The 56,099-nt window shown below is 60.2% G+C and carries 57 protein-coding genes (1 of these 57 running past the window's edge); 30 read left to right on the forward strand and 27 right to left on the reverse strand.

Annotated elements, in window-relative coordinates:
• Positions 1–337: 337 nt before the first annotated feature.
• The 12 genes from ACR0KJ_RS16140 to ACR0KJ_RS16195 all read right to left on the reverse strand — a co-directional run bounded on the left by ACR0KJ_RS16140 (position 338) and on the right by ACR0KJ_RS16195 (position 13,632).
• Positions 338–1,828, reverse strand: a complete 1,491-nt coding sequence (locus tag ACR0KJ_RS16140) for a mannitol dehydrogenase family protein (protein ID WP_480627146.1) — start codon at positions 1,826–1,828, stop codon at positions 338–340.
• On the reverse strand, positions 1,828–2,601 hold the full coding sequence (locus tag ACR0KJ_RS16145) for an L-iditol 2-dehydrogenase (protein ID WP_480627147.1): 774 nt from the start codon (positions 2,599–2,601) through the stop codon (positions 1,828–1,830). Before ACR0KJ_RS16145 ends, ACR0KJ_RS16140 begins: the two co-directional genes overlap by 1 nt.
• Entirely contained in the window at positions 2,598–3,602 is a 1,005-nt protein-coding gene (locus tag ACR0KJ_RS16150; RefSeq protein WP_170455971.1) for an ABC transporter ATP-binding protein, read from the reverse strand. The genes ACR0KJ_RS16145 and ACR0KJ_RS16150 overlap by 4 nt, the downstream gene beginning before the upstream one ends.
• Before the next feature lie 12 nt (positions 3,603–3,614).
• Entirely contained in the window at positions 3,615–4,445 is an 831-nt protein-coding gene (locus tag ACR0KJ_RS16155) for a carbohydrate ABC transporter permease (RefSeq protein ID WP_170455969.1), read from the reverse strand.
• A gap of 12 nt (positions 4,446–4,457) precedes the next feature.
• Positions 4,458–5,324, reverse strand: coding sequence for a carbohydrate ABC transporter permease (locus ACR0KJ_RS16160; protein WP_170455967.1), 867 nt, complete (start codon positions 5,322–5,324; stop codon positions 4,458–4,460).
• Between the two features lie 107 nt (positions 5,325–5,431).
• Positions 5,432–6,736 (reverse strand): ABC transporter substrate-binding protein, encoded by a 1,305-nt coding sequence (locus ACR0KJ_RS16165; protein ID WP_170455965.1) that lies wholly within the window; start codon positions 6,734–6,736, stop codon positions 5,432–5,434.
• A gap of 95 nt (positions 6,737–6,831) precedes the next feature.
• A complete protein-coding gene (locus ACR0KJ_RS16170) occupies positions 6,832–7,857 on the reverse strand; it encodes a LacI family DNA-binding transcriptional regulator (protein WP_170455962.1) in 1,026 nt (341 codons plus the stop codon).
• 97 nt (positions 7,858–7,954) lie between these two features.
• Complete coding sequence (locus tag ACR0KJ_RS16175; RefSeq protein ID WP_480627148.1) at positions 7,955–8,965, reverse strand: Ldh family oxidoreductase; 1,011 nt, start codon at positions 8,963–8,965, stop codon at positions 7,955–7,957.
• A 12-nt stretch (positions 8,966–8,977) separates the two neighbouring features.
• A complete protein-coding gene (locus tag ACR0KJ_RS16180; protein ID WP_480627149.1) occupies positions 8,978–9,541 on the reverse strand; it encodes a DUF3726 domain-containing protein in 564 nt (187 codons plus the stop codon).
• Positions 9,538–11,199: a hypothetical protein gene (locus ACR0KJ_RS16185; RefSeq protein ID WP_480627150.1), complete on the reverse strand. Its 1,662-nt coding sequence runs from the start codon at positions 11,197–11,199 to the stop codon at positions 9,538–9,540. Before ACR0KJ_RS16185 ends, ACR0KJ_RS16180 begins: the two co-directional genes overlap by 4 nt.
• Positions 11,192–12,190 (reverse strand): membrane dipeptidase, encoded by a 999-nt coding sequence (locus ACR0KJ_RS16190; RefSeq protein WP_170624797.1) that lies wholly within the window; start codon positions 12,188–12,190, stop codon positions 11,192–11,194. The genes ACR0KJ_RS16185 and ACR0KJ_RS16190 overlap by 8 nt, the downstream gene beginning before the upstream one ends.
• A complete protein-coding gene (locus tag ACR0KJ_RS16195) occupies positions 12,190–13,632 on the reverse strand; it encodes an aldehyde dehydrogenase family protein (protein WP_480627151.1) in 1,443 nt (480 codons plus the stop codon). The genes ACR0KJ_RS16190 and ACR0KJ_RS16195 overlap by 1 nt, the downstream gene beginning before the upstream one ends.
• Before the next feature lie 104 nt (positions 13,633–13,736).
• On the opposite strand from ACR0KJ_RS16195, the gene ACR0KJ_RS16200 reads away from it, so the two are divergent.
• The 11 genes from ACR0KJ_RS16200 to amaB all read left to right on the forward strand — a co-directional run bounded on the left by ACR0KJ_RS16200 (position 13,737) and on the right by amaB (position 24,068).
• Positions 13,737–14,612 (forward strand): LysR family transcriptional regulator, encoded by an 876-nt coding sequence (locus ACR0KJ_RS16200; protein ID WP_480627152.1) that lies wholly within the window; start codon positions 13,737–13,739, stop codon positions 14,610–14,612.
• 119 nt (positions 14,613–14,731) lie between these two features.
• Positions 14,732–15,247, forward strand: a complete 516-nt coding sequence (gene napF, locus ACR0KJ_RS16205; protein WP_480627153.1) for a ferredoxin-type protein NapF — start codon at positions 14,732–14,734, stop codon at positions 15,245–15,247.
• Positions 15,244–15,537 (forward strand): chaperone NapD, encoded by a 294-nt coding sequence (locus ACR0KJ_RS16210; RefSeq protein ID WP_170455944.1) that lies wholly within the window; start codon positions 15,244–15,246, stop codon positions 15,535–15,537. The genes napF and ACR0KJ_RS16210 overlap by 4 nt, the downstream gene beginning before the upstream one ends.
• Positions 15,534–18,026 carry a nitrate reductase catalytic subunit NapA gene (gene napA / locus ACR0KJ_RS16215; RefSeq protein ID WP_480627154.1) on the forward strand — a complete coding sequence of 831 codons (2,493 nt, stop codon included), beginning with the start codon at positions 15,534–15,536 and terminating at the stop codon, positions 18,024–18,026. Before ACR0KJ_RS16210 ends, napA begins: the two co-directional genes overlap by 4 nt.
• A 27-nt stretch (positions 18,027–18,053) precedes the next feature.
• Positions 18,054–18,875, forward strand: coding sequence for a ferredoxin-type protein NapG (gene napG / locus ACR0KJ_RS16220; protein ID WP_480627155.1), 822 nt, complete (start codon positions 18,054–18,056; stop codon positions 18,873–18,875).
• Positions 18,872–19,789 carry a quinol dehydrogenase ferredoxin subunit NapH gene (gene napH, locus ACR0KJ_RS16225; RefSeq protein WP_480627156.1) on the forward strand — a complete coding sequence of 306 codons (918 nt, stop codon included), beginning with the start codon at positions 18,872–18,874 and terminating at the stop codon, positions 19,787–19,789. The genes napG and napH overlap by 4 nt, the downstream gene beginning before the upstream one ends.
• A 12-nt stretch (positions 19,790–19,801) precedes the next feature.
• Complete coding sequence (locus ACR0KJ_RS16230; protein ID WP_170455936.1) at positions 19,802–20,239, forward strand: nitrate reductase cytochrome c-type subunit; 438 nt, start codon at positions 19,802–19,804, stop codon at positions 20,237–20,239.
• Positions 20,240–20,271: 32 nt separating this feature from the next.
• Complete coding sequence (locus tag ACR0KJ_RS16235; protein WP_170455934.1) at positions 20,272–20,967, forward strand: NapC/NirT family cytochrome c; 696 nt, start codon at positions 20,272–20,274, stop codon at positions 20,965–20,967.
• Between the two features lie 13 nt (positions 20,968–20,980).
• A complete protein-coding gene (locus ACR0KJ_RS16240) occupies positions 20,981–21,238 on the forward strand; it encodes a hypothetical protein (protein ID WP_170455933.1) in 258 nt (85 codons plus the stop codon).
• Positions 21,239–21,446: 208 nt separating this feature from the next.
• Positions 21,447–22,553: a saccharopine dehydrogenase NADP-binding domain-containing protein gene (locus tag ACR0KJ_RS16245; RefSeq protein ID WP_170624794.1), complete on the forward strand. Its 1,107-nt coding sequence runs from the start codon at positions 21,447–21,449 to the stop codon at positions 22,551–22,553.
• A gap of 18 nt (positions 22,554–22,571) precedes the next feature.
• Entirely contained in the window at positions 22,572–24,068 is a 1,497-nt protein-coding gene (gene amaB / locus ACR0KJ_RS16250; protein WP_480627157.1) for an L-piperidine-6-carboxylate dehydrogenase, read from the forward strand.
• 36 nt (positions 24,069–24,104) lie between these two features.
• Here amaB and ACR0KJ_RS16255 read toward each other — a convergent pair whose 3' ends face one another.
• Positions 24,105–25,682 (reverse strand): DUF5928 domain-containing protein, encoded by a 1,578-nt coding sequence (locus tag ACR0KJ_RS16255; RefSeq protein WP_480627158.1) that lies wholly within the window; start codon positions 25,680–25,682, stop codon positions 24,105–24,107.
• Between the two features lie 141 nt (positions 25,683–25,823).
• On the opposite strand from ACR0KJ_RS16255, the gene ACR0KJ_RS16260 reads away from it, so the two are divergent.
• Complete coding sequence (locus tag ACR0KJ_RS16260) at positions 25,824–26,642, forward strand: sulfotransferase family protein (protein WP_480627159.1); 819 nt, start codon at positions 25,824–25,826, stop codon at positions 26,640–26,642.
• 249 nt (positions 26,643–26,891) lie between these two features.
• Positions 26,892–27,110 (forward strand): hypothetical protein, encoded by a 219-nt coding sequence (locus tag ACR0KJ_RS16265; RefSeq protein ID WP_480627160.1) that lies wholly within the window; start codon positions 26,892–26,894, stop codon positions 27,108–27,110.
• A 95-nt stretch (positions 27,111–27,205) separates the two neighbouring features.
• On the opposite strand, the gene ilvD is transcribed toward ACR0KJ_RS16265, so the two are convergent.
• Positions 27,206–29,038: a dihydroxy-acid dehydratase gene (gene ilvD / locus ACR0KJ_RS16270; RefSeq protein ID WP_480627161.1), complete on the reverse strand. Its 1,833-nt coding sequence runs from the start codon at positions 29,036–29,038 to the stop codon at positions 27,206–27,208.
• 107 nt (positions 29,039–29,145) lie between these two features.
• Here ilvD and ACR0KJ_RS16275 point away from each other — a divergent pair, with 107 nt between their 5' ends.
• The 4 genes from ACR0KJ_RS16275 (at position 29,146) to ACR0KJ_RS16290 (ending at position 32,095) form a co-directional block, all read left to right on the forward strand.
• Entirely contained in the window at positions 29,146–29,709 is a 564-nt protein-coding gene (locus ACR0KJ_RS16275; protein WP_480627162.1) for a helix-turn-helix domain-containing protein, read from the forward strand.
• A 4-nt stretch (positions 29,710–29,713) separates the two neighbouring features.
• Complete coding sequence (locus ACR0KJ_RS16280; RefSeq protein ID WP_480627163.1) at positions 29,714–29,986, forward strand: CBU_0592 family membrane protein; 273 nt, start codon at positions 29,714–29,716, stop codon at positions 29,984–29,986.
• Positions 29,987–30,056: 70 nt separating this feature from the next.
• Positions 30,057–30,911 (forward strand): 3-mercaptopyruvate sulfurtransferase, encoded by an 855-nt coding sequence (gene sseA, locus ACR0KJ_RS16285; RefSeq protein WP_170455914.1) that lies wholly within the window; start codon positions 30,057–30,059, stop codon positions 30,909–30,911.
• Positions 30,911–32,095, forward strand: coding sequence for an amino acid aminotransferase (locus ACR0KJ_RS16290; protein WP_480627164.1), 1,185 nt, complete (start codon positions 30,911–30,913; stop codon positions 32,093–32,095). Before sseA ends, ACR0KJ_RS16290 begins: the two co-directional genes overlap by 1 nt.
• Positions 32,096–32,163: 68 nt before the next feature.
• Here the strand turns inward: ACR0KJ_RS16290 and ACR0KJ_RS16295 are convergent, their stop codons facing one another.
• Positions 32,164–33,474: an ammonium transporter gene (locus ACR0KJ_RS16295; protein ID WP_170524184.1), complete on the reverse strand. Its 1,311-nt coding sequence runs from the start codon at positions 33,472–33,474 to the stop codon at positions 32,164–32,166.
• 34 nt (positions 33,475–33,508) lie between these two features.
• Positions 33,509–33,847, reverse strand: coding sequence for a P-II family nitrogen regulator (locus tag ACR0KJ_RS16300; RefSeq protein WP_170434072.1), 339 nt, complete (start codon positions 33,845–33,847; stop codon positions 33,509–33,511).
• Positions 33,848–34,106: 259 nt separating this feature from the next.
• Here ACR0KJ_RS16300 and ACR0KJ_RS16305 point away from each other — a divergent pair, with 259 nt between their 5' ends.
• A complete protein-coding gene (locus ACR0KJ_RS16305) occupies positions 34,107–36,293 on the forward strand; it encodes a transglycosylase domain-containing protein (RefSeq protein ID WP_480627165.1) in 2,187 nt (728 codons plus the stop codon).
• A gap of 55 nt (positions 36,294–36,348) precedes the next feature.
• Here the strand turns inward: ACR0KJ_RS16305 and leuB are convergent, their stop codons facing one another.
• The gene (gene leuB / locus ACR0KJ_RS16310; RefSeq protein ID WP_170455906.1) at positions 36,349–37,452 is read right to left on the reverse strand and encodes a 3-isopropylmalate dehydrogenase; all 1,104 of its coding nucleotides are present in this window, start codon (positions 37,450–37,452) and stop codon (positions 36,349–36,351) included.
• A 91-nt stretch (positions 37,453–37,543) separates the two neighbouring features.
• On the opposite strand from leuB, the gene ACR0KJ_RS16315 reads away from it, so the two are divergent.
• Positions 37,544–38,071 carry a redoxin domain-containing protein gene (locus ACR0KJ_RS16315; RefSeq protein WP_170455904.1) on the forward strand — a complete coding sequence of 176 codons (528 nt, stop codon included), beginning with the start codon at positions 37,544–37,546 and terminating at the stop codon, positions 38,069–38,071.
• Here ACR0KJ_RS16315 and ACR0KJ_RS16320 read toward each other — a convergent pair.
• The gene (locus tag ACR0KJ_RS16320; protein WP_170455902.1) at positions 38,068–38,961 is read right to left on the reverse strand and encodes a LysR family transcriptional regulator; all 894 of its coding nucleotides are present in this window, start codon (positions 38,959–38,961) and stop codon (positions 38,068–38,070) included. The two genes, ACR0KJ_RS16315 and ACR0KJ_RS16320, sit on opposite strands and share 4 nt — an antisense overlap.
• Before the next feature lie 83 nt (positions 38,962–39,044).
• Between ACR0KJ_RS16320 and ACR0KJ_RS16325 the strand changes: the two genes are divergently transcribed.
• Positions 39,045–39,959, forward strand: a complete 915-nt coding sequence (locus tag ACR0KJ_RS16325; RefSeq protein ID WP_480627166.1) for a Rossmann-fold NAD(P)-binding domain-containing protein — start codon at positions 39,045–39,047, stop codon at positions 39,957–39,959.
• On the opposite strand, the gene ACR0KJ_RS16330 is transcribed toward ACR0KJ_RS16325, so the two are convergent.
• From ACR0KJ_RS16330 to ACR0KJ_RS16355, 6 genes are all read right to left on the reverse strand, one after another.
• Positions 39,923–40,951: an endonuclease/exonuclease/phosphatase family protein gene (locus ACR0KJ_RS16330; RefSeq protein ID WP_480627167.1), complete on the reverse strand. Its 1,029-nt coding sequence runs from the start codon at positions 40,949–40,951 to the stop codon at positions 39,923–39,925. The genes ACR0KJ_RS16325 and ACR0KJ_RS16330 overlap by 37 nt on opposite strands.
• Positions 40,948–41,778: a hypothetical protein gene (locus tag ACR0KJ_RS16335; RefSeq protein ID WP_170455896.1), complete on the reverse strand. Its 831-nt coding sequence runs from the start codon at positions 41,776–41,778 to the stop codon at positions 40,948–40,950. The genes ACR0KJ_RS16330 and ACR0KJ_RS16335 overlap by 4 nt, the downstream gene beginning before the upstream one ends.
• A gap of 332 nt (positions 41,779–42,110) precedes the next feature.
• Positions 42,111–42,716 carry a 3-isopropylmalate dehydratase small subunit gene (leuD, locus tag ACR0KJ_RS16340; RefSeq protein WP_170455894.1) on the reverse strand — a complete coding sequence of 202 codons (606 nt, stop codon included), beginning with the start codon at positions 42,714–42,716 and terminating at the stop codon, positions 42,111–42,113.
• Between the two features lie 43 nt (positions 42,717–42,759).
• Positions 42,760–43,302, reverse strand: a complete 543-nt coding sequence (locus ACR0KJ_RS16345; protein ID WP_170455892.1) for a DUF308 domain-containing protein — start codon at positions 43,300–43,302, stop codon at positions 42,760–42,762.
• 37 nt (positions 43,303–43,339) lie between these two features.
• The gene (gene leuC / locus ACR0KJ_RS16350) at positions 43,340–44,743 is read right to left on the reverse strand and encodes a 3-isopropylmalate dehydratase large subunit (protein ID WP_170455890.1); all 1,404 of its coding nucleotides are present in this window, start codon (positions 44,741–44,743) and stop codon (positions 43,340–43,342) included.
• 52 nt (positions 44,744–44,795) lie between these two features.
• Entirely contained in the window at positions 44,796–44,894 is a 99-nt protein-coding gene (locus tag ACR0KJ_RS16355; protein WP_170455888.1) for an isopropylmalate isomerase, read from the reverse strand.
• 232 nt (positions 44,895–45,126) lie between these two features.
• On the opposite strand from ACR0KJ_RS16355, the gene rsfS reads away from it, so the two are divergent.
• The 3 genes from rsfS to ACR0KJ_RS16370 are packed head-to-tail and all read left to right on the forward strand — an operon-like array spanning position 45,127 to position 46,488.
• Positions 45,127–45,486, forward strand: coding sequence for a ribosome silencing factor (gene rsfS, locus ACR0KJ_RS16360; protein ID WP_058276550.1), 360 nt, complete (start codon positions 45,127–45,129; stop codon positions 45,484–45,486).
• A 44-nt stretch (positions 45,487–45,530) separates the two neighbouring features.
• Positions 45,531–46,001 (forward strand): 23S rRNA (pseudouridine(1915)-N(3))-methyltransferase RlmH, encoded by a 471-nt coding sequence (gene rlmH, locus ACR0KJ_RS16365; RefSeq protein ID WP_480627168.1) that lies wholly within the window; start codon positions 45,531–45,533, stop codon positions 45,999–46,001.
• A 1-nt stretch (position 46,002) separates the two neighbouring features.
• Entirely contained in the window at positions 46,003–46,488 is a 486-nt protein-coding gene (locus tag ACR0KJ_RS16370) for a flavodoxin family protein (RefSeq protein WP_480627169.1), read from the forward strand.
• A gap of 3 nt (positions 46,489–46,491) precedes the next feature.
• On the opposite strand, the gene ACR0KJ_RS16375 is transcribed toward ACR0KJ_RS16370, so the two are convergent.
• Together ACR0KJ_RS16375 and ACR0KJ_RS16380 are read right to left on the reverse strand one after the other, a co-directional pair.
• On the reverse strand, positions 46,492–46,839 hold the full coding sequence (locus ACR0KJ_RS16375; RefSeq protein WP_170455882.1) for a hypothetical protein: 348 nt from the start codon (positions 46,837–46,839) through the stop codon (positions 46,492–46,494).
• Positions 46,840–46,874: 35 nt separating this feature from the next.
• Positions 46,875–47,585 carry a DUF599 domain-containing protein gene (locus ACR0KJ_RS16380; RefSeq protein ID WP_480585886.1) on the reverse strand — a complete coding sequence of 237 codons (711 nt, stop codon included), beginning with the start codon at positions 47,583–47,585 and terminating at the stop codon, positions 46,875–46,877.
• Between the two features lie 82 nt (positions 47,586–47,667).
• Between ACR0KJ_RS16380 and ACR0KJ_RS16385 the strand changes: the two genes are divergently transcribed.
• The 7 genes from ACR0KJ_RS16385 to ACR0KJ_RS16415 all read left to right on the forward strand — a co-directional run bounded on the left by ACR0KJ_RS16385 (position 47,668) and on the right by ACR0KJ_RS16415 (position 54,539).
• Positions 47,668–49,107 (forward strand): FAD-linked oxidase C-terminal domain-containing protein, encoded by a 1,440-nt coding sequence (locus ACR0KJ_RS16385; protein ID WP_480627170.1) that lies wholly within the window; start codon positions 47,668–47,670, stop codon positions 49,105–49,107.
• A 67-nt stretch (positions 49,108–49,174) separates the two neighbouring features.
• Complete coding sequence (gene glcE / locus ACR0KJ_RS16390; RefSeq protein WP_480627171.1) at positions 49,175–50,275, forward strand: glycolate oxidase subunit GlcE; 1,101 nt, start codon at positions 49,175–49,177, stop codon at positions 50,273–50,275.
• A 4-nt stretch (positions 50,276–50,279) separates the two neighbouring features.
• Positions 50,280–51,599, forward strand: a complete 1,320-nt coding sequence (gene glcF, locus ACR0KJ_RS16395) for a glycolate oxidase subunit GlcF (RefSeq protein WP_480627172.1) — start codon at positions 50,280–50,282, stop codon at positions 51,597–51,599.
• 110 nt (positions 51,600–51,709) lie between these two features.
• Positions 51,710–52,501 carry a trypsin-like serine peptidase gene (locus tag ACR0KJ_RS16400; RefSeq protein ID WP_480585895.1) on the forward strand — a complete coding sequence of 264 codons (792 nt, stop codon included), beginning with the start codon at positions 51,710–51,712 and terminating at the stop codon, positions 52,499–52,501.
• Entirely contained in the window at positions 52,498–53,313 is an 816-nt protein-coding gene (locus ACR0KJ_RS16405; protein WP_170455872.1) for a trypsin-like serine protease, read from the forward strand. Before ACR0KJ_RS16400 ends, ACR0KJ_RS16405 begins: the two co-directional genes overlap by 4 nt.
• Before the next feature lie 124 nt (positions 53,314–53,437).
• On the forward strand, positions 53,438–53,905 hold the full coding sequence (locus ACR0KJ_RS16410; RefSeq protein ID WP_170455870.1) for an Hsp20 family protein: 468 nt from the start codon (positions 53,438–53,440) through the stop codon (positions 53,903–53,905).
• A gap of 220 nt (positions 53,906–54,125) precedes the next feature.
• Complete coding sequence (locus ACR0KJ_RS16415; protein WP_170455868.1) at positions 54,126–54,539, forward strand: DUF7684 family protein; 414 nt, start codon at positions 54,126–54,128, stop codon at positions 54,537–54,539.
• A 116-nt stretch (positions 54,540–54,655) separates the two neighbouring features.
• Here ACR0KJ_RS16415 and ACR0KJ_RS16420 read toward each other — a convergent pair whose 3' ends face one another.
• Positions 54,656–56,099 carry the 3' portion of an esterase-like activity of phytase family protein gene (locus ACR0KJ_RS16420; RefSeq protein WP_480627173.1) on the reverse strand. It continues 740 nt past the right edge of the window, so 1,444 of the gene's 2,184 nt are visible here — the last part of the coding sequence; the start codon falls outside the window, past its right edge; its stop codon occupies positions 54,656–54,658.

Raw genomic sequence — 56,099 nt, forward strand, 5'->3', positions numbered from 1 at the left:
AACCCAGCCCGTTCAGACTACAATTGATCCACTGGATCAATTGCTTAACGTCTTCACCTCGTCGTTATCAGGGCTTTCGCGGCCCCACTGCGGCCACTGTCCCTTCAAACCATAACCTGAAGGCCAAAGGTGCAAATCATACGCCCGAAACCAACTTAAATGACCCAAGCGATCCAAAAAGATAGCCCGTAGACCTGTTTAACCAAAGGTTCACAGTGTCAAACCTTTAGCGGCAGCCCCAGATGGTAATTGGGTTCTCAACGCATTTGAACAAAAGGCAAAACCTAAAAGAGTTACAGCATTTGGCCTTGAGTTTTTTGGGGGCTTCCAGGCTTTCTCAAAGGTACCTTTTTAGTACATCCCGGGCTCCGTTCTGCCAAATCTCGGAAAGCCAACCTGAAAATTCCTGAGCGAAACGTTCGTTCAAGCCGACCTGACCGTACAAACCGGTTTTAACAATCCACGCCTTTGGGTCGTCTTTGGCGGCAATTGCCGCCCGTTGCAATTCGTCCCACAGGGGGTCGTTGGCTTGAATTTGGGTTCCGTTTTCCCGAGTGCCCGCGCACATTCGGCACCAGAATGCTTCGGCAAGGGCCAAACCCGAAATTGACGCACCTTCCCCAAGCGCGTCCAGAAGGGACGGCAACAGGAACTCGGGGTGGCGAGAGGATCCGTCAAAGGCAACGCGGCGCGTTGTGTCCTGGATGGTTGGGTTTGCAAAGCGGCGCCCGATCAGAGTCAGGTATTCAGTGGGGGTGAGGCCGGGGACCGGTTTGACATGGGGCACAATGCACTCTGACTGGACTTTCCGGAAAAAACCGGCAAGATCAGGATCTTTCATGCAATCTGCAATTGTCGGAACGCTTAATATCTCTCCGACATTGGCAAGCAATTGGTGGCCACCATTCAGGATTCTGAGCTTCATGGCCTCATAGGTATGAACGTCGTTTGTTATGGTAACACCGACCTCTTCCAATGGTGGTCGGCCTGCACAAAACGCGTCCTCAATGACCCATTGGCGAAACCGTTCGTGGGTGACCGGGGCTTTGTCATCGACCCCCAGATCGTGACACATTGAAATGACCTGATCCCGGGTGACCGGGACGATGCAATCCACCATCGAATCCGGAAAAGCGCCCTGTTGGTCGATCCAATCGGCAAGATCCGGGTCCGACAATTGGGCCAGCCCAATGACGCAGGACCTGAGTATTGCGCCATTGCCCTTGAGGTTGTCGCAACTCAGCGCGGTGAACGGGCGCGTCCCGGCGTCCCGGCGGTGTTTCAGGGCCGCGACGAGCGCTCCGAACACCGTCCGGGGTTGGTTTGGGTTCTGCGCGTCATGTTGGATATCGTCATGTATTGTGTCGAAATCGCCTGTATTAGGGTCTTGATAGTAACCGCCTTCCGTCACCGTCAGCGACACGATGCGGATCGCCGGATCCGACATCCGTCGGATCAGAGCACTGTTCCCCTCTTCAATTGGCACATAGTCGATCATCGGGGCGATGACCTCGGCCGAGATTCCCGAAGGGTCGAGCTCGATCAGGGTTGTCAGGCAATCCTGGGCCATCAGCTTTTCACGCATCTCGGCGTCATAGGGTCTTACGCCCGCGCCGATGATCGCCCAGTCATTCGCCCGGCCCATTTGCATCAGTTGATGGATGTACCAGGCCTGATGGGCCCGGTGGAAATTGCCCAAACCGATATGCACAATGCCCGGTGTTAGGTCTTCGGGCCTGTACCGAGGGGTTTTGACCTCGACCGGCAGATCTGCCAAGGCAGATCGGCGCAGTTTGATCGGCATATGTGTTTCCGAGCGCGGGTCCATCAGCTCATCCAGTTTCCGCCATCGACGTTATAGGTTTGGGCCACGATGTACTCGGCCTCGTCCGAGGCCAGAAAGACGGCCATGCCGGTCAGATCCCCGGCGTGGCCCATGCGACCATAGGGGACCGCCGCCGCAACCTCGCGCTTTTTCTGGCCGGGCGCTTTGCCTTCGTATCTGGCGAAGAAGGCATCGACACCGTCCCAATGTTCACCGTCCACAACCCCGGGGGCGATGGCGTTTACGTTGATCCCGTGTTGGATCAGGTTCAGCCCTGCGGATTGAGTCAGCGAGATCACCGCAGCCTTGCTGGCGCAATAGACGGCGACCAGGGATTCCCCGCGCCGTCCGGCTTGTGAGGCCATATTGATGATCCGGCCTTTGACGTTGTTTTTGATCATGTGCCTCGCCACCGCCTGCAGCGTGAACAGCGTGCCCGCCACGTTGATGTCAAAGACGCGCTGGTAGTCGGCGCGATCAATCTCGGTGACTGGGGCGGCGGTAAAGATGGCTGCGTTGTTGATCAGAATGTCGATAGGACCGAACCGGTCGGCGGTTTGGTCAATTGCGGTCTCAATACTGGCCTGATCGGTGACATCCATTTCCACCGCCATGGCCGCTGATCCAATCTGTACGGCCGCATCGTTGGCGCGGGCAATGTCGATATCGGCAATGGCCACCTGAGCGCCCTCGGCCACATAGGCTTGGGCAAAAGCCAGCCCGATCCCGCGGGCGGCCCCCGTAATCAGCGCGGTTTTGCCCTTCAGGCGCGTCATTCGATCCGCAGCCCCTGTTGATCAAACCGGTGAATGACGTCGGCGCGTGGGGTCAGGTGGATGCGATCCCCGTGGCGGAACCCGACCTCGCCATCCGCGCGGACGGTGATGGTTTCGGCCAGACCGGTTTCGTGGATGTGGAAGAACGTGTCGGACCCAAGATGTTCCGACACGCCGACAACGCCGGACCATGTGCCTTCGGTATCGGACACTGCGATGTGTTCCGGACGAATGCCGATGGTCTGCGCGCCGTGTTTTGCGGCCTCGTCCCCTTCGATGAAGTTCATCTTGGGTGAGCCGATGAAGCCCGCGACGAACAGGTTGCGCGGGGTTCGATAGAGTTCCAGTGGAGAGCCGACCTGCTCGATAACGCCTGCTTGCAGCACGACGATCTTGTCCGCCATGGTCATCGCTTCGACCTGATCATGGGTTACGTAGATCATCGTGGTCGCAAGGCGCTCGTGCAATTCGCTAATCTCAAGCCGCATTCCCACACGCAACGCTGCGTCGAGGTTCGACAGCGGTTCATCGAATAGGAACGCCGCCGGTTCCCGCACAATCGCTCGACCGATCGCGACCCGCTGGCGCTGACCGCCGGACAACTGCCCGGGGCGGCGGTCCAGATAGTCGGTCAGGTTCAGAACGCCCGCCGCGCCTTCGACGCGCTTGTCGATCTCGGCCTGATCCAGCTTGGCCATGCGCAACGGGAACGCGATGTTCTTGCGCACGGTCATATGCGGGTAGAGCGCATAGGACTGGAACACCATCGCCAAGCCGCGCTTGGCTGGCGGTACATCGGTGGCGTCAGATCCGTCGATGTCGATGGAACCGCTGGTGATATCCTCCAGCCCCGCAATCAGGCGCAACAGAGTGGATTTACCGCACCCCGACGGGCCGACGAAGACGGTGAACTCGCCATCCTCGATGGTCAGGTCCAGCGGGGGAATGACCTGAACGTCGCCGAAGCTTTTGGTCACTGACTTGAGTTGGATACGTCCCATACGTCGTCTTCCTTATTTCACAGCGCCGAAAGTCAGGCCGCGGACAAGTTGTTTCTGGCTGAACCAGCCAAGGATCAGGATTGGTGCAATCGCCATGGTCGAGGCTGCGCTTAGCTTGGCAAAGAACAGACCCTCGGGGCTGGAATAGCTGGCGATGAAGGCGGTCAGAGGCGCGGCATCGACGGCGGTCAGGTTGAGGGTCCAGAATGCCTCGTTCCACGCCAGGATGAAGTTCAGCAACACGGTCGAGGCGATGCCGGGAATGGCCATGGGAGTCAGGACATAGAGGATTTCCTCTTTCAACGTTGCCCCGTCCATCCGCGCAGCTTCCAGAATCTCACCCGGAATTTCGCGGAAATAGGTATACAGCATCCAGACGATGATCGGCAGGTTGATCAACATCAGAACAACGACCAGCCCCCCGCGAGTATCCAGAAGACCCAGCCGGATGAACAGCAGGTAGATCGGATACAGAACGCCGACCGCAGGCAGCATCTTGGTGGACAGCATCCACAGCAGGATGTCCTTCGTGCGCTTGGACGGAACAAAGGCCATCGCCCACGCGGCGGGCACCGCAATGATCACGCCCAGAATGGTTGAACCCCCCGCGATGATGACCGAGTTCCACAGGAACCGCATGTAATCCGAGCGTTCCTGCACGATGGCATAGTTCTCCAGCGTCCAGTTGAAGTTCAGAAACAGGGGCGGGCTGGCAATTGCCTGCGCCTCGGTCTTGAAACTGGTCAGGATGGTCCACAGGATCGGGAAGAAGATCAGCAACCCAACAGCCCAGGCAAGGGCGGTGTTCAGTGTTTTACGGCGGGGTGTGACGGCGCGGGCCATGGTCTTACCTCCTCACGCGTCCAGGTTTTTGCCGACGATACGCATCAGGAAGATGGCAACGATATTGGCAAGGATGATGGCGTAGACACCTCCGGCTGATCCGAGGCCAACGTTCTGGCTTTCCAGCACGCGCTGGAAAATCAGGTAGGTGAGTGTGCGGGTGCCGAACGCGCCGCCGGTGGTCACGAAAATCTCGGCGAAGATCGACAGCAGAAAGATCGTCTGGATCAGGATCACGATGGTGATCGCGCGGCTGAGATGCGGCAGGACGATGTGGTAAAAGCGTTTCAGCACCGGCGCACCGTCCATTTCAGCCGCTTCCAGCTGCTCACTGTCCAGCGACTGGATCGCGGTCAGCAGGATCAGCGTTGCAAAGGGCAGCCATTGCCATGAGACGATCATGATGATCGAGGTCATCGAAGCCTCGGACAGCCATGAAATCGGCTCGGCCCCGAAAAAGCGCCACAGATGCGCCAACAGGCCGTTCACCGGATCCATGAACATGTTCTTCCAGACCAAAGCGGAGACGGTGGGCATCACAAAGAAGGGCGCGATCACCAGAATACGGACAACGCCTTGCCCCCACATCGGCTGGTCCAACAGCATCGCCAGCAGAACTCCCAGAATGACCGTGATCACCAACACGCCGCCGACAATCAAAAGCGTCGCCTGAACCGCAGGCCAGAAAGAACTGGAGGAAACGAACCGGATGTAGTTGTCGAACCCGACCCAACCCAGATCACCACCGCGCAGGGGCAGGTATTTCTTGAAGGAGAAATACAGGGTCATCGTCAGAGGCACGAGCATCCAGCCAAGCAGCAGGACCACTGCGGGTGCCATCATCAGGCGGGCAACGGATCGGGAATGTTGGGTTGCCATGGCGCAAGACCTCTCTGTTCAGGCATAGGGCTAGCCTGCGAGAAAAACACGAGTTGTGAAAGTGGGGAGCGGGGGACAGGCACCTGTCCCCCACTGGGAGGGAGGCCTCAGTACCCTGCGGCTTCCATCTCTTCGGTGGTAAAGGCCTGCGCTTTGGCAAGGGCTTCGTCCACGGTTTGCTGACCGGCATAAACGGCCGAGAATTCCTGGCTGACTTGTGTGGCGATGCCTGCAAACTCAGGAATGGCGACAAACTGGATGCCGGTATAGGGCGTCGGCTGGGCACAGCAGTTCTGCGGATCCGCCGCAAGGATCGACTTCAGCGTCATCTGCGCGAAAGGGATGTCCTTGTAGTTGTCGTTTTCATAAAGCGAGGTCCGCGCACCCGGAGGCACATTGGCCCAGCCTTCGTTCTCGGCCACCAGCTCGATATAGTCTTTCGAGGTCGCCCATTCGATAAATTGCTTCGCGGCGTCTTCCTGCTGCGTGCCAGCCGGAATGGCCAGTGCCCAGGCCCAGAGCCAGTTGGCGCGTTTGTCGACGCCTTCTGAATTTGGTGCCAGCGCAAAGCCGACCTTGTCCGCCACGGTTGAATCGTCGGGGTTGGTCACGAATGATGCGGCAACGGTCGCGTCGATCCACATCCCGCACTTGCCCTGCTGGAACAGTGACAGGTTTTCGTTGAATCCGTTGGTGGCATAACCCGCAGGACCGGATTCATTCATCATATCGACAAAGAATGTCAGTGCTTCTTTCCACTCGGGCTGATCGAACTGGGGCTTCCAGTTTTCATCGAACCAGCGCGCACCGAATGAGTTCCCGGTTACGGTGATAAAGGCACCGCCTTCACCCCAGCCCGCCTTACCGCGCAGGCAGATGCCGTTGATGTCATTGTCCCGGTCCGTCATCGCCGCCGCAGCTTCGCGGATGAATTGCCAGGTGGGCGCTTCGGGCATTTCCAGACCGGCAGCCTCCATCAGGTCGGTGCGATACATGATCATCGAGCTTTCGCCATAAAACGGCGCGGCATAAAGCGTGCCGTCATTGCTCAGCCCGCCTGCCATGGCGGGCAGCAGGTCGCCCACATCGTAGTCATCGGACATGCCATCCAGCGGCACCAGCCAGCCATTTGCGCCCCAGATGGGCGTTTCGTACATGCCGATTGTCATGATGTCGAACTGGCCACCCTTGGTGGTGATGTCCGTGGTTACGCGCTGACGCAGCACGTTTTCTTCCAGCGTCACCCATTCCACATCAATGCCGGTCGCTTCGGTGAAATTGTCGGTGTAGCCCTGCATCCGGATCATGTCGCCATTGTTGACGGTGGCGATCGTTATGGTTTGCGCATGGGCCGCGGCCGTGGCGACGAAAGTCAGTGCAGTCGCCGCACGAAGTGCGTTCTTAAAATACATCCCTGTCCTCCCTGAGCTTGGATGTCATGCAGGAAGGGTAGTCTGTAAATTATCGCGGCGTCAATAAAAACTTTACGCGCGTTAAAGTTTGGCGATCACGCGGACTCCCGCAATACAAGCCGGGCCGGGAACAGGGTTTCCCTTCGGCTGTCAAATTTCCCCCCACTTTCAATGAGTTCGAACAGTGTTTCGACACTGCGTCCCGCGACATTGTCATAGTCATGCGCCGCCGTGGTCAAAGACGGGCAGGTGAATTTTGCAAAGGGATGATCGTCGTTCGAGGCGACTCTCAAGCTGCAATCGTCTTTGCGACCAACCCGAATCCCCTGTTCGTAACAGGCGGCAAGAAACCCGATTGCCAGGCGGTCATTGCTGCACAGAACCGAGTTTGTTTTCAGCGCGCCGTCCTCCAGAACTTTCAAAGCGCCCCGATGCCCGATCTCTTCAAATGCCCAGCCTTCGCCGTCGATCCTGATCACATGGGGGTCGAACCCCAGACGCTCCATCACCTCGACATAGGCCTTGCGCCGCTTGTTGGCGTTGGGGTTTGCGGGTGTCCGCATCTCGAAGAACGAAGGCGGCTCACCTGTGCGGGTCATGTATTCCACGGTCTGCGAGACAAAGCTGAAATTGTCTGATCCGATAAAGGCCGCACCCAGCCCCTCGATATTGCTGTCGAACAGGACCGTCGGCACGTTCTTGCAGAACTTTTCAATCGCCGACCGGTCCGAGTCGCGCCCCAAGGGCGCAAGCAACACGCCCGCCGGTTTCAGCGAGCGCAGGCTGTCCAGAATCTCGACCTCAAGTTTCTGTTCGCCATGCGAGCTGAACAGCGAAGGCCGATAGCCTGCGGCGATGCAGCTTTGTTCCAGATAGCGTGCGATCTCGGCAAAGAACGGGTCGGCAAGGTAGGGGACGACGATGCCGATATTCTTGGTCAGTTTCCGGTTCTGATTGATCGCGAAGATATTGGGGCGGTAGTCGAACCTCTCTAATGCTTCCTCGATGCGGGCGCGGGTGGTTGGGCGGACGCTGTCAGGATCATGGAAGTATTTGGAAACGGTCGGCCGGGATATTCCGCTGAGGGCCGCGAATTCTTCCATATTCCTGATTTTGGTCATTCTACCCTGCCTGCACCCGGAGAGCTGTCTTGATTTGCGCTATCTTTACATAATCTTTGCGCGCGATAACAATCAAGGGTCAGGCATCCGCGTTTGTTCACGCAAGAATGGCTTCGATCCGATCCAATGTCGCCTGATTCACCGCGACGCCCTGCTCGGCAGCGTTGCGGCGTTTCGCATGACGGCCATCGCCGGGCAGATGCGCGCCATCCTGCGCGCGGATGGCGTGGACCAGCGCTTCAATCCGGTTGGCAAACGCCCCACCGGAAGTCGCACCCGGATCAATGGCAAGGAACATCTGGCCGGTGCGCGGCGGACCGCCTGCGGTGCCCGAGAAAGGCGACGCGTCGATCCCCAGGGTCGCGCCGGTCATTGCGGCAGCCAGCACTTCGGTCAGCAGCGAAACTCCGACGCCTTTATACCCGCCTGACGGGGCCATCGAGCCTTTGAGCCCCACATTAGGGTCTGTTGTCGGATTTCCCTCGCTGTCCAGCGCCCAACCTACGGGGATTGGTTTGCCTTCGCGCGCGTGCTTCATCACCTCGGATTTGGCGATTGTGCTGGCGGATTGGTCGATCAGCAAAGCGGGCTGGCCGTCCGGGCCGGGTGCAGCGACAGAGAACGGATTGGTCCCGACTACTGGCTTCGCTCCACCCGACGGCGCAATTGACGCGGGCGCGTTGGTAAAGCCCAGCCCCAGCATCCCGGCCTGTGCCAGCCGGTAGGTGTGATAGCCCAGAACCCCGCAATTATAGCTGTTCTTGATGGCAAGCGCGGCAATCCCGTGTTCCTTGGCCAAAGGGATCAGTTTTTCGAACCCTGCATCGATGGCCGAATGGGCAAAGCCGGTGGCGGCGTCAACTGCGATCACGCCCGGACGTGGCTGGTCCACAACCGGTGTGGCCTGCCCATCCACCTTGCCGCATTGCACATGCTCGCAATAGATCGGGATATAGGCCAGCCCGTGGCTGGCAACGCCATCGGCTTCGGTTGCGGCGGTGGCAACAGCCAGGGGTCGGGCGTTGGCCTCGGACGTGCCAGCGGCCACCAATGCGCGCAGGGCCAGATCTTCGATTTCAGCCAGTGTCAGGGTCTTGGTTTGCATCATCAACTCACTCGGTCAGTCATTGTCAGTTGTCCCGGCACCTGCGCCGCGCGCTCGGCTTTCCTCGGTCGCCGGGGCATAGGTTCGATGGGCCAGCGCGTTCAGTGCCTGCCAATCGCGCGGCAGTGGCGCGGCGCGGGTTGCATGGGTGCGGGCTGTGGTCAAAACGCCGCCGCTTGCGATGGTTACGGTCTCGGACCGGTCTGGAAATCCCTGCGCCAACTCCAGTGACCTGCCATCTGTCACCGCCACCACGCCGCCGCATTTCACAGTGACACACGCTTTGATCAGGCGGGCGGCGTTGGCTGCAAACGGCAGGATCATAAGCGGAGTTCTGACACCCGGTAGGGTAACCGCTTCGGTGGACAGAACGCGCGCTCGATCCGACAGGGACACGCCCTTGATCAGTGTTTGCGCACCGGTCTCCAGATCAGTGGTCAGGGCACCGACCCCGTCCAGACCCTGAGCGCACAACCAGCGGCAGGCCTTTGCCGCCTCGTCCGCCAGCCCCCAGGGTTGGCCCGCCCCACGGGTCGCCCGCTTGGCGATGGTTTCCACCTCATTCAACGACAGGGTCATGCGGACGGCTCGGGATAGACCCACAGGTCGGCATTGTCCGGCGTCAGATCGGGCGGATAAGGGGCCCCGGCATACATGACCACGCGCACCCACCGGTCCGAGCGGGGATCAAACCGGGTTACGCCAAAAAAGGACAGTTTGGCGCGCAGCATGTCAATCGGCACCACGTCGGCCCCGATCGTGTTCGAGCGGATCTCGCCATAGGGCGCTGAGCGTGTGATCTGGGCGCGCCGGACGCTTTGGCGATGTTCGGGGTGGTGGGCGAGGGTGTCTGCCACCGGGCTGTGCGGGTCCGCTGTTACAAGCACGGCCAACGCTGCCGTGGCATCACGGGCCGGGGCCAGCGGTTGTTCGTAGGCTTCTATCGGTTCCTCGAACCGTTCGCCTAACCTTGGTTCCAGCTTCTCTTCCGAGATATACCACGCCCTTGCGCAGTTCTCGGGCGCGGTCCAGTCCCGATCCAGCAAGGGGCCGAAATTCCGACGCAACAGGTTGGACACCTCAGCCACAGGCATGGACCCATCCAGCACAAAGGGCCCGCTGTGATCGGACATTGTGGTCGCCAGATCATCGACCAGATCGCCATGCGGCTCCAGAATCAAGGAGGCGACAAGCTCTTGCCCTTCAGCGCTGAGCGTTTGGTCCGTCCAAATCATGAGATTATTCCAAGGCGTCGCGCCCGACAGCCCTGTATCTTCCAAATAAGACCCAAGCGCGGCCAGATCGTCCGTCAGGTGCTGAAGCTTGACGATCTGGATTGGGTGTTCAGATCGCCATGTCGCCACAAGCTGTTCGCACCTGTTGACCAGATCGCGAAACAGGTCGATCTGTTCAGGCGAGGCGGGCAGGTCGCGCACCCGCGCAATGGCGGTTTCGCGGGCCACAATCCAATTGTTCAGCAAAACCGGATGGTTGACCAGATAGGGGGCCATGCCCAGCCCGGTCGAATTGCCGATGCCGATCTGCCGCGCAAGACCTTCGTCCAAACGCGCGGCCCTGTCGCCGCCGCGCACCTGTGCCATATGCTCGACCAGATCGCGTACGAACCAGCGGGTCAGGTAGACCGACAGCATCTCGGCCTGAAACGGCGACTGCATCTCGGGTCGGTTGGCAATCACCTCGCGGTCGGCGGCCCCCAGCTTGCCCGAGCCGTAAACAGCGGTAGTGCGCATCAGATACCCGACCGCCTCAAGCTGGTTCGCATCCGGCTGGCGGCCATTGGACAGGCAGTCCACCACATGTTCCCACAACCGGACCGAGCGGTTGGCGCGGCTGACCGAAATCTCACGTTCAGTGACCCGGCCCGCTTCTTGCAGGGGCACGTTTTGCGACAGGCGCTCGATGTCATGGGGCTCGGGCACGCCGTCAAACAGGGTGAATGTCGTGTCCCATGCGGTCGCAATCACCCGGTCCGAGCGCATGTGGTCCGGCAGATCATGGGCGAATGCCACCAGCGAATAGGCGCATTCCGGCCCTTGCGCGGTATAGACTGCGTGGCCGACGCCCTGTGCGTCGATGTCAAAAACCGGGCGCGAGAATTCCCAGCTTTCCCGAGCCATCCGGCGCGTCAGTTGCCGCATGAAGCTGAGCCGGCATTGATGCAGCGACCCCAGCCGTTCCAGAGTCATGATCTTCTCGGGTGGGCGCAGCTCAGCCATCTGGTTGCACCTGCGACGTGAAATTTTCAGCGAAGAAGCGATACCAGTTGCCGCCCATCACGGCGGCGACATCCGAGTCATCCATGCCGGTTGCGCGCAGGCCGGATTCGATGTTGCCAAAGTCGCGATTGTCCCGGAACCAGTCTGGCATGGGCGGAAACCCCGGCGCAGCGGCCGAGCCTTCGCCATAGTCGATCTCTTTGCTCCACCGTCCCACGCGCATCCATTCCACAATGCTGTCGGGCTGATCCTGACACAGATCCGTGCCGATCCCCAAATGCTCGATGCCAAACCTGTCCGCCGTGCGCGCGATCATCTCGCAGAACTCCTGCAGCGAGCAGCCCGAGCCGCCCTTCAGGTGATGAGGGTAGATCGAAAAGCCGAACATGCCGCCATTTTCTGTCACTGCACGGATGACATCGTCGCGCTTGTTGCGCAAAGCAGGATGCCAGTCGTGGGGGTTGGCGTGGGTGATGGCGATGGGGCGGGTGGAATGATCGGCGGCTTCGATGGTCGAGCGATCCCCGGAATGGCTCATGTCGATCACCAGCCCCACGCGGTTCATTTCGCGCACGACCTGCTTGCCCATTCGGGTAAGGCCGGTGTCTTCGGCCTCATAACAGCCGGTCGCCAGAAGGGACTGGTTGTTATAGGTCAGCTGCATGAACCGCGCGCCCAAGGTGTGCACGATTTCCACCAGGCCAATATCGTCTTCGATGGGTGAGGGGTTCTGGAAGCCGAAGAACACCGCCGTGCGCCCGGTTGCACGGGCGCGGTCGATATCTGCGGCGGTCAGCCCCTTCATGATCAGATCCGGATACTGCTCGAACCAGCGGTTCCAGCGTTCGAAGTTCAGGACGGTTTCGCGAAAGCTCTCATGGTAGGCGATGGTGACGTGGATCGCATCGACCCCGCCTTCGCGAAGCTGCCGGAAAATCTTTTCCGACCAGTTGGCATATTGCAGCCCGTCTATTCTGAGGGTGGGCCGCATCAGACGGGGCCTGCGCTTAAGTAGGCGGTTTTGACCGTGGTGTAGAACTCGGCCGCGGCCTTGCCTTGTTCGCGCGGTCCGTAGGAACTGTCGCCGCGCCCGCCAAACGGCACGTGATAGTCGGTGCCCGCTGTCGGCAGGTTCACCGTGACCACACCGGTGCGCGCATTGCGGCGGAAATGCGTGGCCCGCGCCAGCGAGCGGGTCACGATGCCCGAGGTCAGGCCGAAATTGGTGTCGTTGACCACGCTCAGCGCCTCGTCATAGCTGCCGACCTTGATGACGCTGGTCAGGGGGGCGAACATCTCTTCACGGTTTATCGCCATGTCATTGGTGGTGTTCAGGAACACGCCGGGGCTCATGTAGAACCCGTCATGCGGCATATCCAGACCTGCGCCGCCACAGGCCAGCTCGGCCCCTTCGGATTTGCCCAGATCGACATAGGCCAGATTTTCGTTCAACTGCTGCTGGCTGACGACGGGCCCCATCTGTACGCCCTCTTCCAGCGCGTGGCCAACCTTCATCGCCTGCGCACCGGCGACCAGTTTCTCGACAAATGCATCATGGATGTTGGCGTGGACCACCAGCCGGGATGAGGCAGTGCATTTCTGTCCTGTGCCACCAAAGGCCCCGCCCAGTGCCAGCGTGACGGCCAGATCCAGATCGGCATCGTCCATAACCGCCAGCGCGTTCTTGGACCCCATCTCCATCTGCACTTTGGTCAGGTTCTGGATTGCAGCGGCGGCGATCCCCTTGCCCACGGGAACCGAGCCGGTGAAGGAAATCGCGTCGATCAGCGGGCTTTCCACCAGACGCTGACCAATCGTGCCGCCCGAACCCATGATCAGGCTGAACAGACCTTTGGGGATATCCTGCCGCGCGATGATCTCGGTCAGCGCGACCGCCGATGCCGGGGTCACATTCGCCGGTTTCCATACGACCGCGTTGCCATAGCACAGCGCAGGCGCGATCTTCCACGAGGCGGTCGCGGTCGGGAAGTTCCAGGGGCTTATGATCGCAACGGTGCCTACGGGCTCGCGGCGCACGTCAATCTCAATATCTGGGCGCACGGAATCGGCGTTTTCCCCGATCTGGCGCAGGCATTCGGCGGCGTAGTAGGTGAAGAACTGACCGGCGCGATAGACTTCGCCCTTGCCCTCGGCCAGCGGTTTGCCTTCTTCACGGCTCAGCAATGTGCCCAGCTCTTCTGCGCGGGACATCATTTCGGTGCCGATGGCGTTCAGCACGGCCTGTTTCCGCTCCAGCCCATAAGCCGCCCATTCGGCCTGAGCCGCGCGGGCGCGGGTCAGGGTGGCGTCCAGCTGATCCGATGTCGCCTGAGCGTACAGGCCGATCAGGTCGGTTACATCCGACGGGTTGCGGTTTTCAATCTCGGTATCACCCGCCAGCCATTCGCCAGCGATAAGGTTCTTGTGGGTCACGGAAAGCCTCGGGAAGGGTTTGAGCAAGGTTGCGGGATGATGGACATGGGGCAAAACATCAGTCAAACTCAAATTTCTTGAGAAAACTTCAGGAAAATTGAAATATGGCGATCAAGATCGAGATGTTGCGATGCTTCTGCACGGTGGCGGAAACGGGCAATCTGGCGGATGCGGCAGACCGGCTGGGCCGTACGCAATCTGCGGTTTCCATGACGCTGAAACAGCTTGAGGCGCATCTGGGCCGCCCCTTGTTTGTCGGAGAGCGCAAAAACCGCCTGACGGATTTGGGTGCCCATGTGCTTCAACTGGGCCAAAGCCAGTTGCGGCAGTTCGATTCGACGCTGGAAACCATCGACATGCTGACCCGCGCGCCGCAAGGCCTGCTGCGGATTGCGGCAGTACCGTCAATGGCGGCATTGGTCTTTCCGCCCCTTGTGCGCCATTTCACCGACCACCATCCGGGGGTGAAGATCGAGTTGCGGGACACCGATACCGAGCAGGTTCTGGATGCCATCGGGCAGGGCTGGGCGGATATCGGGATCGCCTCGTCCAAAAGGCCGGTGAAAGGCACCAAAGTTGCGCCGCTGTTTCAGGACCCGTTCGGGTTGGTGATGTCGGATCATCACCCGCTGGCCTCGGTCTCTGGACCGATCACCATCGGTGACGTGTTTCGCAGCCCGTTTCTGCGCAATGCGCTCTGCGATCAGATACAGTCGCGGCGCATTCAGGACCATCTGGCCAGGATCGATGTCACCGTTCACAACACCCATTCCCTGTTGGCCATGGTCAGCACCGGCAGCTGGGGCACGCTATTGCCTCAGGCCGCGACTCGGCTTGTCTCATCCGATCTCAAGTTCCGAAAAATCGTTGATCTGCCGGAAACGCGCGAGGTCTTTTTGTACCAGTCCGAAACCACCGCCTGGCCGATGCTGGCGGACGAGGCCGCCGGGGTAATCCGGTCGTCCAGCGCCAAAACATGATTCTTAATGAGATTATTTGTTTTGCCGCGTGAAAATTGACCTGTGTCAAATTCGGTAAGTTTGAAAACTGTTAGCACGGCTGATACGTTTGACATTGTCCAGGACACGGTCGCCAGCCCATGAGCCAGATGACCACAAGACGCGCGTTTCTCAGCGCACGCGCACTTCGCGAGGATAAGGACGCGATTCGTCCTCCGGGTGCGGTGGAATCTGGCTTTGTGGATGCCTGTTCCGCGTGCGGGGATTGCATAACCGCTTGCCCCGAAGGGATTTTGTCCAAAGGCGCCGACGGATACCCGATCCTTGAACTGAATGCCGGTGCCTGCACCTTTTGTGCAGGCTGCGCCGAGGTCTGCGAAACCGACGCGCTGCAGGTTGATCGCGTGCCTGACTGGCCATGGCGCGCCGCTGTACAGGCGACCACGTGCCTGTCAATGAAGGGCATCAGTTGCCGTGTGTGTCAGGACAGTTGCGATGCGCGCGCGATCCGTTTCCAGTTGCAACTGGGCGGGCGTGCGGAACCCGTACTGGATCAGGACAGTTGCATCGGCTGCGCCGCCTGCGCCTCGGCCTGCCCGGTCGGCGCGGTCGCGCTTGAACGCCCTCAAACACCCAAACCAGAGGTCATCCAATGAACATTTGCGGTTGCCTTGTTCACGTGGCTGCGGATCGAACCGCATCAGCCCGTGCAACCATGACCGAAACCGATGGCGTCGAGGTTCATGCCGAAGCCGAAGATGGCCGTTTCGTTGTTGTCGTCGAAGATACGTCCGACCGATTGGCATCCGAGACGATCATGGATCTGCATCAGATCCCCGGCGTGATTTCACTGACGCTGACCTATCACCATTTCGAAGATCTGGCGGAATCCCCGCCCCAACCCAATGCCCCAAGCCAACCGACCAGCAGGAGGCTCGTCCAATGACTGTTTCTGAATCCCGTCGTACATTCCTGAAGGCATCCGCCGCTGCCGCCACCGCTTCGGCCGCCGGTATCCCGATGGCTGCCGGTCAGGCCAATGCACAGGCCGTTGCGCCCGATATCCGCTGGGACAAGGCCGCCTGCCGGTTCTGCGGCACCGGCTGCTCGGTTCTGGTGGGCACCAAGGATGGCCGCGTGGTTGCCACGCAGGGCGACCCGGACGCGCCGGTCAACCGGGGCCTGAACTGCATCAAGGGCTATTTCCTGTCCAAGATCATGTACGGTCAGGACCGCCTGACCACGCCGCTGCTGCGCAAGACCAATGGCGAATACGACAAGAATGGCGAGTTCGAGCCGGTCAGCTGGGACGAAGCCTTTGACGTGATGGCCGCCAAATGGAAAGAGGCCCTGGCCAAGAAAGGCCCGACCAGCGTGGGCATGTTCGGCTCGGGTCAGTGGACGGTTTGGGAAGGCTATGCCGCTTCGAAACTGATGAAAGCTGGCTTCCGGTCGAACAATATCGACCCCAATGCGCGGCACTGTATGGCCTCGGCCGTGGTGGGTTTCATACGCACCTTCGGAATTGACGAGCCGATGGGCTGCTATGACGACCTCGAACACGCGGATACGTTTGTTCTGTGGGGCTCGAACATGGCGGAAATGCACCCGATCCTGTGGTCGCGCCTGACCGACACGCGCCTGACCAAGCCGGGCTGCGAAGTGCATGTGCTGTCGACCTTCGAGCATCGCTCGTTCGAACTGGCCGACAATGGCATCGTGTTCGAACCGCAGACCGATCTGGCGATCCTGAACTATATCGCCAACTACATCATCCAGACCGGCGCGGTGAACGAAGAGTTCGTCAAGAACCACGTCAACATCACCAAGACCGCGACCGATATCGGTTACGGCCTGCGCGACAACAACCCGCTACAGCAAGAGGCTGAAAACCCGAACTCGGGCAAGCTCGAGCCGATCAGCTTTGAGGAATATGCCAAGGCGGTCGAGCCCTATACGCTGGAATACACCGCCGAACTGTCCGGCGTTCCGGCCGACAAGCTGGAGAAGCTGGCCAAGCAATATGCCGACCCGAACCGAAAGGTCATGAGCCTGTGGACCATGGGCTTTAACCAGCATACCCGCGGGTCCTGGGTGAACTCGCTGATGTATAACGTCCACTTGCTGGTGGGCAAGATTTCCGAACCCGGCAACTCGCCCTTCTCGCTGACAGGTCAGCCCTCGGCATGCGGGACAGCGCGCGAGGTTGGTACCTTTGCCCACCGTCTGCCCGCCGACATGGTGGTGGCCAATGACGAGCACCGGAAAATCTGTGAAACCGCGTGGAATATCCCTGAAGGGACCATTCCGCCCAAGCCCGGCTTCCACGCCGTTCTGCAGCACCGCAAACTCAAGGACGGCGACCTGAACGCCTATTGGGTGCAGTGCAACAACAACATGCAGGCCGCGCCGAATATCAACGAGGAAGGTTATCCAGGCTATCGCAACCCGGAAAACTTCATCACCGTGTCCGATCCCTATCCGACGGTCACTGCCGTATCCGCCGACCTGATCCTGCCCACCGCCATGTGGGTGGAAAAGGAAGGTGCCTATGGCAACGCCGAACGCCGCACCCAGTTCTGGCGGCAGCAGGTGAAAGCGCCGGGTGAGGCGAAATCGGACCTGTGGCAGTTGATGGAATTCTCCAAACGCTTCACCGTCGAAGAGGTCTGGGGCGAGGAACTGCTGGCCAAAATGCCCGAGCATCGCGGCAAGACCATGTTCGACGTGCTTTACGCAAACGGTCAGGTCGACAAGTTCCCGCTGTCCGAAACCGCCGAAGGTTTCGACAATGACGATGCCGAACACTTCGGGTTCTACGTTCAGAAAGGTCTGTTCGAAGAATATGCCGAGTTTGGGCGCGGACATGCGCACGATCTGGCCCCGTTCGAGATGTACCATCAGGCGCGCGGCATGCGCTGGCCGGTCGTGGACGGCAAGGAAACGCTGTATCGCTTCCGCGAAGGCTATGACCCTTATGTGTCCGAAGGTGCGGGCGTCGAATTCTATGGTCACAAGGATGGCAAGGCCAAGATCATCTTTGCGCCGTTCGAACCCGCTGCAGAGGTGCCGGATGAAGAATATGATCTGTGGCTGTCCACCGGTCGGGTTCTGGAGCACTGGCACTCGGGTTCGATGACCCGCCGTGTGCCGGAACTGCACCGCGCCTATCCGAATGCGGTCGTCTACATGCACCCCGAAGACGCGCGGGATCGTGGTCTGCGGCGCGGGCAGGAAATCGTGCTGTCCACTCGCCGTGGCGAGGTCACAAGCCGGGTCGAGACCCGTGGCCGCAACAAGGTGCCGCGTGGTCTGGTCTTCATGCCCTGGTTTGACGAGCATCAGCTGACCAACAAGCTGACGCTGGACGCGACCTGCCCGCTGTCGAAAGAGACCGACTTCAAGAAATGCGCCTGTAAGGTCGAGCGCGCGTAACCGGCAAGGATCGCAAAGGTCGTCCCCATGTATCCCCTTGTCGACACACCCCTTTCGCCGCAGCGGCGCCGGTTCCTGCAGGACTCGGCGCGGGCGGCGGGCGGCTGCGCAGTCGCCGGGCTCGGGCTGGCGTGGCTGGCCCGCGATGCCCGTGCCCTGCCGGCCGAGGCGTTGCGCCCGCCCGGCGCGCTGCCGGAAAAGGAGTTTCTGTCGGCCTGCATTCGCTGTGGGCTCTGCGTGCGGGATTGTCCTTACGATACGCTGAAACTGGCTGAATTAGGGTCTGATGCTGCGGCGACGGGCACGCCCTATTTCACTGCCCGTGATGTGCCTTGTGAAATGTGCGATGACATTCCGTGCGTCGCGGCCTGCCCGACAGGGGCGCTGGATCCGGGTCTGCAAAACATCGACGACGCCGAAATGGGCGTTGCGGTGCTGGTCGATCAGGAGAACTGCCTGAACTTCCTCGGCCTGCGCTGCGATGTCTGCTATCGGGTCTGCCCCGTCATTGACGAGGCGATCACGCTGGAAACCGCGCATAACACCCGCTCGGGCCACCATGCGCTGTTCATTCCAACGGTGCACGCTGATCGCTGCACTGGCTGCGGTGTGTGTGAGAAAAGCTGCGTTCTGCCCGAAGCGGCGATCAAGGTCCTGCCCACCCGACTGGCGCGCGGCAGCAGCGCGGATCACTATCGCAAAGGCTGGGAAGAGAAAGAGGCCAGGGGCGCCCCCTTGATCGAGGGTCTGATCGATCTGCCCGATCGCCTGCCGGGACCGGGGATTGACAATCTGGCTGCACCCGGCGGGTTCGAGCCCGGATACGCCTTACCGGGGGCAGGGCAATGAGCGCGCGCACCCATATGCCTGTCGGGCGCGAGGCCGTAGAGGCCAAGGGCTGGATCGGCGCGCATAGGTTCCTGCTGTTGCGCCGTAGCAGCCAGCTGTTCTTTCTGGCGCTGTTCCTTCTGGGGCCATGGTTCGGGATATGGATTATTCAGGGCACGTTGGCCGGGTCGCTGACCCTTGGCGTCTTGCCGCTGACCGACCCGTTTGTTCTAATGCAGAGTCTGATTGCAGGCCATTGGCCCGAACTGACGGCCCTGATCGGCGCGGTGATCGTGCTGGTTGCCTATGCGCTGATCGGAGGCCGGGTTTACTGCTCGTGGGTCTGCCCGATCAACCCGGTGACCGACGCGGCCAACTGGCTGCACCGCAAGCTGGACCTGCCCAAGGGCTGGCAACCCAAACGCGGAACCCGCCTGTGGGTGCTGGCCACCGTCCTGATCGTCTCGGGCCTGGGCGGTGTGATCGCGTGGGAACTGGTGAACCCGATCACCATGCTGCATCGCGGATTGATCTTTGGCATGGGCTTTGTCTGGGCCATGGTTGCGGCCATCTTCGTCTTTGACCTTTTCGTTTCGCGCCATGGCTGGTGTGGGCACCTGTGTCCGGTTGGTGCGTTCTACGGCCTGATCGGCACCAAAAGCCTGCTGCGGGTCAGCGCCCACAACCGCGTTGCCTGTGACGATTGCATGGATTGCTATGCGGTCTGCCCCGAAAATCAGGTGATCTCGCCCGCTCTCAAGGGCAAACCGGGATCCAGCCCGCTGATCCTGTCGCCCGACTGTACCAATTGCGGCCGCTGCATAGATGTCTGCGCGGTCGACGTCTTCAACTTTACTCACCGGTTCGACGACCACGTCACCAAACCCATCCGTCCAGTTGCCGCGCCAGAGACGCGCGCCGCCAGACTTCATTAAGGGAGTGCCAAGATGAAAATATCAATCGTGACAGGTGGAATTGCCCTGATCCCCGTCCTGCTCCTGAGTGGGTTTGCCCTTGCGCAGTCAGCCCAGGTGGAAACGCTGCGGGGTGCGGATGTGGATGAGCTGATCCCGCTTGATCAGATCCACAAGAATGTCGAAGGGCGCATGCAGCGCAACTATCGCCAGCAACCGCCGCTGATCCCGCATTCGATCGAACAGTACCAGATCGACATCCGCACCAATCAGTGCCTGTCCTGCCATGACTGGACCAAAGCGGGTGAGCGTAACGCGCCGACCCTGTCGATGACCCACTATCTGGATCGCGAAGGGCGCGAGTTGGATCAGATCGCGGGCACCCGGTATTTCTGCAACCAGTGCCACGTGCCGCAGGCGGATGCTCCGCCGCTGGTCGAAAACGTGTTTCAGCCGTCCTCGGGCAACTAATCCAACCCACAAGAAAATAAAGGAGCACCAATATGGCAGCATCTCCTGAAAAACGCGGTTGGATCCGCCGCCTCTGGTCCTGGATCTGGACCCCGGCTGTGGCCTTCAGTTCCGGGTTCCTGATTCTGGCGGGTTTTCTGGCCGGTATCCTGTTCTGGGGTGGGTTCCACTGGACACTGGAACTGACCAATACCGAGGAATTCTGCGTCTCGTGCCACACGATGGAAACCAACCTGGGCGAATATCGCGAGACCATTCACTATAACAACCACTCCGGCGTGCGGGCGATTTGTTCCGACTGCCACGTTCCGCATGAATGGAACCACAAGATCAAGGCCAAGATCATGGCCGTGAAGGATGTCTATCACGAGTTGGCCGGGACCATCAGCACGCCTGAGAAATACGAAGATCACCGTCTGTCCATGGCCTCGGCGGTCTGGAAGAAGATGAAGGCGTCGGACAGCCGCGAGTGCCGGAACTGCCACAACTTCGACTATATGGACTTCACCATTCAGGAAACCCGCGCCGCATCCGAGCATCAGCGCGCCATCGACAACAACATGACCTGCATCGACTGCCATCAGGGCATCGCGCACAGCCTGCCGCCCAACTACCTTGAGACCTACGAGGATGTAACGGCCGAACTGGAAGGCAAAGCACCGTTGCAGCAGCACGCAACCGCCGACAGCGACGAAATCCGGTCATTCCTGTCCACGCGGACCGATTGAGAAGGGGCGAGATATGCTTGATATTCTGGGAACCATCGGCGGCAATATCCTAAGCTTGCCGGGCATTCTTGGCCTCGCCCTTGGCATGATGACCCGCCGTCTGTGGCTGGGCGCAATGTTGGGCGGTCTGGTCGGTGTGGCCGAAACCCTGGTATTTGCCGGGTTTCAGTTCGCCCATGTCGAAGCGTTGGAGCTGATGATTGCTATCGTGGTTGGCGTTTGTGCAGGCAGCGTCGGCACGATGATCCGGCTGAAAGGCGCAACCGTCTGACGGCGTTCAACCCCGGGCAAACAACGGATTGATATCAGACTCTCCGGACTGCGGTCCGGGGCGTTTTTCTGTTAGACCCTTGGCTTTCCATAATGACGGAAATCTCGGCATAATGACGAATATGACCTGCTTTTCGTCAAGATACCCCCTGCGAAATGACCATCCTCTGCGCCACTCTTGAAGGAAAACCAGAAAGAGGAGGCACGCAATGTCCTGGACTGTTTGCGTCGTGGGGGCTGGCAAGATCGGGCAGATGATCGCCACGCTTCTGAAAGGATCACCGAATTACAGCGTCACCGTCGCAGATCACGATCTGAAAGCGCTGGGCGAGGTTGCAAAGCTGGGCGTGGCCACCAAGCAGATCGATGCGAAAGACGCTGAGGGGCTAGCCGAGGGGCTGGATGGCTTCGACGCCGTCATCTCAGCAGCCCCGTTCTTTCTGACCCCGACCATTGCCAAAGCGGCCAAACAGGCGGGCGCGCATTACTTTGACCTGACCGAGGATGTCGCGGCCACCAACGCCGTTCGCGAACTGGCCGACGGAAGCCGAACCGCCTTCATGCCGCAATGCGGTCTGGCACCAGGATTTGTCGGCATCGCGGGTGCGTCTCTTGCGGCGGAGTTCGATCAGATCGACAGCCTGCACATGCGGGTGGGGGCCTTGCCGCTTTTCCCCACCAACGCGCTGAAATACAATCTGACATGGTCCACGGACGGGTTGATCAACGAATACTGCAATCCCTGCGATGCCATCGTGAATGGTGAACGCGTCAAGACCGCGCCGCTGGAAGACTATGAGGTGCTGGGCCATGACGGGGTGGAATACGAATGCTTCAATACCTCGGGCGGGCTGGGGACATTGCCGGAAACGCTGGAGGGCAGGGCGCGGGCGGTCTCCTATCGCTCGATCCGTTATCCGGGCCATTGTGATATCCTGAAACTGCTGCTGCACGATCTGGGGCTGGAACGCCGCCGCGATCTGTTGAAAGAGATTTTCGAAGCCGCCCTGCCGCGTACCGATCAGGATGTGGTGTTGGTTTATTGCACGGCCAAAGGCATGATCGACGGAGCGCTACGCGAGAAATCCCTGATCAACAAAAGCTTCGCCCGCGAGATCAACGGACAGGTCTGGAGCGCCATTCAGGTCACCACCGCCGCAGGTGTTCTGGGCGTCGTCGATCTGATGCGCACCGGCGTTCTGCCTTCGACCGGGTTTGTCCGGCAAGAGCAGGTGAAGCTGTCCGATTTCCTGAACACCGAATTTGGCCGGCTCTATCGGGCCGGTGACGTAACCCCACAGAACAAGGCGGCCTGAGATATGAAAGATGTTGTGATGACTGCAGAAACCACTCTGGCAAACCTCGACCTGACCGCAGCAGACCTGACAGGCGGCACGCTGACGGTGCAATCCCCAATTGACGGGCGCGTTCTGGCCGAAGTGCACGAAACCCCGGCCTCCGAGGTGGAGACCATCTTTGCCAATGCCAAAACCGCGTTCAAAGCGTGGCGTACCGTGCCAGCCCCGCGCCGGGGTGAGTTGATCCGCCTGCTGGGCGAAGAACTGCGCGCCGCCAAGGACGACCTGGGCGCGCTGGTCAGTTGGGAGGCGGGCAAGATTACGTCCGAAGGTCTGGGCGAAGTGCAGGAGATGATCGATATCTGCGACTTTGCCGTTGGCCTCTCGCGACAGCTGTACGGTCTGACCATCGCCTCGGAACGCCCCGGCCACCGGATGATGGAGACGTGGCATCCGGCAGGGCCGGTCGGTGTGATCTCGGCCTTCAATTTCCCGGTTGCGGTCTGGTCGTGGAACGCAGCGCTGGCGATTGTCTGCGGCGATCCGGTGATCTGGAAACCGTCCGAAAAATCGCCGCTGACGGCAATGGCCTGTCAGAAGATTTTCGAACGCGCACTGGCCCGGTTTGGCGACGCACCCGACAACCTGCTGCAAACCCTGATCGGCGGGGCCGCGCTGGGCGAAGCGCTGGTCGCAAGCGAGGATGTTCCGGTGATCTCGGCCACCGGGTCAACCCGCATGGGCCGCGCGGTTGCGCCCATCGTCGCGGCGCGGTTCGGCAAGTGCATTCTGGAACTTGGCGGCAATAATGCAATGATCGTTGGCCCCTCGGCGGATCTGGAAATGGCCGTGCGGGCGATTGTGTTCTCGGCTGTTGGAACCGCAGGGCAACGGTGCACGACGCTGCGGCGGTTGATCGTGCATAACTCGATCAAGGATGAACTGGTTGCGCGCCTCAAGAAAGCCTATGCCGGTCTGCCCATTGGCGATCCACTCGCCGAAGGCACGCTGGTTGGGCCTTTGGTGGATGAAGCCTCGGGCGCTGCAATGACCGCCGCGCTGAAGGCGGCTGAGTCCGAAGGCGGCACCGTGTTTGGTGGCCAACGCGTGACCGAAGGGGTGCCGGGCGGTGTCTACATGGAACCCGCAATCGTGGAAATGCCGGGCCAGACGGACGTGGTCAAAACCGAGACCTTTGCCCCGATCCTTTACGTGATGGGTTATGACGATTTCGATCACGCGCTGGACTTGCAGAACGACGTCCCGCAGGGCCTGTCCTCCTGCGTGTTCACGCTGAACATGCGCGAGGCCGAGCAATTCCTGACCGCAGCCGGATCGGATTGCGGCATCGCCAACGTGAATATCGGGCCATCCGGGGCCGAGATTGGTGGCGCGTTTGGGGGCGAGAAGGAAACCGGTGGCGGGCGTGAAAGCGGCTCGGACGCGTGGAAAGCCTATATGCGACGCCAGACCAATACCGTGAATTATTCGGCTGAACTGCCATTGGCGCAGGGCGTGAAGTTCGACATCTGATCACGGTTCCGGCGGTGCGGATCGTGCCGCCGGGCCTTAGTCTGAAAACAGGTAATCCAGCTTCATGATGGACTGCGCCTTGTCGCTTTCCACACCCAGAAAGCGTGCAATGGCGGCCTCATTTTCGGCGCGGTCGGCGCTTTCGCGCAGGCGCAGATAGCCATCGATCCCGGCCTCGCGGATTTGTTGGGATTCATAAGCCAGATCATTACGCAAAGTGGGCAACAGGCGGGAAACCGTCTCAGCCGGGCTGTTTTCACCCGCCAGCCCGACGCGTCGGGCGTGGCCGATCAGATAGTCGTCGGAATAGTCGCACTCGATCTCCAGCACATGGGTCTTGGCCGCATCGCCGCAGAAATCCTGAATGACGTCCAGATTGGACGGGTCCAGACACAGCGCCAGTTGGTTTGACCCGAAATGCTGAAACAGCATTTGGACAACCGCCCGCCGATGGCGCGAGCGTTTGTTGAGCGTCGTCTCGATCCCGCCCAGATCGGGCAGGGGCGTGTCCTGTTCGTTGAACAGATACTCGATGCACGGGATGTCGGTTTCCGAGGCGATCTGATCCACCAGCCGTTTGGCCACGTGCCACTTTTTGCAGACGATCAGGAAAAGTTCACGCTCGGGACCCAGCGTATTTCCGGCCTCCCAGAACCTTTGCCCGAACCGGCGGCCGACGCGGCCCCGCCCGGTCAGGAAGGCATACAGGTTGCGCCCCTCATCCGAGATCGGGAAGTCGACGCCCGTGCTGGCATACAGCGCGCCCAGCCGGTCCTTCAACTCATGCGCCTCGGGGCTGATCTTGCGGGCAAACAGATAGTTCTGCCCCAGCAGCATGTCGAAATGATCGTTGTAGAACGTCACCGGCATTCCGTAATCCGAGAACATCAGGAAGGTCGGCGTGCGGTTTTCGATCTCACCCTTCGGGATCAGATGACGGACAAGCGTCTGAAAGAAGGTTTCATCCGGGATCCAGGTGGTCGAGAAGAACCGGATCACGTCGCGACGCTGTTGCAAGAACTCAAGGATCATTTCGACCGTGCGGCGGCGCAGGCACCACCATTGGCTGCCGATCATGACCTGAATGTCCTCGGGAATCTCGCGCGTCAGCTTGAAACGTTTTTGCAACTCGTAGGCCGCATAGAACCGTTTGGCCTGCGTACGTTCGTTGAAATAGTGGCGATAGATCAGCCGGTCTTCTTTCATCCCGGTCTTGATCCAGTTGCTGGCAAAGAAATCGTGGCTTTCGATGAAATCCCTGTCCTGCTCGTCCAAAAAATTATGCGTGTATTCCGCTGTTTTGATCGCCATGCAATCGCCCGACAGCATGTAGAAATGGGTGGCGCGGGGGAATGTCTCGACAGCCGCTTCCAGCGCATAAAGCGTGGCCTGCACCAAAGACCACTCACCCCAGCCGCATTTGATGCGCTTGTCGGCGAAGGTGACATTCGGGTTGCCCTTCAGCGCGGTGCGGATCTTGTCATAGTCCGCCTCACGCGCGCGGGCATCGAAATGGATCGCCATGCAATCGCCGGCAGCCGTCAACTGCTCGGCCTGCGCGATGATTGCGTCAGGGTCTTTGTGGCACAGCAGGATATAGGCAATCTTTGCCATTTGGTGTCGCAATTTCCGTTTTTGCCCGATTGCACCTGTGATACTGAGGATGAGCGATTGAATAAACAGAGTATTTTTGGTTTTTTGATTTCAAAAGCTGGCCTATCAACCTGATACCCGACCAGCGAAGGAGGCACGCAGATGGGGTTTCCCGGCACCTGGATGACCGAGAGCGAAAGCATGGTTTACCGTGTGGTGCCGAAATGCGCGTGCTCGACCATTGGTCAGATCATGTATTACTCGGATCACGGGCAGTTCTTTGACGGCGATATCCACGACGCCAAGGACGGGATGCACAAATGGGCCTTTGACCAAAGCCAGGGCATGATCGCGGACAATGTGCGCAATCACGGGTCGTATTCCTTTACCTGTGTGCGTAACCCCTACACCCGGATCCTGAGTTCGTTCTTTGACAAGATTTGCGGCATCCAGCGCAACGGCAAACGGTACCGTGGCAATCTGGTGCCGACGCTGGTGTATAATTACGGGATCGAAGTGGGCGGCGATGATGGCAAGGGCGAGTTCGACCAGATCGCCAGCTTCCGCCGGTTCCTGCTGTTTGCCCGCGATACGATCCGCTGGCGGCGCCCGATGGACCCGGATATTCACTGGTCCGCCATGTCAGGGCATGTGTCGACCTTCATCGTGAATGGCGGGCGCTATGATCGGATCTTCTGGACCGAGAAGTTCAACGATGGGATGCAGGGCGTGCTGGACAGTCTCGAGACCCCACACGCCATCGATCTGTCCGAAATCCCCCGGTTCAACGAATCCGAAGGCCACGGCCCCAAACGCGCGCACCCGGTCGAGGATTATTTCGACGACCTGTCGATGCATCTGGTCTATGAAATCTACAAACAGGATTTTGAACTGTTCAAATACGATTTCGAAAACCCGGCGAACAAAATGCCGATGGGTGAGATCGATCTGGATGAGGTCCACGCTAAGCTGGGCGATTGAGGGGCAATCTGTATCCCCGATAGAGATGCATCTGCTAAGGATATGATTTGTATGTGAGTGCTTGCTTCGAGACCAAACTTGTACACCATTTAAGCCGCCAAACGCACATTGGCTGCAGCTCGTTCTCAGTACAGATTAGGGGATACGAATTTGAGGCTTAGAATTTCCTAGGTACTTGAAACTGAGATTGAGAAGAATGCTCTGGCAGTCGTATCTCGTCTCAATAGTCTAATCTCGGCCGGTTCTCCGATGCTGGAGAAGTATCCTAAGGGCGGCACTAAAGCTTTGCTTGAGAAGGACTTGCTAGAAAACAGTTGGCCAGATGCCTATTTGAGAGGGGTGACCTTAGCTCAGTCCTTCGGGCACTCTTGGACTGTCCTCGGTCGCGCAGAAGAAGAGCTGAACCTTGTTGGAAGTCAGTTTTCGGTCACTGGTATCGAGTGGGCAGAACTTTCTCTGGTTCGCTAAAACCTGAAGTTGGGCGCTCCGACAGCTTCCTCCACACGAAACTACAAAAACAGCCCACCGGACAGGTGGACCGTTTTTATTGAGCGGTTTCTAACTCAAACCTGACGCACGGCCCCTTTTGCCGCGCTGGTGGTCAGCTTGGCATAGGCTTTCAGCGCGGTAGAGACCTTGCGCTTGCGTGGTTCTGCCGGTTCCCAGCCCTTTTCGTCCTGCTCTGCGCGACGAGTGGCCAGTTCCTCATCCGACACCGCCAGATGGATCGAGCGTTTGGGGATGTCGATCTCGATCTTGTCACCCTGACGGACCAGACCGATCACGCCGCCTTCGGCCGCCTCGGGTGAGACATGGCCGATGGACAGGCCCGAGGTGCCGCCTGAGAAACGACCATCGGTCAGCAGCGCGCAGGCTTTGCCCAGACCTTTGGATTTCAGATATGAGGTCGGATACAGCATTTCCTGCATCCCCGGCCCCCCGCGGGGACCTTCGTAGCGGATGACGACCACGTCACCCTCTTTCACCTTGCCGGTCAGGATGTCGCTGACCGCCTGATCCTGGCTTTCGCACACATAGGCCGAGCCGGTGAAGGTCAGGCTGCTGGTATCCACACCTGCGGTTTTCACGATGCAACCGTCCCGCGCGATGTTACCGAATAGAACCGCAAGGCCTCCGTCCTGAGAAAACGCGTGCTCCTTGGACCGGATCACACCGCCTTCGCGGTCGGTATCCAACTCCTTGTACCGGTTCGACTGGCTGAACGCCTGTGTGGTGCGCACACCGCCGGGGGCAGCTTTGAACAACTCCTGCGCGGCGGGGTTGTTGGCGATCTTGATGTCCCAATTGGCAATCGCCTCGCCCATGGTTGGCGTGTGCACCGTGCTGCAATGTTCGTGGAACAACCCGGCGCGGCTAAGCTCGCCAAGGATCGAGAAGATGCCACCGGCGCGGTGGACGTCCTCCATATGCACGTTCTCGGTGTTGGGCGCGACCTTACACAGGCAGGGGACATTGCGGCTGAGGCGGTCCATGTCGGACATGGTGAAATCGACGCCGCCTTCGTGGGCGATGGCCAGCAGGTGCAGAACCGTGTTGGTTGACCCGCCCATAGCGATATCCAGGCTCATCGCGTTCTCAAATGCATCGAAGGTTGCGATTTCGCGCGGCAGGAAGCCTTTTTCGTCCAGCTCATAATGCCGCTTGGTGATCTCGACGATGCGCCGACCAGCCTCAAGGAACAGGTTCTTGCGGTCTGCATGGGTGGCGAGGGTCGAGCCGTTGCCCGGCAGCGCCAGACCCAGCGCCTCGGCCAGACAGTTCATCGAGTTCGCGGTGAACATGCCCGAGCATGACCCGCAGGTGGGGCAGGCGTTTTCTTCGATATGCTGCACCTGCTCATCGGTAAAGCGGTCATCAGCGGCGGCGACCATGGCATCCACAAGGTCGATCTTTTTGGCGTCCAGATCGGCAATATCGATCTTGCCCGCCTCCATCGGCCCGCCCGAGACGAAAATGGCCGGGATATTCAGGCGCATCGCGGCCATCAGCATACCCGGGGTGATCTTGTCGCAGTTCGAGATGCAGACCATCGCATCGGCACAGTGGGCATTGACCATATATTCAACGCTGTCGGCGATCACCTCGCGTGAGGGCAGCGAATACAGCATACCGTCATGGCCCATGGCGATGCCGTCATCCACGGCGATGGTGTTGAATTCCTTGGCAACGCCGCCTGCGGCTTCAACCTCGCGCGCGACCATCTGGCCCAGATCCTTCAGGTGGACGTGACCCGGCACGAACTGCGTGAACGAGTTGACGATGGCGATGATCGGCTTGCCGAAATCGTCATCCTGCATGCCGGTGGCGCGCCACAGGCCACGGGCACCGGCCATGTTGCGGCCATGGGTGGAGGTTCTGGATCGGTACATTGGCATGATGCTGTTTCCCTATTGCCTCGGGTTGCATTGCGTCGAGATTGTGCGTTATAGCGCACGTATCACATGTGCGCTATAACGCACAAGAGGATTCGAAAGACAGTGAAATGGCACCGGACGACATTACTCTGAAACTACGGGATGTGCGCGCGGCCTCGGGGCTGAGCCTGTCGAAAGTGGCTGAAATGACCGGTGTCAGCAAAGCCATGCTGGGCCAGATCGAACGGGGCGAATCCAGCCCCACCATTGCGACCCTGTGGAAGATCGCCAAAGGGTTCCAACTTCCGCTCAGCGCGTTGATCGGGTCGTCCGTTCTGCGCGATCCGGCCAATGCGGGGGTGTTCCAGACCGTCACCTTCCCCGGCAGTATCGAGGTCAAGATCGTCTTTCCCTTCGACCCGGCGCTGGGCGCGGAAACCTTTCACGTCCAGCTTGCCCCCAACCAAAGCCACGAGTCGCCCCCCCACGCCGCCGGCGTCACCGAAGAGGTCTTTGTCCTCAGCGGAGATCTGGAGATTTTGCGCGATGGGGAATGGCTGCTCCTGCAGACCGGGCAGGGCCTGCGCTTTGCCGCCGATCTGGCGCATGGATACCGGGCCGGTGCGCAGGGGGCGGCTTTTCTGAATATGCACCACTATTCGCAACAGCCTGACCATCAGAACGGACCCTGACCGCATGACCGCATTGTTGGAAACCCTGACCATCGTGGACGCCATCGGGTCGTTCGGGGCGCTGATCGTGGTGGCGGCCTATTTTGCAACGCAGATGCAGATGATGAATTCGGACGATCTGGCCTTTCCGGTCGTGAACCTGTTGGGCTCGGTGCTGATCGTCTATTCGCTGGTGCATAATTTCAACCTTGCCTCGATGCTGATCGAAGGGTTCTGGATTCTGATCAGTCTGATCGGGATTATTCAGCATTTTCGCCTGCGCCGGGCGTCAGAATAGGCCGATCCAGCCTTGAACCCCTATCCTGCCGGGTATAGGGAAAATTCAAGCTCGCTGAGGAGAGGCTTTGATGCAGGACGATCCGAAAACCCTGGTATCTACCGAATGGCTGGCCGCACATATCAAGAACCCGGATCTGCGGATTCTGGACGGGTCGTGGTATCTGCCTGCGCAGAACCGTGACGCCAGGGCCGAGTATGAGGCGGGCCACATTCCCGGCGCGCGCTTCTTCGACATTGACGAGATTTCCGACCACCGTTCGGATCTGCCGCATATGGCACCGCCGGTGGAAAAGTTCATGTCGCGCCTGCGGGCCATGGGCGTGGGTGACGGCCATCAGGTGGTGGTCTATGACGGCGCGGGGCTTTTCTCGGCGGCGCGGGTCTGGTGGCTGTTCCGCCTGATGGGGCAAGAGAACGTCGCCGTGCTGGATGGCGGTCTGCCCAAGTGGCAAGCCGAAGAGCGTGAGATCGAGGATCTGCCCCCCGTTATTCGTGACCGCCACATGACCGTACGGGTGCAGAACCAGATGGTGCGCGATGTTACGCAGGTCTCTGCTGCTGCCAAGCTGGCCGATCACCAGATCATCGATGCCCGTTCCGCCGCCCGTTTCGCCGGAACCGAGGCCGAGCCGCGCGAAGGCTTGCGCTCGGGCCATATTCCGGGGTCGCGCAACGTGCCCTTTGGCGACCTGCTGAATGGGGACGGCACGATGAAATCGCCCGACGCGTGCCGTGCCGTGTTCGAGGCCGCAGGCGTTGATCTGTCGAAACCTGCGATCACCAGTTGCGGGTCAGGCGTGACCGCCGCAATCCTCAGCCTTGCGCTCGAGCGCATGGGCAAGAAAGACCACTCGCTTTATGACGGCTCCTGGGCGGAATGGGGTGCCTTCCCGACCCTGCCCGTCGCAACCGGAGAGACCTGATGTTCGAGAACCTCAAACCGCAGCCCGCCGACAAGATTCTGGCGCTGATGCAAATGTACCGCGAAGACCCGCGCGATCAGAAGATCGACCTGGGTGTGGGCGTCTACAAGAATGCCGAGGGCGTGACCCCGGTGATGCGTGCGGTCAAAGCCGCTGAACAGCGCATCTGGCAAGAGCAGGAGAGCAAGGCCTATACCGGTCTGGCCGGTGATCCGGCCTATTCGGATGCGATGATCGGCCTGATCCTTGGCACTGCGGTTCCGCGCGGCAATATCGCCGCCGTGGCGACCCCCGGCGGCACCGGCGCGTGTCGGCAGGCGTTTGAAATGATCCGCATGGCCAACCCCTCGGCCCGTGTGTTTGTGTCGAACCCGACATGGCCCAACCACCTGTCGATCCTGAACTATCTGGGAATGGAGACGGTCCAGTACCGCTATTTCGACGGCGAAACGCGCGGCGTTGATTTCGATGGCATGATCGAGGACCTGAAAACCGCCACCGCAGGCGATGTGGTTCTGCTGCATGGTTGTTGCCACAACCCGACCGGTGCCAACCTGAACATGGTGCAATGGCAAGAGGTCGTGAACCTGATCAACGAGCGTGGCCTTGTGGCGATGATCGACATTGCCTATCAGGGTTTTGGCGACGGGCTTGAAGAAGACGCACAGGCCACCCGCCTGGTGGCCTCGTCCGTCAAGCGCTGCCTGATCGCGGCGTCCTGTTCGAAGAATTTCGGCGTTTATCGCGAGCGTACCGGCCTTCTGATGGCAATCAGCGATGATCCGGCGCAGACGGCGCTGAACCAAGCGACCCTGGCCTTCCTGAACCGCCAGAACTATTCCTTCCCGCCCGATCACGGTGCCAGGGTTGTGACCACGATCCTGAACGATGACACCCTGCGCGCCGATTGGGCCGCCGAGTTGGAAGAGGTGCGCCTGTCCATGCTGGGCCTGCGTCAGCAACTGGCCGACGAATTGCAACGCCTGACGGGATCGGACCGCTTTGGCTTTGTCGCCCAGCACCGCGGCATGTTCTCGCGTCTTGGTGCCGCGCCGGAACTGGTCGAGAAACTGCGCGCCGATCACGGCATCTACATGGTCGGCGACAGCCGCCTGAACATCGCCGGTCTGAACGCAACAACCGTGCCGATTCTGGCACAGGCGATTGTTGACGTTGGGGTTTAGTCCAAACAACATTCCAAAAAGAAACCCGGGCACGAGCGCCCGGGTTTTTTTGTTGAGCAGATTGCAGCTTAGCCTTTCGAGAACTCCGGGTAGGCTTCCATACCCAGTTCTGCCATGTCCAGACCGTTGATCTCGTCTTCTTCGCTGACGCGGATGCCGACGGTTGCTTTCAGAACCATCCACAGGATCAGCGCGGCGACGAAGGTGAAGACACCGTAGGCAACGATACCGGTCAGCTGGGTGATCAGGTTGGCCTCGCCGTAGAAGATCACGGCGATGGTGCCCCAGATGCCTGCGAACAGGTGGACCGGGATGGCACCGACCACGTCGTCGATCTTGAACTTGTCCAGCATCGGAACCGCGAAGACCACGATGATACCGCCCACGGCACCGATCCACAGCGCGCCGAACAAGGTCGGGGCCAGCGGTTCAGCAGTGATCGAGACCAGACCGGCCAGCGCGCCGTTCAACACCATGGTCAGGTCGGGCTTTTTATACAGGACCTGGGTCATGATCAGGGCGGCAACTGCACCTGACGCGGCGGCCATGTTGGTGTTGGCGAAGATGCGCGACACGTCGGAGACGTCACCCACGGTGCCCATCGCCAGCTGCGAGCCGCCGTTGAAGCCGAACCAGCCCAGCCACAGGATGAACGTCCCCAAAGTTGCCAGCGCCAGGTTCGAACCGGGCATCGGGTGAACCTTGCCGTCCTTGTACTTGCCGATACGCGGGCCAAGGATCAGACAGCCAGCCAGAGCGGCCCAGCCCCCGACCGAGTGCACGACGGTCGAACCGGCGAAGTCGGAAAAGCCCATGGCGTCCAGCCAGCCGCCGCCCCATTTCCACGACCCCGAAATCGGATACAGGATGCCGGTCAGCACGATGACGAAGATCAGGAAGGGCCACAGCTTGATCCGCTCGGCCACGGCGCCCGACACGATGGACGCGGTCGCAGCCACAAAGACCAGCTGGAAGAAGAAGTCCGAGCCGATCGAGGCATAGTCCAGGGCGGCTTCGGCAGGGTCAACACCCACCGCATCAAGTACCGTCGGACCGCCAAGGGCAAAGAACCCGTTGAAGTCGCCCGGATACATCGTGTTGAAGCCGACCAGCCAGTACATGATCGCGGCGCAGGAAAACAGCGCCACGTTCTTGATCATCTGCATGGCCACATTCTTGGACCGCACCAGACCACCTTCCAGCATGGCAAAACCTGCCGCCATGAAGAAGACCAGAAAGCCCGCCATCAGGAACAGCAGGGTGGTAAAGATATACTGGGTGTGCAGCGCGGCCTCGCCTTCTGCGGCTTCTTGCGCCAAACCCATCTGCGGCAGCACGACCAGCGCGGCAGCAGGGATGAGAGATTTCATCAGGTTCATGTGTTTTCCTCGGATTGAGTGTGAGTGTCGGCGCTTACAGCGCCTCTTCGTTGGTTTCTCCGGTCCGCACGCGCAGCGCCTGCTCGACATCGAGGACGAAAATCTTGCCGTCACCGATCTTGCCGGTCTTGGCGGTTGTGGTGATGGTCTCAACGATCTGGTCGGCCATCGTGGCGGGCACCACGATCTCGAGCTTGATCTTGGGCACGAAGTTCACGGCGTATTCGGCGCCGCGATAGATTTCAGTGTGACCGGATTGCGAGCCGAAGCCCTTAATTTCGGTCACCATCATGCCGCGCACGCCAGCCTGGGTCAGTGCCTCGCGCACCTCCTCGAGCTTGAACGGCTTGATTGTCGCAATGATCAGTTTCACGTCTTTCCCCTCTGCTTCTCCGGTCTGACCGGCTTGTTTGCACCTGCAGAAAAAGAGCGTGACCCGAGGCGGTAAGAAACGGTTTTGGGGCGTAATTCGGTTCAAAATTGACGCAAAGTTGCACAATTTTTGCACAAAACCTGCCGTGCGTCTAAATTTTAGGCGGATATGGGAGGGGAAATTCCGGTAAATCGGACCTCAACATAGGCAGGCCACCGGGGTATGGTGGGCCAAAAGTATAACCGGGCAGAGTTTGAGCATGACTGAGTCCAAGCGCCGCAAACCGACATTGGTCGCGGATAAACGGTACCCGTCGAAGGGGCGCAAACCTTCGGCGACCAAGCGGGCTGCGAAACCGGCGGGCAAGAAATCGACCGCCCGCAAGACAACCACGCGCAAGACCGCCCGCAAGAAGACACGCAAACGCTCGGGCAGCAATGGCGGTGGGATTTTTCGTCGCCTTTTCCGTTGGATCTGGCGTCTGATCTGGGGTGTGACCTGGCGCGTCGGGGCTGTGGTGGCGATGCTGATCGCGCTGGCGGTGGGGGTCGTTTACACCTCGCTGCCCGATGTGGATGCCTTGCTGGACGGGCGCGCACGGGGGTCTGTGACGCTGTTGGATCGCGACGGCAAGGTGTTTGCCTGGCGCGGCGATCAGTTTGGTGGAGTGATTACAGCAGATACCGTCTCACCCCATCTTAAGAACGCGGTGGTCGCCACCGAGGATAAGCGATTCTATCGCCATTTCGGCGTCAGCCCGCGCGGCGTTGCCAGCGCCGTGCGTATCAACCTGAGCGAGGGGCGCGGGCCGCTGTCTGGCCACGGCGGCTCGACCATCACCCAGCAGACCGCCAAGCTGCTGTGTCTTGGTGTTCCCTACGATCCCAGCGAGTGGGAGTCCGAGGCCGCTTATGAGTCGGATTGCCGTCAGGGCTCGCTGTGGCGCAAGGGGAAAGAAGCCATTTATGCGATGGCGATGGAGGTCAAGTACTCCAAGGACGAAATCCTGACGATCTATCTGAACCGGGCCTTCCTGGGTGCAGGTGCGCGCGGATTCGAGGCTGCAAGCCAGCGCTATTTCGGCAAATCCGCGGCCGAGGTCTCGCCGGCCGAAGCGGCGATGCTGGCGGGTCTTCTGGTTGCCCCGACACGCTATGCGCCCACCAACAGCCTGCAACGATCGCAGGATCGCGCGCGGCTTGTGGTCGGGTTGATGGAGGACCAGGGTTATCTGTCCGGCGCGCAGGCCAGCGAAGCGCGCAGCCGTCCTGCGGAACTGTCCGAGGCCGCAGCAGCAAGGGCTGGTGGCTATTTCGCCGATTGGGTCATGGCCAGCGGGCCTGAGTTTTTCACGCGCAATACCACCGAGGATGTGGTGATCCGTACGACTCTGGACCAGCGTATTCAGAGATCGGCAGAAGAGGCGCTGCAATTCATCTTTCAGGAGAAGGTTCGCGAAGGGTCCAAGGCTCAGGCGGCGATTGTGGTGATGTCCGCAGACGGCGCTGTTCGGGCCATGGTCGGCGGGCGCAAGACCCGCGTGTCGGGCGCGTTCAACCGCGCGACACAGGCGCTGCGCCAAACCGGATCGTCCTTCAAGCCATTCGTCTATGCCACGGCATTGGAGCTGGGCTATTCGCCCTATGACATTGTGGTCGATGAACCCTATTGCGTCGACATTCCGGGGTCGGGCAATTGGTGCCCCAAGAACTATACGAACAAGTTCTATGGCCGCGTGACGCTGGCCGACGCCCTGAAGAACTCGCTGAACATTCCCGCCGTGAAAGTGGCCGAAGTGGCCGGGCTGGACAATGTGCGCACCGTGGCCAGCGGCTTCGGGATCGCCAGCGATCTGGCGCAGGGACCGGCGCTGGCGCTGGGCGCATCCGAAAGCACACTGATCGAGATGACCGGGGCCTATGCCGGTATCCTAAACGGCGGATCATCGGTTGAACCATATGGTCTGACCGAGTTGAAGCTGCTGGGCGATGACACGCCGGTCATGGTGACGACCACCGGGATCGGTGAGCGGGTGATCAATGACAACGCGGCCAAACAACTGACCTGGATGATGGAGCGTGTGGTCTCCGAAGGCACCGGTGGCCGGGCGCAATTGCCCGGATGGCAGGTGGCAGGCAAGACCGGGACGACTCAGGCCGCGCGGGATGCGTGGTTCATTGGCTTCACGGCGGATTACGTGGCGGGGGTTTGGATGGGCTATGACGACAACACGCCGCTTTCGGGCGTGACAGGCGGCGGCTTGCCTGCCGAGATCTGGAAAGAAACCATGCTGCGCGTGACCGAGGGGATGACGCCAACACCCTTGCCCATGATCGTGCCGGAACCACCGGTGCAGGTCGCGCAACCACAACCCCGACGCCGCCAAGGTGGCGGCTTTGAACGGGCCATCAATAACCTGATCAGGGATATCTTCGGCGGGAACTGATACGAAAAAAGGCGGCGCACCGGGCACCGCCTTTTTTCAATTCTATTGGGATAGCTTACAGACTGGAATCCAGCGCCGCGATGATCGCCGCACCCATTTCCGTGGTCGAAACCGGGGTCACGCCCTCATCCGCCAGCAGATCGCCGGTGCGAACGCCATCGGCCAGAACTTTTTCGATCGCCGTTTCCAGACGGGTGGCTTCATCGCCCTGATCAAAGCTGTAGCGCAGCGCCATGGCGAAGCTGAGGATACAGGCAATCGGGTTGGCCTTGCCTTCACCCGCGATATCGGGGGCCGAACCATGCACGGGCTCGTACATCGCCTTGGGGCGGCCATTGGCCATCGGAGCGCCCAGGGACGCCGAGGGCAACATCCCCAGCGAGCCGGTCAGCATCGCGGCACAATCCGACAGGATGTCGCCGAACAGGTTGTCGGTCAGGATCACATCGAACTGCTTGGGCGCGCGCACCAACTGCATAGCGCCATTGTCGGCATACATATGGGACAGCTCGACTTCGGGGTAATCGGCGGCGACGCGGGTCACAACCTCACGCCACAAGATGCCCGATTCCATCACGTTGGCCTTCTCCATCGAGCACAGCTTTTTGTTCCGGCGCATCGCCAGTTCAAAGGCCGAGCGCGCGGCGCGTTCGATCTCGGATTCGGTGTAGCGCTGGGTGTTGATGCCGACGCGTTCGTTGCCTTCCTCGAAGATACCACGGGGCTCGCCGAAATAGACGCCAGAGGTCAGCTCGCGCACGATCATGATGTCGAGGCCAGCGACGATATCCTTTTTCAGCGACGAGAAATCTGCCAGCGCGTCAAAGCACTGGGCCGGGCGCAGGTTGGAATACAGATCCATTTCCTTGCGCAGGCGCAGCAAGCCGCGCTCGGGCTTGAGGCTGAAATCCAGATCGTCGTATTTCGGACCGCCTACGGCACCCAGCAGCACCGCGTCGACCTCTTGCGCCTTGGCCATGGTTTCGTCCGACAGGGGCTTGCCGTGGGCATCATAGGCCGCACCACCGACCAGATCCTCGCTCACGTCAAAGTGAAGGCCGCGATTGGTGCCGAACCAGTCGATGATTTTGCGCACTTCGGCCATAACTTCCGGGCCAATTCCGTCTCCGGGCAGGATGAGGAGCGAGGGGTTGGACATGAAGGGTCTCCTTGCGTTTCACAGCTCAGGCCCTAGCGTCTGCGCCGCATCGGGTCAATGAGACGATCCGGCAGAATCACGAGGAAAACACATGTTGATACCGGGAAATCCTGTCCCAGGCCTGAAAATCGAAACCGTAGGCCATGGAAGTTTTGATCTGGATGCCGACAAGGGCGAAAACGGCACGCTGGTGATTCAGTATCGCGGCCTGCATTGCCCGATCTGCATCAGGCAGATGGGTGAGGTTGAAGCCGCGCTGGACGACTTCGCCGCGCTGGGGCTTGAGGTCATCATGCTGAGCACCGACACCGCCGAACGCGCTGCGGAAACCGTGGCAAAAGCGGGCACGACCCGGCTGCGCGTCGGGCACAGCCTGCCGCTGGCCGCTGCGCGGGAAGACTGGGGCCTGTATCTGTCCAAAGGTCGCGAAGGCACCGCCGAGGCCGCGTTCTTTGCAGAACCGGGGCATTTCTACATCGCCCCCGACCGGACGCTGTATTTCGCCTGGCAGCAATCGACCCCGTTTGGCCGCCCCTCGGTCGCTGACATGCAGGGTGGTATCAAATACGCGCTGGACAATGGCTATCCGCCGCGCGGCACCTATACCGGCCCGCTTTAAAGGCTGGCTTTCAGCCCGTCGGCCAGCAAGTCCCAGACCCTGCGAATGCGCGGGGTCTGGCGCATCGCTTGCGGCGCGGCAAGCCAGACCGGCAGGATCGGAATCTTTACATCCAGCGGCAGAACCTCGACCAGAGGGTCCTCTTCGGCGACCTGAACCTGACTGAAGCCGATACCGCACCCGGCGCGGATCAGCTCCCAATAGGCGCTTTGCAGATCGCAGCGGGTGGCAAAGCTGTCCTTGCTGGCGGGCCATCCCTTTTCCTGCATCTTCCGGATGATGTCTTCGTTGGCGTCGAACCCGACCAGATCGTGATGGAACAGATCCTCGGGCGTCTTGGGTCGTCCGACGCGGTTCAGGTAAGTTGTGGCCGCGCAGAAACACAGCGGGACATCACCAAGGTAGCGCGACACGATATCCATCTGTTCGGGACGATACATGCGCACGGCGATATCGGCCTCGCGATAGAGCAGGTTTTCAGTTGCGTCCGTTGCGACCAGTTCCAGCTGAATGGCCGGTTCCTGCTGTCGGATATGCGCCAATATGGGCGGCAACAGGTGGTGAGAGGCAAAGACGGAAGCGGTGATCCGCACCGTGCCCTCCAGCTCTTGCGACTGGCCTGCCGCCGTCATGCTGAACGCGTTCATCGCCTGATGCATCTGCCGCGCCATGGGCAGCAGCTGGTTGCCCACATCGCTGAGTTTCAGCCCCCGCGCGTGCCGGTCAAACAGCGACACGCCAAGTTCCTCCTCCAGCGCATGAATCTGCCGGCCCAGTGTCGGCTGGCTGCGGTCCAGTTGCCGCGCGGCGGCGGACAGAGACCCGGTTTCGGCCACCGCCAGAAAGCTTTGGATCAGCGACCAATCGGCATGGGTAAGCGCTTTGTCCATTCAGATATGAATACATGATCTGCGTTTGCCGGCAATTCCCTGAATCATGTGCAAGGTTAAGTTGGTCCCCACAGGAGGGCACCATGCAACACACCGTACTGATACTCGGCGCCAGTGGCCGGTTTGGCCGCAATGCCGAACTTGCATTTCGCAAAGCCGGTTGGACCGTGCGGAAATTCAATCGCGAGGCTGACAAGCTGGATCAGGCGGCGCGTGGCGCGGACTTGATCGTCAACGCCTGGAACCCGCCATATACTCAGTGGGCCCGTCTGGTGCCGGGCCTGCACCGGCGGGTGATTGACGTGGCTGAACGCACCGGCGCAACGGTCATCGTACCGGGCAATGTTTATGTATTCGGGGCGGATACTCCCGACCCGTGGTCCGCGGACAGTCCGCATTCGGCCCGGAACCCTTTGGGTCGTATCCGAATCGATATGGAGGACGCCTATCGCCGTTCAAGCGCGCGGGTGATCATCCTGCGGGCCGGGGATTTCATCGACACGTGTGCGTCGGGGAACTGGTTTGATCAGGTGATGATCAAGAGCTTGTCGAAAGGGCGGCTGGTCTATCCGGGCAATCCCGATATTCCCCACGCATGGGCGTACCTGCCTGACCTTGCAGCGACGGCCGTCATGTTGGCCGAGATGCGGCAAGGCTTGCCTCGGTTCTGCGATCTGCCATTTGCCGGATATACGCTGACCGGGCGCGAGATTGCGCAGTCTCTGTCGCGGGTGACGGGGGGTGATGTGGCGCTCAAACGGATGCAATGGTGGCCCCTGCAGCTTGCCGGTCCTTTCTGGCGCATGGCCCCGCATTTGTTGGAAATGCGCTATTTGTGGGATGTGCCGCACCGGCTGGACGATACGGCCTTGACCACGTTGATCGGCAGCGTGCCACACACCGATCTGGATCAGGCGATGCGTACAGCGATACCATCAGAGCAGACCGCGACTGCGGTGTCTCATGGCATCGAGACATCCACCCAGACCAGCCGGTGACGGCTGGCGCGTTCGGCGCTGTCCCGTTTCGCTTCACCCGGCGCGGGCCAGAAGACACCGGCATCAACAACCTTCAGATCGGCTGAGGGCAGAACGTAATCCACTCGCAGCTCTCCCACCGCCTTCCAATGGACAGTGGCCCTGTCGCCCGCGGGGGATTTGGGCTGTGGATCCTGCAGGCGCGGGTCCGAGAGAAGGTTGGCGATGGTCTCTCTGCGCCCGTCGCTGTGATTGGGGTCCAGATTGGCATCCCCGGCGATCACAAACGGATCGGTCGGGGCTGGGCCAATGCCACCATCCATCAGCACAGACCACAGCCGGATCTCATCTCGATTGCGCAGGCCGTTGCGATCCTCGGGGCCGTCGAACACGGGCGGGGTTGCGTGAAAGGTCATCAGATTCAGACGGCCCGAGGGGGTGTAGATCGGCACGACCCAATGGCCGGTCGACGACAGGCGCTGCGCCGCTTGTGCCTGCTCGGATGGGTACGGTGCGCCCTCGGCCACGGGCAACTCGGCCCCCGGCAGATCGCGCCATAGCAGGTCCGAGAAATCCTGCGCCTCGGACATCGCAATCTCATACCGGGACAGAACAGCCAACCCACCATGCCCGGTAAACAATCCCCAACCATGCGAGTCGCCGGGCCCTTGCGTGCGGCCATCCCCATCCAGATCAAGCCCGCTGTCCAGCCCGGTATTGGGCTGCGCGATAAACTGATAGGGGTAATCCAGCCCGGCCTCTCTGAGGCTTTCTGCCAGAGCCGTCAGGGCCATCGCGTTCATGTCCCAGTCGATGCCTTGCAGCGCCACGATGTCGGGCCCCGTGGCCACAAGCACATCGACGACCGCCCGCACCTGCGCCTCGTCGCGCTGAATGTCGCGCAACAGCAGGCCGGGACCTTTCCGGCTGAGCTCGGTGTTGAAGCTGGCAATGCGCACCACATCTGCCTGCGCCGCGATGGGCAGCAACAGCAGGATCAGGGCGCGGATCATGCGGCCTGAGTTGTCTCGGATGTTGAGTAAGCGCGGCGCTTTTCCACGATCAGCCCGGCGATGCGCAGGGTCGCCATGCCACGCATGATCATGCTGGCGGGCAGGAAGGCCCAGGCGCTCATGGTCCAGATCAGGGTCTGCGGATTGTTCAGCGAAATCGGCGTCACGAAATTGGTCAACAGCTTGATCACGGCCGGGATCAGGAACGGCAGCAGGATACCGATGCAGATGTTCAGACGACCGTCACGCTGCAGGCGGCTGACCACGTCACCGCCTTTGGTGGGGTCGAACAGCGGCAGGTTGGTCCAGACGTTGAAGGCCCCGTTGCCAGTGGGCCAGCCGCGCAGTTTCACCGCATAGGCAAAGCTGGCAATCGTGACCAGAGCGGCGACATAGGCGACACTCGCTGTGATCCGCACCAGTTCAACCAGCGGCGCGCTGGCGTCGGCAGGCAACATCAGAACGATCAGCCGGACGGGTGAGTACGGGAAGTCCACCACATTGGCGACGGCCAGACCCATAGAATACGAGAATGTGGTCAGATCGGTTGGTGCATAGCCATTCTTGCAGACCAAAGTCAGGAACGTGACCATCGACATCAGGCCGACAAAACGCAGCCGATTCACCGGCGGGGCGTCGCGGAATTCGATAAAGCTGGGAAAGGCAGAGTTGTATTCGGCAAAGGTCAGGATGAACGCGAGGATCGCGAGGAAGACCACTATCTCGGTCCCGTTCGTCGATGATACAGGCAGGTACAACGCGGGTGTCAGCACCAGAAGTGCAACCAATATTCCACGTATCGCCGCCCCAGTTGTGCGCGCAATCACTATCCGAACCCTTTTTCAAACTGGATCAGCCGATCTTTGCCGACTTGATTTCCAACTTGTGCCCGCCCGTTTCTTAATTCTGACGGATGCCTCTTTCCGTCACCATGGACGATAAGCGACATTTCGCTCAAGTCAGGGTGCAGATAACATGTGATTTCGGGCAAAATGATGGCGCAACTGGTGCGGGATTGCATCATTTTGGACGCAAATCCGACGTGTATCTCAATTTGATACCTAGATGTTGTGGTTTGGGAAAAATCAACCCCAAGAATGCGAACGGGGCCGCGTGCGCGACCCCGTTAGGTTGAGTGTCAACAGATTCGTCCCCAGAATCACACCCAGGGGCGCGCCTGACCTGCATGTTCTTCGAATTTGTCGATGTGGTGGTCTTTCTCCATCGTCAGGCCGATATCGTCCAAACCGTTCAGCAGGCAGTGCTTGCGGTGCGGGTCGATGTCAAACTCGATGACAACACCGTCCGAGGTGGTGATCTGCTGATCTTCCAGATGCACGGTCATGCGGGCGTTCTCGCCCTTGTGCGCGTCTTCCATCAGAATCGCGTGGTGCTCTTCTTCGACCACGATGGGCAGGATGCCGTTCTTGAAGCAGTTGTTGAAGAAGATGTCGGCAAAGCTGGTCGAGATCACGACCTTGATGCCGAAATCCTTGATCGCCCAGGGCGCGTGTTCGCGGGACGAGCCGCAGCCGAAATTGTCACCCGCGACCAGAATCTCGGTCTGGCGATAGGCGGGTTTGTTCAGAACGAAATCCTCGTTCTCGCCGCCATGGTCGTGATAGCGCATCTCGTCAAACAGCACGACGCCCAGGCCGGACCGTTTGATGGTTTTCAGGTGCACCTTCGGAATGATCATATCGGTATCGATATTGATCAAAGGCATTGGGGCGGCCACCCCGTGGACTTTTTCAAACTTTTCCATGTTCACACTCCGTGCGGGAGAGGGCCGCGCCCATGTCCCGCGGTTAAGCTTGTTTCGTTTCGTTGGGTGCGTTTTTGACAAAGAACGCCATGAAGACCAGTCCGAACCCGTTAAACAGCATCTCGATGCCCAGCAGGATGCCCAGCAAGCTCAGCAGAGCAGCGGGTTCCGATGCCGCGTAGGACCAGATGATACCGGCCAGCACGATGGACAGGATGCCCGAGATCAGCGTGGGCCAGAAGAACTGCGTTCCGCGCATCTGGAACGACAGGATGACCCGCGCGATGCCGCCTGCCATGAACAGGATCAGCATCACGGTCGCCAGCGTCAGCGTGCCTTGCAGCGGGTGATCCAGAAAGGACCAGCCCAGAAACAGCATCACCGCACCCATGATGAGTGACAGGATCTTGTTGCCGGTGCCTTCAACCGTGAGGCCGCCGACGATTTGTAGCCCGCCTGCAATCAGCAGCAACACGCCGGTCACCACCGTCACGGCAACAGACGCCACCACCGGCGCGCCCAGCACAAAGATGCCGAACGCGATGGACAGCAGTCCAAGCAAGAGCCATTTGATCCAGTCACTCATGTCTTCAATCCCTCAAATATCTAGATATGAGGGCACCTTACATCAACTCACGGACGTCTGTCAGCCGTCCTGTGATTGCCGCTGCGGCAGCCATCGCCGGGCTCAGCAGGTGGGTGCGTCCACCACGACCCTGACGGCCTTCGAAGTTGCGGTTCGAGGTCGCGGCGCAGCGCTCGCCCGGTTGCAACTGATCGGGGTTCATCGCCAGACACATCGAACATCCCGCCAGACGCCATTCGAACCCGGCCTCTTTGAAGATGTCAGCCAGACCTTCTTCCTCGGCCTGCGCACGGACCAGACCAGAGCCGGGCACGACCATGGCGCGCATACCGTCCTTGATCTTTTTACCTTTCAGAATCTCAGCCGCGGCGCGCAGGTCTTCGATGCGGCCATTGGTGCAGGACCCGATAAAGACGGTGTCGATTTCGACATCGCTCAGCTTCTGCCCCGCTTCCAGACCCATGTATTCGATGGAGCGGCGGGCCGCGTCGACCTTACCGCCTTCGAAATCCTCGGGGTGCGGTACCGATGCGGTGATCGGCAGCACGTCTTCCGGGCTGGTGCCCCAGGTGACGACCGGCGCGATGTCTTCGCCGCGCAGGGTGATGACCTTGTCGAAATGCGCGCCTTCGTCGGTGAAAAGGGTTTTCCACCAGTCCATAGCCGCTTCCCACTGGGCCCCTTTCGGGGCGTGCGGGCGGCCTTTGACATATTCGAACGTGGTCTCATCCGGCGCGATCAGGCCCGCGCGGGCGCCGCCTTCGATCGCCATGTTGCAGACGGTCATGCGGCCTTCCATTGACAGATCACGGATCGCTTCGCCGCAATATTCGATGACATAGCCGGTACCGCCAGCGGTGCCGGTCTCGCCGATTACGGCCAGAGTGATATCCTTGGCGGTCACGCCCGGCTGCAATTTGCCGGTGATTTCCACCTTCATGTTCTTGGATTTCTTCTGGATCAGGGTCTGCGTGGCCAGCACATGCTCGACCTCGGAGGTACCGATGCCGTGGGCCAGCGCGCCAAACGCGCCGTGGGTGGCGGTGTGGCTGTCGCCGCAGACAACGGTCATGCCGGGCAGGGTCCAGCCCTGTTCCGGGCCGACAATGTGGACGATGCCCTGACGGACGTCATTCACCGGGTAATAGTGAATGCCGAAATCCTTGGCGTTCTTGTCCAGCGCCTCGACCTGAATACGCGATTCGGGGTTTTCGATCCCGTTCACGCGATCCGGCGTGGTCGGTACGTTGTGATCCGGCACGGCGATGGTCTTTTCCGGCGCGCGCACCTTGCGGCCCGCCATGCGCAGGCCCTCGAACGCCTGTGGGCTGGTGACTTCGTGCACCAGATGGCGGTCGATATACAGCAGGCAGGTGCCATCATCGGCTTCATGCGCGACATGGGCATCCCAGATCTTGTCATAGAGTGTTTTGGGGGACATCGGTCCTCTCCCGTATTTAGATGAGAATAGCTGGCGAGTGGCTGGACGCCGCCTATAGGCGGGCCAGAACCGTGCGGGCAGCCCCAAAGAACCGTTCACGCAGGCGCGCGCGGTCTTGCAGGTCGATATTCGGGGCCGTATGAGGTCTCATAAGCGGTCAGATATAGATACTGGCCGAGTCTATCAAGGTCCCTTGCGACCCCGCAGATGCCATCAGGGCACAATGCTGTGTGGGTTCCGGGGCCTTCATTGAAATGTCACGGGGTGCTTGTTACCTTATAAGTATCCCTGCGCCGGGGATCTGACGGCGCGCAGCAAAGGAGGACTATGTCCTGTCTCTACATACTCAGGCGGGTTTGCCTGCCGAAGATGGGGCCAGCGTGATGGCCCACTCTCAGTCAATCAGCGACAAGCTGCTTGAACGTATCCTTTCCTCACTTTCCGATGACAAGGCCGAAGACGTTGTGCAGATCAACCTGCAGGGCAAGTCTTCTGTTGCGGATCACATGGTGATTGCCTCGGGTCGGTCGACCCGGCAGGTTTCGGCCATGGCGGAAAAGCTGACGGATCGCATCAAGCAGGAATTCGGTTTCACCTCGAAGGTCGAAGGCAAGGATGCCGGCGACTGGGTGCTGATCGATACGGGCGACGTGATCGTCCATATCTTCCGCCCCGAAGTGCGCGAATTCTACCAGCTGGAAAAGATGTGGCTGCCTCAGGGCGGCAGCGCCTCGGCGAACTGAGGCGCCATCCCGGCCCGTATTAAGGGGCCGGAGGCGAGAGAGATATGCGTATCAGCATAGTTGCGGTCGGGCGATTGCGCGCCGGGCCCGAGAAGTCCCTGCTTGACGATTACCTGACCCGATTTGACCGGACCGGCCGTAGCCTGGGCCTTGGTCCTGCGCGGGTGATCGAGGTTGAGGACAAGAAAAGCGCAGGCATGGGGGCCGAGGCCGCTTTGCTGCGCAAGGCGCTGCCCAAAGGTGCGGTGATCTGCACGCTGGATGAACGCGGGCGGGTCATGTCCTCGCCCGATTTTGCGCAAAAACTGGGCGGCTGGCGGGATGCCGGACGGCAGGATCTGGCGCTGATCATCGGCGGGGCGGACGGGATCGACCCCAGCCTGCGGGCCGAGGCGGACTTTTCCATCTCATTCGGGTCGATGGTCTGGCCCCATATGCTGGTCCGTGTGATGCTGGCCGAGCAACTGTATCGGGCCGCAACCATCCTGTCGGGCGGCCCTTATCACCGGGTCTGACATGGCGCAGCTTCTGATCGTTTACCATTCGCGCACCGGCGGAGCCCGGCAGATGGCCGAAGCGGCGGCTGAGGCCGGGCGTGACGAGGCCGAGGTTGTTCTGAAATTCGCGGATCAGGCGGGGCCCGAGGATTTGCTCTCCGCCGATGGCTATATCTTCTGCGCGCCCGAGAATCTGGCGGCGATTTCGGGTCTGATGAAGGAGTTTTTCGACCGAAGCTACTATCCGGTGCTGGGCCGGATCGAGGGCCGCCCCTATGCCCAGATGATCTGCGCCGGGTCAGACGGAGAGAACGCCGCCCGTCAAACTGCCCGCATCGCCACCGGCTGGCGGTTGAAAGAGGTTCAGCCGCCGCTGATCATCTGCACCCATGCGCAGACGCCCGAGGCAATTCTGGCCGAAAAGACAATCCCCGACGAACAGCTTGAGCACTGTCGTGAGATCGGTGCTGCGATGGCCGCTGGGCTAAGCCTTGGGGTGTTCTGAGCGTCAGTTCAGATCGATGACCGTGGTGTCTTCGGCCCAGCCGCCGACATTGTCACGCGCCTGTATCTGCACCTGCGCGGTGCCTTCGGGAATGGCGACGCCGCCAAGTGACCGGGTAAAGGGCTGCTCATCCACATGCGGGTGATGCAGCACGCGCATCCCCAGCTCATTTCCGTCCATGTCCAGCACACGCCAGCCATCTGCGTAATCGTCCCAGCCGGTATCGGGGTGCCGGATGGTGACGTCAAACCGCCATGTGTCGCCGCTTTGGCGAGCCGAAACCTCTTCGATTGTCGGCGGATCGGCCAGGACCGGCGTGGCAAACAGGGCGGTAAGAATCAGATAACGCATGGGCAGACCATAATTTGTTAAGCGCAGTATTGCGATCACGTCTTGGTGTCAGGCGGCAAGGTCAAAAGAACCGAGCGAGAGTGCGAGGCGAACTCACGCCGGTACAGAACGCCAACCGTGATGGCCGTGCCAATGATCAGCGTTACGGGCCCCAGGAACCAGGCCAAAGAGGCGAGAGCGAAATAGGTGGCCCGCAGCGCGCGGTTGAAGCTGCGGGCGGCGGTCACGCAAATCTCGGCCGACTGGGCCGCGCGAGGGTAGGCCTGTGCGTCCTCGGGGTCGTTCGGAACAGCAGCCATCAGCACGGCGCAATAGCCAAACAGACGGTGCGCCCAAACATATTTCAGAAAGGCATTGGCCAGAAACAGGATCACGACCAGTATCTTGATCTCCCACACCAGCGCAGGCGCGCTGCCGATGGCCAGATCGCTGGCGACACCGGACAGTTGTTCGGTATTGCCCAGCAGGGCCAGCCCGCCGCCAATGGCGATCATCGTGGTCGAGGCGAAGAACGTACTGCCCTGCCGCATCGCCGCCACGACCTGCGCGTCGAACATGCGCGGTTGCCGGGTGACCATCTCGCGCATCCAGTCCCGGCGGAAGTCGTCCATCATCATGGAAACGGATCGCCTGTTGGGTAAGGGATGCTCGATCTTCCAGCCGATCCCCTGCCAGGCCCCGATCAGCAACAGGATGGCGACATAGTCCAGTGTCGAAAACAGAAGCGCGCGATCAATCCAGGTCATGGGCGCGACAGTAGGCACAGATCATTGAACTTGCCAGATCGATAAATTGGTAATATTATTTTACCAAATTGGAGGATCAGCAATGGACATGCCCCAGCCAAATCCCGATGTGCTTGCGCGCAAACAAAGCGTTCTGGCGCGATTGCTGCAGGTTTTGCCCGGGGATGCGGTGATTCACGACCCGGCGGAAACGCGCGCCTATGAATGTGATGCGCTGACCGTCTATCGCTGCCCGCCAATGCTGGCGGTGTTGCCGTCAACCACGCAAGAGGTCTCGGACGTTTTGCGCATCTGCCATGATGAGGGCGTGCCGGTGGTCCCGCGCGGGTCCGGCACATCGCTGGCGGGCGGAGCGCTGCCCACGGCGGATTGCGTGATTCTGGGTGTGGCGCGCATGAATGAGGTGCTGGAGACGGATTACGACAACCGCTTCATCCGCGTTCAGACCGGTCGCACCAATCTGAGTGTGACCGGCGCGGTCGAGGAGGAGGATTTCTTCTATGCGCCCGATCCGTCCTCGCAACTGGCTTGCGCGATTGCGGGGAACATCGCGATGAACTCGGGCGGGGCGCATTGTCTGAAATACGGTGTGACCACCAATAACCTGTTAGGCGTCAAGATGGTGATGATGGATGGCAGCGTTGTCGAGATCGGCGGCGCGCATCTGGATTCCGGTGGGCTGGACCTGTTGGGTGTGATCTGCGGCTCTGAAGGGCAGTTGGGCGTCGTGACCGAGGCAACGCTGCGCATTCTGCGCAAGCCCGAAGGCGCGCGGCCTGTGCTGATGGGGTTCGATGACAATGAGGTGGCCGGGCAATGCGTTTCGGACATTATCAAGTCGGGCATCCTGCCGGTGGCGATCGAGTTCATGGATACGCTGTGCATCAAGGCCTGCGAGAACTTCGCCCATGCGGGTTATCCCGATTGCACGGCTTTGCTGATAGTCGAAGTCGAGGGGTCCGAGGCCGAGATCGACTATCAGCTTTCGAAGATCATCGAGATTGCCAAGCGTCACAACCCGGTCGAATTGCGCGAGAGCCAGTCGGCGGAAGAAAGCGCCAAGATTTGGCTGGGGCGGAAGTCGGCCTTTGGGGCGATGGGGCAGATGAATGACTATATGTGCCTGGACGGGACGATCCCCGTGTCGTCCTTACCCGAGGTGTTGCGCCGGATCGGTGAGTTGAGCGAGGAATATGGCCTGCCCGTAGGCAATGTCTTCCATGCGGGCGATGGCAACATGCACCCCTTGATCCTGTTCGATGCCAACAAGCCCGGTGATCTTGAGAAATGCGAGGCGTTTGGCGCGGATATCCTGAAGCTGTGCGTCGATGTCGGCGGGTGCCTGACCGGAGAGCATGGGGTGGGAATCGAAAAGCGGGATCTGATGTCGCATCAATACACGCCCGCCGATCTTGAGGCGCAGATGGCGGTAAAGGATGTGTTCGACCCACGGTGGCTGCTGAATCCGGCCAAGGTGTTTCCATTGGATGCGTCGCAAGGGCGGCGGATGGCGGCGGAATGAGGGGCCAGCCCCTCTTGGCCCTGCGGGCCAATTCACCCCGCCGTATTTTTGAACAAGAAGAAGTATCATGAGACCTGAGACAGAGATGGAACTGGCCGAGATCGTGGCCGGGCTGAACGGGCCGGTGCGTATTGAGGGCGGCGGCACGCGCGGCGTGCAGGGACCCGAGCCGGTTTTGAGCACGGCCGCTCTGAGCGGAATAACGCTTTATGAGCCGGGTGCGCTGACCTTGGTGGCGCGGGCGGGGACCCCGGTGGCTGAGATCGAGGCTGCATTGGCAGCGGAAGGGCAGCAACTGGCGTTTGAGCCTGCGGATTATCGGGTACTGCTTAGACATTCGGGAGAGCCGACGATTGGTGGGGTCGTGGCCGCCAATATCTCGGGCCCGCGCCGGGTGCAGGCCGGGGCGTGCCGGGATTTTCTGCTTGGGGTGCGCTTTGTCGATGGGCGCGGCCAGGTGGTCAAGAATGGCGGGCGGGTGATGAAGAACGTCACCGGCTATGATCTGGTCAAGCTGATGGCCGGGTCCTGGGGCACTTTGGGCGTGTTGACCGAGGTATCGTTGAAGGTGCTGCCCATGCCCAAGGCGACGGCGACTTTGGGCGTTTCGGCCCCCCATGTCGCGAGTGCGATTGAGGTTCTGTCTGCGGCGTTGAAATCCCCCTTCGAGGTCAGCGGCGCCGCGTATGATCCAGCGATGGGGCAGGCTCTGCTACGGGTTGAGGGGTTTGAGGATTCGGTTGCCTATCGCGCGGAGCGGTTGCAGACGGTTTTATCCGGGTTTGGCGAGGTTTCGCGCATGGAAAACCCTGAAGATATTTGGTGCGCGATCCGGGATGCCCGCGCTTTTGCGGGCAAGGATGGCGATGTCTGGCGTATCTCGGTCAAGCCGAGCGACGCACCTGAGATTTCTGCGCGGCTTGAGGCCAACAAGCTGTTGCTGGATTGGGGTGGCGGATTGATCTGGGCGCTGGTGGATGAAGGGTCGGACGTTCGGGCGCGATTGGGGGATTTTTCAGGCCATGCAACGCTGGTGCGGGCGGCCCCGGAGACGGTGAATGCTCTGGGCCGGTTTCAGCCTGAACCCGCACAGGTTGCAGCCTTGACCCGTGGGTTGCGGCAGCGGTTCGACCCGCATGGCCGTTTCAATCCGGGCCTGATGGGGTAGACAGATGCAGACGACATTTACCGAAAAGCAACTGCAGGACCCGGCGATCCAGCGTTCGAACGACATCCTGCGCAGTTGCGTGCATTGCGGGTTCTGCACGGCCACGTGTCCGACCTATCAGGTGCTGGGCGATGAGCTCGACAGCCCCCGGGGTCGCATCTACCTGATCAAGGACATGCTTGAGAATGACCGTGTGCCGGATGAGAAAACGGTCAAGCATATCGATCGTTGTCTGTCTTGCCTCGCTTGTATGACCACCTGCCCATCCGGAGTGCACTATATGCACTTGGTCGATCACGCGCGGGAATATATCGAGAACAATTACAAGCGCCCTCTGTCGGATCGGGTGTTGCGCTGGGTGCTGGCGCAAATTCTGCCCTATCCGATACGGTTTCGCTGGGCCCTGATCGGGGCCAAGCTGGGCCGTCCGTTTCGGTTCCTGATGCCGGATGCGCGGTTGCGGGCGATGCTGGACATGGCACCGAAACACATCCCTCCGGTCAGTCGCAATGACGATCCGCAGAGCTTTGCGCCCATCGGCCCGCGCAGAAAACGCGTTACGCTGATGACGGGCTGCGCACAGAAGGCTCTGAACACCGATATCAACGACGCCACGATCCGGTTGCTGACCCGTTTGGGCTGTGAGGTTGTGGTGGCCGAAGGGGCCGGGTGTTGCGGGGCGCTGACCCATCACATGGGCAAAAGTCGTGACAGTCACGTTGCGGCGGCGGCCAACATACGGGCCTGGGCCCGCGAAATGGATCGAGACGGGCTGGATGCCATCGTCATCAACACCTCGGGCTGCGGCACAACGGTCAAGGATTACGGGCATATGTTCCGCAATGATATCCTGGCCGATGATGCTGCGCGTGTCTCGGGTATTGCGATGGATATCAGCGAGGTACTGATGCAGTTGGACCTGCCTGAACAAAGGGATCAGGGCCTGACCGTTGCCTATCACGCGGCCTGTTCGCTTCAGCATGGGCAGAAGATCAAGACCTACCCGAAAGACCTGCTGAAGCGGGCCGGGTTCAAGGTGGTGGAACCCGCAGACAGCCATTTGTGCTGCGGCAGTGCCGGTACCTATAACCTGATGCAGCCCGAAATCTCGGGCCAGTTGAAGCAGCGCAAGGTCAAAACGCTTGAGGCGAAAAGACCCGATATTATCGCTGCGGGGAATATCGGCTGCATGATGCAGATCGGCTCGGCCACCGAGGTTCCGATTGTGCATACGGTCGAGCTGTTGGACTGGGCAACCGGCGGGCCGAAGCCCCGGGCACTGACCACCAGCCGGGCAAATCAAGACGTGCCAATCCTGCGCTGAAACCGCGTGATGCCCGGTGGCATCATATCGGTCACAAAACCCAATCCGCCCTATTTTCGCCGCACGCGCCCCATAAGACAGTGGGCCGGAGGAAACGGGCGGAGTACCGCGTGCGCAAATGGATCAAAGCGATGGCGCTGTGCGTGTTGCCTTTCACGGCAGCGGCACAGGACACCGGGCTAAAAAGCCTGGAAACCTCTGATTCCGGTCGGGATTGGATGGCTGTCGGTCGGTTGAACATCAAGGGCGTGGGGTTTTGCACAGGAACGCTGGTTGCGCCGAATCTGGTCCTGACCGCCGCGCATTGTCTTTTCAACAAAGGCACCGGCCAGATCATCGATCTGGCGGATATCGAGTTTCTAGCAGGCTGGCGTCTGGGGCGGGCCTTGGCCTATCGCGATGCACGGCAGGCGGTGATTCATCCGGGCTATAGCTTTGGTGCCGACGCGTCGCCTGACCGTGTCAGCACGGATATTGCCTTGATCGAGCTTTGGCAGCCAATTCGAAACACCTCCGTGACCCCGTTTGACACCGGCGCGCAGCCGAAACGCGGCGAAGAGGTCGGCGTGGTGTCCTACGCGGCGGATCGGGCCGAGGCCCCGTCACTGCAAGAGGTCTGTTCGGTCATGAATCGGCAGGCGGGCATTCTGGTCATGTCCTGCGATGTGGATTTCGGGGCTTCCGGCGCGCCAGTCTTTTCCTTCTCGGGGCCCGAGCCGCGCATCGTCTCGGTCGTGGCCGCCAAGGCCAGCATGGACGGGCAAAGCGTGGCCATTGGCACCGCAGTCGAACACGCGCTTGAGCTGTTGCAGGCCGAGCTTGCGGCAGGGCGCGGGTTCACATCCTCGGCGTCAGGAAACGGTGGGGGCAAAAACGTAGGGGCGAGGTTCGTCAAGCCATGATCAGGGTCATTCTTTGTTTTCTTCTCGGTCTTTCTGTCATTGCAACCACCGCGCAGGCCCAGACCAACAAGCGCAAACTGACAGATCGAGAGGATCTGTACGGGTGGGAAGCGATTGGCCGGCTGGACGTCGGCACGCGTTCCTTCTGTACCGGAACGCTGATTGCACAGGATCTGGTTTTGACCGCCGCACATTGCGCTTTGGACAAACGGACGGGCAAACCTTATGTGCCGGGCGAGGTTACGTTTCGCGCGGGCCTCAGCAACGGCACCGCGTTGGCTGAACGCAAGGTGGTGCAGATCGCCGCCCATCCCGGTTATGTCGCAAACGCGCCCCTGTCCGTTCAAAGCATTCAGGACGATGTCGCCCTGATGCGGCTGGAAGAACCGATCCCCTATGACATTGCCGACCCGTTTGCCCTGCATAACGGGCGGGTGGCGAACGGAGAGATCAGCATCGCCTCATACGGACGCGGACGGGCCGAGGCGATTACGCGCGAACGCTCGTGCCGTATTCTGCAACGGCGGCAGGGGCTGATCACCTTTGATTGCGACATCACCTTCGGCTCGTCCGGGTCAGCCATTCTGGCCAAGAACGGCTCGCGCTGGCAGATTTTGTCCGTGGTTTCGGCCGTCAGTGTGCAGGGTGGCCGAAAGACCGGATTTGGGATGGAGCTTGAGGGCGTGGTCTCGGACCTCAAAGCAATCATGCGCCGCGACGCGCCCCAGCCCAAAGCGTCGATCCGCCGGTTGCAGGTCGGAACCGGCAAGTCCAGTTCCGGCGCGAAATTCATCAGCTCGGGCGGGGGTTGAACTTGGTCAAAATGCTACCCATGTGAACTGTACCGGGTCGCCACAAACGGGGCCTGGCAGTTGAAATCGCCCGTCCGTTCGGAGGGCATATATCGTAAATCGCTCAAGGATGAGGATACGACACATGCGTACATTTGATTTTGCACCGCTGCACCGCGCCACCATTGGCTTTGACCAGATCGCCGACATGATGGACCGCGTTCTGACCAATGACGTGGCTCAGCCCAGCTATCCCCCATACAATATCGAGAAAACCGACGCAGACACCTACCGGATTTCCGTCGCTGTCGCTGGTTTTTCCGAAGCAGACCTGTCCGTCGAAGTGAAGGAAAACTCGCTTGTCGTGGCCGGTAAGAAAGCCGCCGAGGATCAGGAGCGCAGCTATCTGCACCGTGGCATCGCCACCCGCGCATTCGAGCGTCGTTTCGCGCTGGCCGACCACGTCCGCGTCACCGGCGCGAGCCACGAAAACGGTATGCTGAACATCGACCTGAAGCGCGAAGTGCCCGAAGCCCTGAAACCGCGCCGGATCGAGATTTCTTCGGCCAAAGCCATCGAGAAGGACGTGGTTGACGCCAAAGCGGTCAACTAACACGCTTTAACGTTCCGCGGCAGTCGCCTCCTCCCAGACTGCCGCAACACACGCCCCGCGTTCCTCCAGACGCGGGGCGTTGTTTTTGTGTCTGGAGGTTCGCTATGCGGACAAACCTGCCGTTCGCAAAGGCTGTTAGATGTCTGTTTTGACATCAATCCATACATCTCATAGTTGATACGAACTTGACTTTGGCGCGTTTACATCGCCCAATTTTATGATGTTCAAGTACCTGTTTCTCCCTGCCGATATTCCAATTTCGGTTCCAAAAGAAATGACGAGCTTCAAGTGCCTCATACTTATTGAGCGCGAGGTGGATGCTGACTACAGGCACGAAGTCAGCGGGGCTCTCGTGAAAGCTGGGTGTCTCTTTGCTTTGGCGTGGGGTCTAGACTGCACCTTGTGGGACGATAGCGTGGATTGGGCTTTTCTTGAACTCTATGACTACGGCGAATACCCCGAAGAAAAGTTCGTAATGACTTCGTGGCATGACGAAGAAACGCTTGAAGAAGCCGTGGAGTTCGCGAAGCATTGCACCAAGTATTCTGACGTAAAACTAGACGACATTCTGGTTCTCGATTTTGGGCCCCAGGAGCGCGGGGACTTTATCGAGAAGCTTTACCTGAACATGTGATGGCCGCCATTCGTCTGTCACGCAGCATCCGGTAGTTTGGGCTCAAAGCTGACGTCAAAAAACAAGATGACCCCGCACAAATTCGCGCGGGGTCATCCAACGTGTTGCAAGTGGGTTCAATTCCCAGCCGTTACCGACCCGATCGACCAGAACATCGTCTCGCCCGAGGCATCGTCGACGCCGTCATTGTCGGTCATAACAAATGCCTCGCCCGAGGGCAGGATGGCCAGACCTTCGATCTTGTCCAGAACGTAGCCGCCGGTCGAGGTCAGGTCGGGCAGCAGGTCGCGGACCTCTTCCTTGCTGACCACGGGCAGGTCGCCGCCCAGCGGGGCCGGGGTCATGTCTGACAGCGGGATGCGGTAGATCTTTTTGGTCACGGCGCGGTGGTCGTGCTGGTTGTCGCGTTCGATGACATAGACATGGTCACCAAAGGCCACGATTTCCGACAGGCCAACCCAGCCTGTTTCCGGATCCGCCTTGGGATAATGCACCGCGCCCCATTCCTGGGTGTCCAGATTGTAGGCGACCAGTTTCACGTGGTTTTCCGGGTCGTCTTTCCATTCGCGCTGAACGGCCATCCAAAGGGTGTCGCCGACCTTGGTGATGCCCTCGAAGCCGAAACGCTTTTCGACGGCCATCAATTCCGGCGGCAAGCCAATCTCGCCCTTGCGGTCTTTGATCAGACCGTCGGCCGAGACATGGTAGATCGCGTGCGGGATCACCCGGTCAGTGCGACCTTCCGAGGCGACGTAGAAGCCGCCCTTGCCGTCCAGCGTGATGCCTTCCAGGTCCAGCTTCTGCGCCGGGTTGCCGTCTTGACGGTGAATGCGGATCACGTCCACGATATGGGCAGGTTGCTGGCTGGGGTCGATCTTGAAGATCGACGGCTGGAAACCGTAAAAGCTGTCATTGACCGCATAGATCATGCCGTCCTCATCCGCGACCAGACCGGAGAGTGCGCCCCAACCGATCAGTTCATCCGCGCCTTCCGAAGTCAGGTGCGGATAGCTGGCGGGGGCGTCCTGATACTCGAAGATCGAGACATGCGCGCGCGGACCGCCATCTTCGATCAGGTCCTTTTCATTGGCCGAGATCAGCAGGTTACGCTCGGGGATCGCCACGTACCCTTCCGGACCAACTCCCGAGGGCAGCAGTTGTTTCAACACCGGATTGGCCGGGTCGGTGGCGTCATAGACACCAACGACCGAGGCACGCTCGGCCCCGACAAAGATCATCGGCGTGCCGTCGAAGGCGGCTGCGGTTACGCTTTCAGGCTCAACGCCCTTGGCGTCTGAACGCTTATCCGGGTAGTGGCCAATCTGAATGATCGCCTTCTCGAACTCGGTGCCATTCTCGTAAACAACGGTGCCGTCCTTTTGGAAGATCGTCCAGCCGCGCGAACCGCCCTGATAGTCGCCTTCGTTGGCGGTGGCGAAGTGGCTGTCGTCGATCCATTTCACTGCATCGGGTTCACGCAGGCGACCCGGCTGGCTTTCGGTGAAAATCAGCGCGCCGCGTTCGTCGGTGGCGTCGATGCCTTCCAGATCCACGTTGCCT

Source organism: Ruegeria sp. AD6, assembly GCF_056542325.1.

Bases quoted from the DNA above. Each gene is read 5' to 3' on its own strand.
- ilvD (WP_480627161.1), bottom strand. From the start codon at position 29,038: ATGCCAATGTACCGATCCAGAACCTCCACCCATGGCCGCAACATGGCC.
- leuB (WP_170455906.1), bottom strand. From the start codon at position 37,452: ATGTCCAACCCCTCGCTCCTCATCCTGCCCGGAGACGGAATTGGCCCG.
- leuD (WP_170455894.1), bottom strand. From the start codon at position 42,716: ATGGAAAAGTTTGAAAAAGTCCACGGGGTGGCCGCCCCAATGCCTTTG.
- sseA (WP_170455914.1), top strand. From the start codon at position 30,057: ATGCAGGACGATCCGAAAACCCTGGTATCTACCGAATGGCTGGCCGCA.
- amaB (WP_480627157.1), top strand. From the start codon at position 22,572: ATGACTGCAGAAACCACTCTGGCAAACCTCGACCTGACCGCAGCAGAC.
- ACR0KJ_RS16330 (WP_480627167.1), bottom strand. From the start codon at position 40,951: ATGATCCGCGCCCTGATCCTGCTGTTGCTGCCCATCGCGGCGCAGGCA.
- ACR0KJ_RS16295 (WP_170524184.1), bottom strand. From the start codon at position 33,474: ATGAACCTGATGAAATCTCTCATCCCTGCTGCCGCGCTGGTCGTGCTG.
- ACR0KJ_RS16305 (WP_480627165.1), top strand. From the start codon at position 34,107: ATGACTGAGTCCAAGCGCCGCAAACCGACATTGGTCGCGGATAAACGG.
- ACR0KJ_RS16275 (WP_480627162.1), top strand. From the start codon at position 29,146: ATGGCACCGGACGACATTACTCTGAAACTACGGGATGTGCGCGCGGCC.
- rsfS (WP_058276550.1), top strand. From the start codon at position 45,127: ATGGCCCACTCTCAGTCAATCAGCGACAAGCTGCTTGAACGTATCCTT.
- ACR0KJ_RS16380 (WP_480585886.1), bottom strand. From the start codon at position 47,585: ATGACCTGGATTGATCGCGCGCTTCTGTTTTCGACACTGGACTATGTC.
- ACR0KJ_RS16415 (WP_170455868.1), top strand. From the start codon at position 54,126: ATGTTCAAGTACCTGTTTCTCCCTGCCGATATTCCAATTTCGGTTCCA.
- ACR0KJ_RS16185 (WP_480627150.1), bottom strand. From the start codon at position 11,199: ATGGCTGAGCTGCGCCCACCCGAGAAGATCATGACTCTGGAACGGCTG.
- ACR0KJ_RS16405 (WP_170455872.1), top strand. From the start codon at position 52,498: ATGATCAGGGTCATTCTTTGTTTTCTTCTCGGTCTTTCTGTCATTGCA.
- ACR0KJ_RS16370 (WP_480627169.1), top strand. From the start codon at position 46,003: ATGGCGCAGCTTCTGATCGTTTACCATTCGCGCACCGGCGGAGCCCGG.
- ACR0KJ_RS16170 (WP_170455962.1), bottom strand. From the start codon at position 7,857: ATGACCAAAATCAGGAATATGGAAGAATTCGCGGCCCTCAGCGGAATA.
- ACR0KJ_RS16265 (WP_480627160.1), top strand. From the start codon at position 26,892: ATGCTGGAGAAGTATCCTAAGGGCGGCACTAAAGCTTTGCTTGAGAAG.
- ACR0KJ_RS16375 (WP_170455882.1), bottom strand. From the start codon at position 46,839: ATGCGTTATCTGATTCTTACCGCCCTGTTTGCCACGCCGGTCCTGGCC.
- ACR0KJ_RS16325 (WP_480627166.1), top strand. From the start codon at position 39,045: ATGCAACACACCGTACTGATACTCGGCGCCAGTGGCCGGTTTGGCCGC.
- ACR0KJ_RS16245 (WP_170624794.1), top strand. From the start codon at position 21,447: ATGTCCTGGACTGTTTGCGTCGTGGGGGCTGGCAAGATCGGGCAGATG.
- glcE (WP_480627171.1), top strand. From the start codon at position 49,175: ATGAGACCTGAGACAGAGATGGAACTGGCCGAGATCGTGGCCGGGCTG.
- napA (WP_480627154.1), top strand. From the start codon at position 15,534: ATGACTGTTTCTGAATCCCGTCGTACATTCCTGAAGGCATCCGCCGCT.
- leuC (WP_170455890.1), bottom strand. From the start codon at position 44,743: ATGTCCCCCAAAACACTCTATGACAAGATCTGGGATGCCCATGTCGCG.
- ACR0KJ_RS16240 (WP_170455933.1), top strand. From the start codon at position 20,981: ATGCTTGATATTCTGGGAACCATCGGCGGCAATATCCTAAGCTTGCCG.
- ACR0KJ_RS16160 (WP_170455967.1), bottom strand. From the start codon at position 5,324: ATGGCAACCCAACATTCCCGATCCGTTGCCCGCCTGATGATGGCACCC.
- ACR0KJ_RS16155 (WP_170455969.1), bottom strand. From the start codon at position 4,445: ATGGCCCGCGCCGTCACACCCCGCCGTAAAACACTGAACACCGCCCTT.
- ACR0KJ_RS16260 (WP_480627159.1), top strand. From the start codon at position 25,824: ATGGGGTTTCCCGGCACCTGGATGACCGAGAGCGAAAGCATGGTTTAC.
- ACR0KJ_RS16255 (WP_480627158.1), bottom strand. From the start codon at position 25,682: ATGGCAAAGATTGCCTATATCCTGCTGTGCCACAAAGACCCTGACGCA.
- ACR0KJ_RS16345 (WP_170455892.1), bottom strand. From the start codon at position 43,302: ATGAGTGACTGGATCAAATGGCTCTTGCTTGGACTGCTGTCCATCGCG.
- ACR0KJ_RS16230 (WP_170455936.1), top strand. From the start codon at position 19,802: ATGAAAATATCAATCGTGACAGGTGGAATTGCCCTGATCCCCGTCCTG.
- ACR0KJ_RS16150 (WP_170455971.1), bottom strand. From the start codon at position 3,602: ATGGGACGTATCCAACTCAAGTCAGTGACCAAAAGCTTCGGCGACGTT.
- napF (WP_480627153.1), top strand. From the start codon at position 14,732: ATGAGCCAGATGACCACAAGACGCGCGTTTCTCAGCGCACGCGCACTT.
- napG (WP_480627155.1), top strand. From the start codon at position 18,054: ATGTATCCCCTTGTCGACACACCCCTTTCGCCGCAGCGGCGCCGGTTC.
- ACR0KJ_RS16280 (WP_480627163.1), top strand. From the start codon at position 29,714: ATGACCGCATTGTTGGAAACCCTGACCATCGTGGACGCCATCGGGTCG.
- ACR0KJ_RS16165 (WP_170455965.1), bottom strand. From the start codon at position 6,736: ATGTATTTTAAGAACGCACTTCGTGCGGCGACTGCACTGACTTTCGTC.
- ACR0KJ_RS16235 (WP_170455934.1), top strand. From the start codon at position 20,272: ATGGCAGCATCTCCTGAAAAACGCGGTTGGATCCGCCGCCTCTGGTCC.
- ACR0KJ_RS16145 (WP_480627147.1), bottom strand. From the start codon at position 2,601: ATGACGCGCCTGAAGGGCAAAACCGCGCTGATTACGGGGGCCGCCCGC.
- ACR0KJ_RS16410 (WP_170455870.1), top strand. From the start codon at position 53,438: ATGCGTACATTTGATTTTGCACCGCTGCACCGCGCCACCATTGGCTTT.
- ACR0KJ_RS16140 (WP_480627146.1), bottom strand. From the start codon at position 1,828: ATGGACCCGCGCTCGGAAACACATATGCCGATCAAACTGCGCCGATCT.
- ACR0KJ_RS16315 (WP_170455904.1), top strand. From the start codon at position 37,544: ATGTTGATACCGGGAAATCCTGTCCCAGGCCTGAAAATCGAAACCGTA.
- ACR0KJ_RS16175 (WP_480627148.1), bottom strand. From the start codon at position 8,965: ATGATGCAAACCAAGACCCTGACACTGGCTGAAATCGAAGATCTGGCC.
- ACR0KJ_RS16180 (WP_480627149.1), bottom strand. From the start codon at position 9,541: ATGACCCTGTCGTTGAATGAGGTGGAAACCATCGCCAAGCGGGCGACC.
- ACR0KJ_RS16290 (WP_480627164.1), top strand. From the start codon at position 30,911: ATGTTCGAGAACCTCAAACCGCAGCCCGCCGACAAGATTCTGGCGCTG.
- ACR0KJ_RS16355 (WP_170455888.1), bottom strand. From the start codon at position 44,894: ATGAGACCTCATACGGCCCCGAATATCGACCTGCAAGACCGCGCGCGC.
- glcF (WP_480627172.1), top strand. From the start codon at position 50,280: ATGCAGACGACATTTACCGAAAAGCAACTGCAGGACCCGGCGATCCAG.
- ACR0KJ_RS16385 (WP_480627170.1), top strand. From the start codon at position 47,668: ATGGACATGCCCCAGCCAAATCCCGATGTGCTTGCGCGCAAACAAAGC.
- rlmH (WP_480627168.1), top strand. From the start codon at position 45,531: ATGCGTATCAGCATAGTTGCGGTCGGGCGATTGCGCGCCGGGCCCGAG.
- ACR0KJ_RS16320 (WP_170455902.1), bottom strand. From the start codon at position 38,961: ATGGACAAAGCGCTTACCCATGCCGATTGGTCGCTGATCCAAAGCTTT.
- ACR0KJ_RS16190 (WP_170624797.1), bottom strand. From the start codon at position 12,190: ATGCGGCCCACCCTCAGAATAGACGGGCTGCAATATGCCAACTGGTCG.
- ACR0KJ_RS16210 (WP_170455944.1), top strand. From the start codon at position 15,244: ATGAACATTTGCGGTTGCCTTGTTCACGTGGCTGCGGATCGAACCGCA.
- napH (WP_480627156.1), top strand. From the start codon at position 18,872: ATGAGCGCGCGCACCCATATGCCTGTCGGGCGCGAGGCCGTAGAGGCC.
- ACR0KJ_RS16200 (WP_480627152.1), top strand. From the start codon at position 13,737: ATGGCGATCAAGATCGAGATGTTGCGATGCTTCTGCACGGTGGCGGAA.